Annotated in this window: 48 protein-coding genes and 1 pseudogene (2 of these 49 cut by a window edge); 28 read left to right on the forward strand and 21 right to left on the reverse strand. The window is 72.3% G+C overall.

Annotated elements, in window-relative coordinates; all coding sequences use genetic code 11:
- Positions 1-462: the 3' portion of a TetR/AcrR family transcriptional regulator gene (locus ACFWVV_RS07270; protein ID WP_384348835.1), read on the forward strand. Its footprint begins 180 nt before the window's first position; only the last 462 of its 642 coding nucleotides appear in the window; the start codon falls outside the window, past its left edge; it ends in the stop codon at positions 460-462.
- Positions 463-526: 64 nt separating this feature from the next.
- Here the strand turns inward: ACFWVV_RS07270 and ACFWVV_RS07275 are convergent, their stop codons facing one another.
- On the reverse strand, positions 527-2,017 hold the full coding sequence (locus ACFWVV_RS07275; protein WP_384348832.1) for an LVIVD repeat-containing protein: 1,491 nt from the start codon (positions 2,015-2,017) through the stop codon (positions 527-529).
- Positions 2,018-2,190: 173 nt separating this feature from the next.
- On the opposite strand from ACFWVV_RS07275, the gene ACFWVV_RS07280 reads away from it, so the two are divergent.
- Together ACFWVV_RS07280 and ACFWVV_RS07285 are read left to right on the forward strand one after the other, a co-directional pair.
- A complete protein-coding gene (locus tag ACFWVV_RS07280; RefSeq protein WP_384348829.1) occupies positions 2,191-2,865 on the forward strand; it encodes a DUF305 domain-containing protein in 675 nt (224 codons plus the stop codon).
- A gap of 132 nt (positions 2,866-2,997) precedes the next feature.
- The gene (locus ACFWVV_RS07285) at positions 2,998-4,350 is read left to right on the forward strand and encodes an FAD-dependent oxidoreductase (RefSeq protein WP_384348826.1); all 1,353 of its coding nucleotides are present in this window, start codon (positions 2,998-3,000) and stop codon (positions 4,348-4,350) included.
- A 62-nt stretch (positions 4,351-4,412) separates the two neighbouring features.
- On the opposite strand, the gene ACFWVV_RS07290 is transcribed toward ACFWVV_RS07285, so the two are convergent.
- A complete protein-coding gene (locus tag ACFWVV_RS07290; protein ID WP_384348823.1) occupies positions 4,413-4,757 on the reverse strand; it encodes an ArsR/SmtB family transcription factor in 345 nt (114 codons plus the stop codon).
- A gap of 187 nt (positions 4,758-4,944) precedes the next feature.
- Between ACFWVV_RS07290 and ACFWVV_RS07295 the strand changes: the two genes are divergently transcribed.
- Positions 4,945-6,027, forward strand: a complete 1,083-nt coding sequence (locus tag ACFWVV_RS07295; RefSeq protein WP_384348820.1) for an NADH:flavin oxidoreductase/NADH oxidase — start codon at positions 4,945-4,947, stop codon at positions 6,025-6,027.
- Between the two features lie 26 nt (positions 6,028-6,053).
- Here ACFWVV_RS07295 and ACFWVV_RS07300 read toward each other — a convergent pair whose 3' ends face one another.
- On the reverse strand, positions 6,054-8,123 hold the full coding sequence (locus ACFWVV_RS07300) for a neutral/alkaline non-lysosomal ceramidase N-terminal domain-containing protein (RefSeq protein ID WP_384348818.1): 2,070 nt from the start codon (positions 8,121-8,123) through the stop codon (positions 6,054-6,056).
- Complete coding sequence (locus ACFWVV_RS07305) at positions 8,120-9,016, reverse strand: bile acid:sodium symporter family protein (RefSeq protein ID WP_384348815.1); 897 nt, start codon at positions 9,014-9,016, stop codon at positions 8,120-8,122. The genes ACFWVV_RS07300 and ACFWVV_RS07305 overlap by 4 nt, the downstream gene beginning before the upstream one ends.
- Before the next feature lie 312 nt (positions 9,017-9,328).
- Between ACFWVV_RS07305 and ACFWVV_RS07310 the strand changes: the two genes are divergently transcribed.
- The 4 genes from ACFWVV_RS07310 (at position 9,329) to ACFWVV_RS07325 (ending at position 13,269) form a co-directional block, all read left to right on the forward strand.
- Positions 9,329-10,417 carry a WD40/YVTN/BNR-like repeat-containing protein gene (locus ACFWVV_RS07310; RefSeq protein ID WP_384348812.1) on the forward strand — a complete coding sequence of 363 codons (1,089 nt, stop codon included), beginning with the start codon at positions 9,329-9,331 and terminating at the stop codon, positions 10,415-10,417.
- 35 nt (positions 10,418-10,452) lie between these two features.
- On the forward strand, positions 10,453-11,130 hold the full coding sequence (locus ACFWVV_RS07315; protein WP_384348809.1) for a uracil-DNA glycosylase: 678 nt from the start codon (positions 10,453-10,455) through the stop codon (positions 11,128-11,130).
- A gap of 21 nt (positions 11,131-11,151) precedes the next feature.
- The gene (locus tag ACFWVV_RS07320; RefSeq protein WP_384348807.1) at positions 11,152-12,237 is read left to right on the forward strand and encodes an N-acetylglucosamine kinase; all 1,086 of its coding nucleotides are present in this window, start codon (positions 11,152-11,154) and stop codon (positions 12,235-12,237) included.
- Between the two features lie 105 nt (positions 12,238-12,342).
- Positions 12,343-13,269, forward strand: a complete 927-nt coding sequence (locus ACFWVV_RS07325) for a sirohydrochlorin chelatase (RefSeq protein WP_384348803.1) — start codon at positions 12,343-12,345, stop codon at positions 13,267-13,269.
- A gap of 194 nt (positions 13,270-13,463) precedes the next feature.
- Here the strand turns inward: ACFWVV_RS07325 and ACFWVV_RS07330 are convergent, their stop codons facing one another.
- From ACFWVV_RS07330 to ACFWVV_RS07340, 3 genes are all read right to left on the reverse strand, one after another.
- A complete protein-coding gene (locus tag ACFWVV_RS07330) occupies positions 13,464-14,474 on the reverse strand; it encodes a lactonase family protein (protein ID WP_384349084.1) in 1,011 nt (336 codons plus the stop codon).
- A gap of 227 nt (positions 14,475-14,701) precedes the next feature.
- Positions 14,702-15,817, reverse strand: coding sequence for a nitric oxide synthase oxygenase (locus ACFWVV_RS07335; RefSeq protein ID WP_384349081.1), 1,116 nt, complete (start codon positions 15,815-15,817; stop codon positions 14,702-14,704).
- A gap of 953 nt (positions 15,818-16,770) precedes the next feature.
- Positions 16,771-18,351, reverse strand: coding sequence for an FUSC family protein (locus tag ACFWVV_RS07340; RefSeq protein ID WP_384348800.1), 1,581 nt, complete (start codon positions 18,349-18,351; stop codon positions 16,771-16,773).
- Between the two features lie 286 nt (positions 18,352-18,637).
- Between ACFWVV_RS07340 and ACFWVV_RS07345 the strand changes: the two genes are divergently transcribed.
- The 3 genes from ACFWVV_RS07345 to ACFWVV_RS07355 all read left to right on the forward strand — a co-directional run bounded on the left by ACFWVV_RS07345 (position 18,638) and on the right by ACFWVV_RS07355 (position 21,072).
- Positions 18,638-19,132, forward strand: a complete 495-nt coding sequence (locus ACFWVV_RS07345; protein ID WP_384348797.1) for an Lrp/AsnC family transcriptional regulator — start codon at positions 18,638-18,640, stop codon at positions 19,130-19,132.
- A 28-nt stretch (positions 19,133-19,160) separates the two neighbouring features.
- Entirely contained in the window at positions 19,161-19,856 is a 696-nt protein-coding gene (locus ACFWVV_RS07350; RefSeq protein WP_384348794.1) for an HAD family hydrolase, read from the forward strand.
- 157 nt (positions 19,857-20,013) lie between these two features.
- Complete coding sequence (locus ACFWVV_RS07355) at positions 20,014-21,072, forward strand: YncE family protein (RefSeq protein WP_384348791.1); 1,059 nt, start codon at positions 20,014-20,016, stop codon at positions 21,070-21,072.
- Positions 21,073-21,233: 161 nt separating this feature from the next.
- On the opposite strand, the gene ACFWVV_RS07360 is transcribed toward ACFWVV_RS07355, so the two are convergent.
- On the reverse strand, positions 21,234-21,656 hold the full coding sequence (locus ACFWVV_RS07360) for a secondary thiamine-phosphate synthase enzyme YjbQ (protein ID WP_384348788.1): 423 nt from the start codon (positions 21,654-21,656) through the stop codon (positions 21,234-21,236).
- 94 nt (positions 21,657-21,750) lie between these two features.
- On the opposite strand from ACFWVV_RS07360, the gene ACFWVV_RS07365 reads away from it, so the two are divergent.
- Positions 21,751-22,863, forward strand: coding sequence for an NAD(P)-binding domain-containing protein (locus ACFWVV_RS07365; RefSeq protein WP_384348785.1), 1,113 nt, complete (start codon positions 21,751-21,753; stop codon positions 22,861-22,863).
- 104 nt (positions 22,864-22,967) lie between these two features.
- Here the strand turns inward: ACFWVV_RS07365 and mltG are convergent, their stop codons facing one another.
- Positions 22,968-23,786 (reverse strand): endolytic transglycosylase MltG, encoded by an 819-nt coding sequence (gene mltG, locus ACFWVV_RS07370; RefSeq protein ID WP_384348782.1) that lies wholly within the window; start codon positions 23,784-23,786, stop codon positions 22,968-22,970.
- Between the two features lie 517 nt (positions 23,787-24,303).
- Positions 24,304-26,115: an ABC transporter ATP-binding protein gene (locus tag ACFWVV_RS07375; protein WP_384348780.1), complete on the reverse strand. Its 1,812-nt coding sequence runs from the start codon at positions 26,113-26,115 to the stop codon at positions 24,304-24,306.
- Between the two features lie 244 nt (positions 26,116-26,359).
- Here ACFWVV_RS07375 and ACFWVV_RS07380 point away from each other — a divergent pair, with 244 nt between their 5' ends.
- The 3 genes from ACFWVV_RS07380 to ACFWVV_RS07390 all read left to right on the forward strand — a co-directional run bounded on the left by ACFWVV_RS07380 (position 26,360) and on the right by ACFWVV_RS07390 (position 31,371).
- Positions 26,360-26,788 carry a MarR family winged helix-turn-helix transcriptional regulator gene (locus tag ACFWVV_RS07380; RefSeq protein ID WP_384349078.1) on the forward strand — a complete coding sequence of 143 codons (429 nt, stop codon included), beginning with the start codon at positions 26,360-26,362 and terminating at the stop codon, positions 26,786-26,788.
- A gap of 45 nt (positions 26,789-26,833) precedes the next feature.
- Positions 26,834-29,803, forward strand: coding sequence for an FAD-binding and (Fe-S)-binding domain-containing protein (locus ACFWVV_RS07385; protein ID WP_384348777.1), 2,970 nt, complete (start codon positions 26,834-26,836; stop codon positions 29,801-29,803).
- A gap of 122 nt (positions 29,804-29,925) precedes the next feature.
- The gene (locus ACFWVV_RS07390) at positions 29,926-31,371 is read left to right on the forward strand and encodes a Gfo/Idh/MocA family protein (RefSeq protein ID WP_384348775.1); all 1,446 of its coding nucleotides are present in this window, start codon (positions 29,926-29,928) and stop codon (positions 31,369-31,371) included.
- 71 nt (positions 31,372-31,442) lie between these two features.
- Here the strand turns inward: ACFWVV_RS07390 and ACFWVV_RS07395 are convergent, their stop codons facing one another.
- The gene (locus tag ACFWVV_RS07395; RefSeq protein ID WP_384348772.1) at positions 31,443-33,104 is read right to left on the reverse strand and encodes a peptide-N4-asparagine amidase; all 1,662 of its coding nucleotides are present in this window, start codon (positions 33,102-33,104) and stop codon (positions 31,443-31,445) included.
- A 193-nt stretch (positions 33,105-33,297) separates the two neighbouring features.
- Between ACFWVV_RS07395 and ACFWVV_RS07400 the strand changes: the two genes are divergently transcribed.
- Positions 33,298-35,223: an ABC transporter transmembrane domain-containing protein gene (locus ACFWVV_RS07400; RefSeq protein ID WP_384348769.1), complete on the forward strand. Its 1,926-nt coding sequence runs from the start codon at positions 33,298-33,300 to the stop codon at positions 35,221-35,223.
- Positions 35,220-37,040, forward strand: coding sequence for an ABC transporter ATP-binding protein (locus tag ACFWVV_RS07405; protein WP_384348766.1), 1,821 nt, complete (start codon positions 35,220-35,222; stop codon positions 37,038-37,040). The genes ACFWVV_RS07400 and ACFWVV_RS07405 overlap by 4 nt, the downstream gene beginning before the upstream one ends.
- 81 nt (positions 37,041-37,121) lie before the next feature.
- Here ACFWVV_RS07405 and ACFWVV_RS07410 read toward each other — a convergent pair whose 3' ends face one another.
- Positions 37,122-37,913 (reverse strand): metal-dependent hydrolase, encoded by a 792-nt coding sequence (locus ACFWVV_RS07410; protein ID WP_384348763.1) that lies wholly within the window; start codon positions 37,911-37,913, stop codon positions 37,122-37,124.
- A gap of 161 nt (positions 37,914-38,074) precedes the next feature.
- Here ACFWVV_RS07410 and ACFWVV_RS07415 point away from each other — a divergent pair, with 161 nt between their 5' ends.
- The 3 genes and pseudogenes from ACFWVV_RS07415 to ACFWVV_RS07425 all read left to right on the forward strand — a co-directional run bounded on the left by ACFWVV_RS07415 (position 38,075) and on the right by ACFWVV_RS07425 (position 41,901).
- Entirely contained in the window at positions 38,075-40,588 is a 2,514-nt protein-coding gene (locus ACFWVV_RS07415; protein ID WP_384348760.1) for a DEAD/DEAH box helicase, read from the forward strand.
- A gap of 73 nt (positions 40,589-40,661) precedes the next feature.
- Complete coding sequence (locus ACFWVV_RS07420) at positions 40,662-41,534, forward strand: acyl-CoA thioesterase (RefSeq protein ID WP_384348757.1); 873 nt, start codon at positions 40,662-40,664, stop codon at positions 41,532-41,534.
- Between the two features lie 5 nt (positions 41,535-41,539).
- Positions 41,540-41,901 (forward strand): annotated as a pseudogene (locus ACFWVV_RS07425) (DUF2809 domain-containing protein).
- A 34-nt stretch (positions 41,902-41,935) separates the two neighbouring features.
- Here the strand turns inward: ACFWVV_RS07425 and ACFWVV_RS07430 are convergent.
- A complete protein-coding gene (locus ACFWVV_RS07430) occupies positions 41,936-43,036 on the reverse strand; it encodes a hypothetical protein (RefSeq protein ID WP_384348754.1) in 1,101 nt (366 codons plus the stop codon).
- A 167-nt stretch (positions 43,037-43,203) separates the two neighbouring features.
- Here ACFWVV_RS07430 and ACFWVV_RS07435 point away from each other — a divergent pair, with 167 nt between their 5' ends.
- On the forward strand, positions 43,204-43,692 hold the full coding sequence (locus ACFWVV_RS07435; protein ID WP_384348751.1) for a glutathione peroxidase: 489 nt from the start codon (positions 43,204-43,206) through the stop codon (positions 43,690-43,692).
- A gap of 146 nt (positions 43,693-43,838) precedes the next feature.
- Here the strand turns inward: ACFWVV_RS07435 and ACFWVV_RS07440 are convergent, their stop codons facing one another.
- Both ACFWVV_RS07440 and ACFWVV_RS07445 read right to left on the reverse strand, forming a co-directional pair.
- Positions 43,839-44,237 (reverse strand): hypothetical protein, encoded by a 399-nt coding sequence (locus tag ACFWVV_RS07440; protein ID WP_384348749.1) that lies wholly within the window; start codon positions 44,235-44,237, stop codon positions 43,839-43,841.
- 137 nt (positions 44,238-44,374) lie between these two features.
- The gene (locus tag ACFWVV_RS07445) at positions 44,375-45,604 is read right to left on the reverse strand and encodes an acyl-CoA dehydrogenase family protein (protein ID WP_384348746.1); all 1,230 of its coding nucleotides are present in this window, start codon (positions 45,602-45,604) and stop codon (positions 44,375-44,377) included.
- Positions 45,605-45,749: 145 nt separating this feature from the next.
- On the opposite strand from ACFWVV_RS07445, the gene ACFWVV_RS07450 reads away from it, so the two are divergent.
- A complete protein-coding gene (locus ACFWVV_RS07450; RefSeq protein WP_384348743.1) occupies positions 45,750-46,424 on the forward strand; it encodes a TetR family transcriptional regulator in 675 nt (224 codons plus the stop codon).
- Between the two features lie 188 nt (positions 46,425-46,612).
- On the opposite strand, the gene def is transcribed toward ACFWVV_RS07450, so the two are convergent.
- Positions 46,613-47,158: a peptide deformylase gene (gene def, locus ACFWVV_RS07455; protein WP_384348740.1), complete on the reverse strand. Its 546-nt coding sequence runs from the start codon at positions 47,156-47,158 to the stop codon at positions 46,613-46,615.
- Between the two features lie 172 nt (positions 47,159-47,330).
- Between def and ACFWVV_RS07460 the strand changes: the two genes are divergently transcribed.
- From ACFWVV_RS07460 to ACFWVV_RS07475, 4 genes are all read left to right on the forward strand, one after another.
- Positions 47,331-48,569 (forward strand): MurT ligase domain-containing protein, encoded by a 1,239-nt coding sequence (locus ACFWVV_RS07460; RefSeq protein WP_384348737.1) that lies wholly within the window; start codon positions 47,331-47,333, stop codon positions 48,567-48,569.
- 26 nt (positions 48,570-48,595) lie between these two features.
- On the forward strand, positions 48,596-49,324 hold the full coding sequence (locus ACFWVV_RS07465) for a type 1 glutamine amidotransferase (protein ID WP_384348734.1): 729 nt from the start codon (positions 48,596-48,598) through the stop codon (positions 49,322-49,324).
- A 152-nt stretch (positions 49,325-49,476) separates the two neighbouring features.
- Positions 49,477-50,502, forward strand: coding sequence for a 6-phosphofructokinase (locus ACFWVV_RS07470; RefSeq protein WP_384348731.1), 1,026 nt, complete (start codon positions 49,477-49,479; stop codon positions 50,500-50,502).
- A gap of 96 nt (positions 50,503-50,598) precedes the next feature.
- Positions 50,599-51,564: a cytochrome c oxidase assembly protein gene (locus ACFWVV_RS07475; protein WP_384357588.1), complete on the forward strand. Its 966-nt coding sequence runs from the start codon at positions 50,599-50,601 to the stop codon at positions 51,562-51,564.
- A 34-nt stretch (positions 51,565-51,598) separates the two neighbouring features.
- On the opposite strand, the gene ACFWVV_RS07480 is transcribed toward ACFWVV_RS07475, so the two are convergent.
- Entirely contained in the window at positions 51,599-51,760 is a 162-nt protein-coding gene (locus ACFWVV_RS07480) for a hypothetical protein (RefSeq protein ID WP_384357590.1), read from the reverse strand.
- Positions 51,761-52,021: 261 nt separating this feature from the next.
- Here ACFWVV_RS07480 and ACFWVV_RS07485 point away from each other — a divergent pair, with 261 nt between their 5' ends.
- Complete coding sequence (locus tag ACFWVV_RS07485) at positions 52,022-53,020, forward strand: YdcF family protein (RefSeq protein ID WP_384357592.1); 999 nt, start codon at positions 52,022-52,024, stop codon at positions 53,018-53,020.
- A gap of 100 nt (positions 53,021-53,120) precedes the next feature.
- Here ACFWVV_RS07485 and ACFWVV_RS07490 read toward each other — a convergent pair whose 3' ends face one another.
- On the reverse strand, positions 53,121-54,293 hold the full coding sequence (locus ACFWVV_RS07490) for an epoxide hydrolase family protein (protein WP_384357594.1): 1,173 nt from the start codon (positions 54,291-54,293) through the stop codon (positions 53,121-53,123).
- A gap of 102 nt (positions 54,294-54,395) precedes the next feature.
- Here ACFWVV_RS07490 and ACFWVV_RS07495 point away from each other — a divergent pair, with 102 nt between their 5' ends.
- Entirely contained in the window at positions 54,396-54,971 is a 576-nt protein-coding gene (locus ACFWVV_RS07495) for a CGNR zinc finger domain-containing protein (RefSeq protein WP_384357596.1), read from the forward strand.
- A gap of 5 nt (positions 54,972-54,976) precedes the next feature.
- Here ACFWVV_RS07495 and ACFWVV_RS07500 read toward each other — a convergent pair whose 3' ends face one another.
- The 3 genes from ACFWVV_RS07500 to htpG form a co-directional block, all read right to left on the reverse strand.
- Positions 54,977-55,402 (reverse strand): OsmC family protein, encoded by a 426-nt coding sequence (locus ACFWVV_RS07500; protein ID WP_384357598.1) that lies wholly within the window; start codon positions 55,400-55,402, stop codon positions 54,977-54,979.
- 107 nt (positions 55,403-55,509) lie between these two features.
- On the reverse strand, positions 55,510-55,686 hold the full coding sequence (locus ACFWVV_RS07505) for a hypothetical protein (protein WP_384357600.1): 177 nt from the start codon (positions 55,684-55,686) through the stop codon (positions 55,510-55,512).
- A gap of 220 nt (positions 55,687-55,906) precedes the next feature.
- Positions 55,907-56,578, reverse strand: partial view of a molecular chaperone HtpG gene (gene htpG / locus ACFWVV_RS07510; protein WP_384357602.1) — the end only. It continues 1,158 nt past the right edge of the window; only the last 672 of its 1,830 coding nucleotides appear in the window; its start codon lies beyond the right edge, outside the window; the stop codon is at positions 55,907-55,909.

Raw genomic sequence — 56,578 nt, forward strand, 5'->3', positions numbered from 1 at the left:
CAGCTGCTCCAGTCCGCCGTGCACCGGCTGATGCATCTGACCATCCGCGCGGCGCTGGAGCGCGAACCGCGGCCGCCCGAGGGGCCCGAGGTGCTGGCGAGGGCGGTGGACGCGGTGCTGGGACTCGCGCTCGAGCGCCCGGTGCTGATGCGCACCCACATGGCGGGCATCCTGCAGGCCGAGGGCTTCGTCCAGTGCCCCGAGCAGCGTCAGCTGGCGGACGTGCTGAAGGGGGCGGTGCGGCGGTACGGCGCCGAGGATCCGGAGACCGCGTATCCGCTGCTGCGGGCGCTGCTGATGGGCGCCGTCTTCGCGCTGCTGCTGCCCGGTGCGGCGATGCCGTTGGCTCCGCTGCGGGCGGAGCTGTTCCAGCGGTACGGGCTGGACTGGGACATGGGCGTGCCGCCGGACGGGGGTCCGCCCGGCGGCACGGGTCGTGCGAGCGGTGCGACCACGTTCTGACCGGAGTGCGGACGGGCGCGGACCGGATTCCGGTTCGGCCTCCCGTCAGCGGGTCGGGCGAAGGTCAGAGGTAGTCGGGCTGCGTCTGTACGTTGAGCTCGCGCATCCGGACCCACTTGGCGGGGTCGGTACGCCAGTCGTTGATCTTCAGTACGTCGAGGCCCTTGGCGATGTCGTTCGAGTAGACGTGGCCGTTGTAGTAGTACGCGGACCAGGAACCGCCGGTGGAGATGGTCTCCGTGGAGACCGGGCCGCGCTCGAAGTAGCCGATCTCCTTCGGCTTCGAGGAGTCGGTGAAGTCCCAGAAGGAGACTCCGCCCTGGTACCAGGACTGGACCATGATGTCGCGGCCCCGGACCGGGATGATCGAACCGTTGTGGGCGACGCAGTTCTCGGTGTCGGCCTGGTGGCGCGGGATCTTGAAGTAGCTCTTGAAGACCAGCTTGCGCTTGTCGCCGTGGCCCTTGAGCTCGTAGATGCCGTTGGCGCCGCGCTGGGGGCCGATCTCCGCGTTGCAGGTGGCGGCGCCGCCGCCGCCGAGCTCGTCGGTGAAGACGACCTTGTTGGCGCGTTCGTTGAAGGTCGCCGAGTGCCAGAACGCGAAGTTGGCGGTGTCCTGGACGCGGTCGATGACCTTGGGCTTCTCCGGGTCCTTGATGGAGAGGAGGATGCCGTCACCCATGCAGGCACCGGCGGCGAGGTCCTTGGAGGGCAGCACGGTGATGTCGTGGCAGCCGGTGGTCTGCGCGATGTGGGGGTTCGTCGTACCGCCGCCGGGGTTGCCGCCGTCCGGGAAGAGCACGGGGAAGTCGACGACCGCTGCCTGCTGCGGGGCCTTGCGGGGCACCTTGATGATCGAGATGCCGTCGTGCGGGGGCCGGCAGTCCGGGTATTCCGCGCGCGGCGAGTACGAGGAGACGTACACGTACACGTTCTTGCGCTCGGGGACCAGGGTGTGGGTGTGCGAACCGCAGGCGGTCTCGACGGCGGCGACGTACCGGGGGTTCCGGATGTCGCTGATGTCGAAGATCTTCATGCCCTCCCAGGAGGACTTCTCGGTCGCGGGCTGCGTGGTGCTGGTGCAGGAGTTGTCGCTGCGCGAGGAGTCGGTGGAGAGGAAGAGCAGGTTGCCGGAGACGGAGATGTCGTTCTGCGATCCGGGGCAGAGGACCTGGGTCACGGTCTTCGGCTTCTTCGGGTTGCTGATGTCGAAGATCCGGAAGCCGTCGTAGTTGCCCGCGAAGGCGTACTTGCCCTGGAAGGCCAGGTCCGAGTTGGTGCCCTTGAGGGCGTCCTTGGGGATGTTCGCCAGGTGCTCGACGTTCCTGCTGTGGACGATCTCGTCCACGCCGGGTATCTCGCCGCCCCGGATCGCCTTGCGGGCCTCCTCCTGCTGGGAGGTGGTGACCGGCCGGCTCGGGACGGGGGTGTCGCCCGGCTCGGGGCTCGCGGCGGCGGTTCCCGCGGTGAGCAGGGTCGCGAACAGACCGGCCGCGGCGGCTGCCACGCCCAGACGTCTGCGCCGGCGGACGCGGGGGTTGGTCGACAGAGTCACTGCGTACTCCCTTGATTCGGTTCGCAGTTGAACTGAGGGACCTCGTGAGTATCTTCCTTCTCATGTACATCTCAACAGACGGGAGCACAGATGTAATGAAGTTTTCTGATCATCCGCGTGCAGAACCGTGCTAGGACGTACCTCAATCACCCCTTGTGCCCCAGGAGGTTGCCGTGTCTTCCCGTCAACATGGCGGCCGACGCCGCCCGTTCGCGCTGACGGCCGCGTTCGTCACCGCCGCCCTGCTCGCGCTCCCCGCCTGTTCCGGGGAATCCGGCCAAGCGCCGCGGGCGAAGCCGGCCGGGGGGCAGGTGGTGGCGCCGGGGAAGCCGGGGGAACCGGCCAGGACGCTCTCTCCCGACGAGGCACGCAGGGCCGCGCCGCTCGACAAGCCCAACTCCGCCGACTTCGGCTACATGGACATGATGATCACCCACCACGCGCAGGCGCTCGTGATGACCGGCCTGGCACCCTCCCGGGCCTCCGCGCGGAACGTGAAACTGATGGCCGAGCGGATCGCCGCCGCGCAGCGGCCGGAGATCGACGCCATGAAGGGCTGGCAGTCCCGCAACGGGGCGGACAAGCGGCCGAAGGCACCGCACGATCACGGCGCGATGGCGGGCATGGCCACCGAGAAGCAGCTGGCCGCCCTGAAGGCGGCCCGGGGCAAGGATTTCGACAAGCTGTTCCTGGAGCTGATGATCACGCACCACCAGGGGGCGCTGACCATGGCCGGTGACGCCCTCGCCGACGGCAACGACGTCACGGTCGAGGAGATGGCGACGGAGCTGGTCGCCCAGCAGACGACGGAGATCAACCGGATGGCGCGGATGCTCAGGGGCGGCTAGCGCCTGTCCGGCGATGAGGCGTACGGAGTGACCGTTGCCGCCGGGCCCGGCGGCAACGGCTGCCCACCGCCTACTGCCGCCGACGCCGCAGCGGTGCGATGCTGGAGACAGCCTGCGGGAGGGAGCCGTGCCGTGCTTCGCATCGCCGTGGTCGGGTCGGGCCCCAGCGGCCTCTACACGGCCCAGGCCCTCGTACAGCAGACCGCCGTGCCCGGCGTCCGGGTGCACGTACTGGACCGGCTGCCGTGCCCGTACGGCCTCGTGCGGTACGGGGTGGCGCCCGACCACGAGAAGATCAAGTCCCTGCAGGGCACACTGCGCACCGTCCTGGAGCACGAGCGCGTCACCTTCGTGGGCAACGTGGAGGCCGGCACGCCCCGGCTGCCCGCCCACCGGCTGCTGGAGCTCTACCACGCGGTGGTGTACTGCGTGGGCGCGGCCACCGACCGGCGTCTCGGCATTCCGGGCGAGGACCTGCCGGGCAGTTTCTCCGCCACCGAGTTCGTCTCCTGGTACAGCGCGCATCCGGACGCGGACCCCGGCGGCTTCGCCCTCGGGGTGCGTTCGGCGGTGGTCATCGGAGTGGGCAATGTGGCGGTCGACGTGGCGCGGATCCTGGCGCGCGGCGCCGGTGAGCTGCTGCCCACCGACGTGCCGCAGACCGCGCTGGACCTGCTGACGGGGTCCACGGTGCACGAGGTGCACATGGTGGGGCGGCGCGGCCCCTCGCAGGCCAAGTTCACCACCAAGGAGCTGCGTGAGCTGGGCGCCCTGCCGCAGGCGTCGGTCACGGTGGACCCGGCAGAGCTCGCCCTGGATCCCGGGTACGCCGACCCCGCCGGGCTGCCGGCACCCGTGCGCCGCAATGTGGAGGTGCTGCGCGGCTGGGCCGGGGCACCGCCGCCCGAGCGGGCCCGCGTGCTGCGCATCCGCTTCCACCTCCGCCCCGTCGAGCTGCTCGCCGAAGCGGGGCGGGTGGCGGCAGTGCGGTTCGAGAGGACGGTGCCGGACGGGACGGGCGGGGTGCGCGGCACGGGGTCGTACGAGGACATCGAGGCGCAGCTGGTGCTGCGTTCGGTCGGATACCGGGGGACGCCGGTGCCCGGGCTCCCCTTCGACGCGGCGAACGGGACGGTTCCGCACGCGGCCGGGCGGGTGCTGCGGGACGGCGCCGCCTCCCCGGGGGAGTACGTCGCGGGGTGGATCAAGCGGGGCCCGACGGGCGTGATCGGCACCAACCGGCCGTGCGCCAAGGAGACGGCGCTCTCCCTGCTCGCGGACGCGGATGCCCTGTCCGGCCGCGAGGTGGCCGGTGAACCCCTGGAGGTTCTAGGGGAGTTGGGGATGCGGCCGGTGGAGTGGCCGGGGTGGCTGGCGATCGAGGCGGCGGAGAGCGCGCTGGGAGCCTCACTGGGGCGGGGGTCGGTGAAGATCGCCGACTGGGCGGGACTGCTGGCGGCGGCCCAGGGCCATCGGCGGCCCTGACCGCGGTCCGGTCCCACCGCGCACAGGGCACCCACCCCCGGGCCTACACGGCTCGCGGCCCGTCAGTCGCGGGCCGCCTGCAACTCGGCGGCGCCCAGCACCACTTCGAGCAGCCCGGGAAACAGTGCCGCGAGGTCGTCGCGGCGCAGTCCGCTCATCTTCGCGGTGCCCCGGTACACCTGCTGGACGACACCACTCTCGCGCAGGACGCGCAGGTGGTGGGTGCTCGTCGACTTGGAGACCGGCAGCGCGAAGGCGGAGCAGGCGAGCTCGCACTCCGCCGCGGCCAGCTCGCGGACGATGCGCAGCCGCATGGGGTCGGACAGCGCGTGCAGCACCCCTTCGAGCCGGATGTCGGCACGGGCGGGGTGCGCCAGTTCGCGGCTGCTGGCTGCTGCGGTGGCCACGGCGGGCTCCCTCTTCCTCGGCGTACGGGACGAACGGGCGGCGACGCCGACGGGCCCGGCGGCCCGGGCCGGGCCCCGCGGTCCGCCCTCGACGGCATTGTACGAGACTTCTCGTAGTTTGACAGGTGCCGTACTACGATGGTTACCGTACTACCGGCAACCTGTATTTCCCCGAACGGAGTCCGCTGTGAGCAACCTCTTCCGGCCCTTCACCCTGCGCCAGCTGACCATCCCCAACCGCGTCTGGATGGCTCCGATGTGCCAGTATTCGGCCCTGCCCGACGGACCCGGGGCCGGTGTGCCCCAGGACTGGCACTTCGCGCACTACGCCGCGCGGGCCACGGGCGGCACCGGGCTGATCCTCGTGGAAGCCACCGCGATCAGCCCCGAGGGCCGGATCAGCCCCTACGACCTGGGCATCTGGAACGACTCCCAGGTGGCGGCGTTCCGGCGCATCACCGACTTCCTCAAGGCGCAGGGCACCGTCCCCGGCATCCAGATCGCCCACGCCGGGCGCAAGGCGTCCACCGACCGCACCTGGAAGGGCGGCGGCCCGGTCGGCCCCGAGGCGTACGGCTGGCAGCCGGTGGCCCCCAGCGCGGTGCCGTTCAGCGAGGGGCACCCCGTCCCGGACGAGCTGAGCGGGGCGCAGATCGCCCGGGTGGTGGAACAGTTCGCGGACGCCGCGCGCCGTGCCCTGGACGCGGGCTTCGAGGTCGCCGAGATCCACGGCGCGCACGGCTACCTGATCGGCCAGTTCCTCTCCCCGCACTCCAACCGCCGCACCGACTCCTACGGCGGCTCGTACGAGAACCGCACCCGCTTCGCCCTGGAGGTCGTGGACGCGGTGCGCGCCGTGTGGCCCGAGGACAAGCCGCTGTTCTTCCGCATCTCCGCCACCGACTGGCTGGAGGGCGAGGCGGGCTGGACGGCGGAGGAGACCGTACGGTTCGCCGCGCAGCTGCACGAGCACGGTGTCGACCTGCTCGACGTGTCCACCGGCGGGAACGCGTCCGGGGTGCGCATCCCCATCGGCCCCGGGTACCAGGTGCCGTTCGCGGCGCAGGTGAAGAGCGGGACCGCGCTGCCGGTCGCCGCCGTGGGGCTGATCACCGACGCGGCACAGGCCGAGAAGATCCTCGCCAACGGGGAGGCCGACGCGGTGCTGCTCGGCCGGGAGCTGCTGCGCAACCCCTCCTTCGCCCGGCACGCGGCCCGCGAGCTCGGCGCGGAGATCCACGTCCCGGACCCGTACCACCGCTCCGTGTGAGGCGGCCGGGGCGCGGCGCGTCCCGGTCACCGCACGGCGAAGGGCTCCGTGGCCCCGCTGAACGGGCCGGTGGCTGCGCTGTCGCCGTGATAGCGCAGCCGGTAGAGGCCGGGCCTCGGCCGGTCGGGGATCACCCAGGTGACGGTGGCCGTGGAAGTCGTTGGGCCGGTGCGGGCCCAGCGGAAGGTGGTCGACCAGTCGCCGTCGTCGGCCACCCGGGTCCAGTTGGCGCCCGCGGTCTCGCTCCCGCCCGCGCTGCCGTCGGAGGCCCGGCCCTCGCCCGCGCTGCCGTCGGAGGCCTGGCCCGCGCCCGCGCCGCCGTTCTCGCTTACGTCGAGGCGCTCCACCGTGAGGTAGGTGCCGCCCCTGCGCAGGTCGTTGTTCGGGTGTGCGGCGACGAAGGCGGCGGTGACCCGGTCGCCCATGCGGGCGAAGGACAGCAGATCGCCAAAGGCGCGGCCGGGGTGCGGTTCCTCGCGGGCCGGGGCGACAGCGCCGGGGCGGGCCTCGGGCAGCGGCTCGGGGGTGCCGTGGGGGACGGGGAGCCCGTCGCGCAGGGCGGTGGCGAGGGTGGCCGCGGTCTGGCAGAGCGCCGGGAGCTGCCAGCGGCCGAAGAGGGTGCTGCCGCCCTCGTACTCCTGGGCGTCGTACTCCTCGGGGGTGGTGACGTAGTGGAAGTAGCCGTTGCTGTAGCTCGCCACCAGGACGTCGGCGAGGTCCGCGCCGACGATGTCGGCGACCGTACGGCGCAGGCGCAGGCCCGCGACGATGGTGACCTCGCCCGGGATGCCGAGGAGGTGGAGGCGGCCGATCCGCAGGAGCTGGACGGGGACGCGCTCCTGGACCATGGGCCGCAGCCGGTTCAGCGGGCCCGCGGGGAGCACGAGGGCCTTGGGGGCGTGGGCGTCGCGCAGGCCGGGCGAGAGGGCGTAGATCACCCGCTGGGAGAGGGCGTCCCAGACCGGGTTGCGGCCCTCACGGAAGCCTGCGAAGCCCTTGCCGTCGGCCCAGGCCCCGGCGAGGGCCGCCGCGCCGCCCACGGGCGTTCCCGTCCGGTGGGGGAGGCCGTCTCCGGTGTACTCGGGGCCCACCTCGGTGCGGGAGAGGTCGATGTGGGTGAGGCGGTGCTCGATCGGCCCGGTGAGGGGGGTCGCGCCGGCCAGGAGGGCGGTGGCCGACTCCTGCTGCCGGGTGCCGGTGATGCGGGTGTTCTCGTACTCGTTCTCGGTGGGACCGCTGCCGGGGCGGAGGTTGAGGTTCGGCGACATGTCGCCCGCGTTGGTCTGCGCGAACGCCGTGACCAGGGAAGGGGGTTCGGGCGACAGGTAGTCCGTACCGCCTTCGAGGCGCTCCCATTTGTAGGCGGCGTACCCCTTGTTGTCGCTGCTGATGAGGGTGTTGGTGTTGGTCATGCTGGTGTTGTGCACGGGGAACCAGTGGACGGCGCCCGCCAGTTGTCCGTCGCGGACGATCCGCAACAGGGTGGTGTGCGGGTCGACGGCCTTCGGGAAGAAGGCGCGGTCCGCCTCGGGGTTGCGGTCGAAGGCGCGGCGGGATCGGTTGGCGCTGGTGTCGTGCAGCTCGCCGTGGGCGAGGGAGAGTTCGGCGGGGGCGAGGTCGTCGAGGGCGGCCTGCGCGGCCTCGGTGATGCCGTCGACGATCGCGGCGTACGTCTTGGGGCGGAAGCCGCCGGTGTTGCTGTTGTAGAGCGCGTGGTGGAAGTAGCCGCCGGGGCCGCAGTGGGTGTGGGTGGCGGTGATCATCACATTGGACTCGGTCCATCCGCCGGGCAGCCGGCTGACGACTTCCCGGACGAGCCCGCCGGAGATCAGCGGCAGGTCGCAGATCACCAGCAGCAGCCGGGACGCGCCCTGCGCCGTGCGCTCGCGTGTGTGCTCCCCCGTACCCCCTGCCGTGCCCTCTGCTGTGTGCTCCCCCGAGCCCTGCGCTGCGTCCTCGGCGAAGGCGAAGGCACGGGCGCGCAGCCGGGTGTGGATGCCGGTGGTCTGCTGGCCGGCCTTGCCGTAGCCGAGCATGCCGCACTCGGCGGCCTCCCCGGTGATGTCGGCGATGCCTCGGCCGGCCAGATGACTCATGGGTGCTCGCTCTCCGGTACGGGTGCGACAGGGGGTGCGGACGCGGGCGGCGCGGTGCGCTTCAGGAGGTACCCGGCGACGCCCGCCGCGAAGAACATCAATACCCCGTACATGGCGCCGGGGACGGCCATTTCGCTGCTTCCGAGGATGCCGAGGGCGATGGTGATGGCCAGGGTGGTGTTGTGCAGGCCGATCTCCATGCAGGAGGCGACCGCCTGGCGGCGCTCCACCCGTAGCAGCCGGGGCACCCAGAAGCCGACGGAGAGGCTGCACACGAGCAGTGCCACGGAGACCGGGCCGACCTCGCGGAAGTAGTCGCCCAGGTGGTCGCGCTCCTGGAGGGCCGCCCCGATGATGATCAGCACGAGGACGACCACCGAGGCGATCCTGACCGGCCGGTCGGCGCGCTCGGCGAAGCGCGGGGCGCGCGCTCTGACGTACATCCCGATCACGACGGGGACCAGCACGATCGCGAACACCTGGAGCGTCTTGCCGAACTGGAGGCCCAGGGTGCTCTCGTCGCCCAGGAAGTACTGCGCGGAGAAGTTGAACACCAGCGGCAGGGTGAGGACCGAGAGGACCGAATTCACTGCGGTGAGCGTGATGTTGAGGGCGACGTCGCCGCCGTAGAGGTGACTGAAGAGGTTGGCGGTGGTGCCGCCGGGCGAGGCGGCGACCAGCATCATCCCGGTCGCCAGCACCGGTGACAGGCCGAAGGCGACGACCAGGCCGAAGCAGACCGCGGGGAGCAGCAGCATCTGGCAGACGAGGGCGACGACGGTGGCTCTGGGGTGGGCGAGCACCCGCCGGAAGTCCGCGGGCGCGAGCCCGAGTCCGAGACCCAGCATGATGACGGCGAGCGCGAACGGCAGTGCTACAGCGGCGAATCCCATGCGGCGGGTCCCTGCTCTGGCGGGCCGGAGTACCTGGTGGTGGAGAGGCGTACGGGGTGGAGAGAAGCGGGGCCGGTGCCCGGCGGCGGAGCTGCGGGGCGGGCGCCACGGCGTACCGACTGGATGGTTTCCAAGGGGGCGGAGCCTGTCAAGGAATTCAGCGCAGAACGCGGGAAGACGCTCGCGACCTGCCGTCGGACAATCCCGGCTTACCGCCCTGACCTGGCCGAACACCCGATCTCAGGGCCATTGTCAGTGGTGGGGTGCAGACTGACCGATACCTGGAGACAACGACGTCTGAGAGGTTCGGCCATGACCGACGTACTGCTCGCTGTAGGCACACGCAAGGGACTCTTTCTCGGCCGTAGGCGCGACGGCGGGGAGTGGGAGTTCGACGGCCCGCATTTCAACGCACAGGCCGTGTACGCGGTGGGAATCGACCGGAGCGCGCCGTCGCCCCGGCTGCTGGTCGGCGGGGACAGCGCACACTGGGGCCCTTCGGTGTTCCACTCCGACGACCTGGGTGCGACGTGGACGGAGCCGGACAAGCCGTCCGTCAAGTTCCCGAAGGACACCGGGACTTCGCTGGAGCGGGTGTGGCAGCTCCATCCGGCGGGCCCTGCCGCACCGGGTGTGGTGTACGCGGGGACCGAGCCCGCGGCGCTGTACCGCTCGGCGGACCGCGGCGAGACCTTCGAGCTGGTCCGCCCGTTGTGGGAGCATCCGACCCGCTCCCAGTGGGTGCCCGGCGGGGGCGGCGAGGCGGTGCACACCGTGGTCACCGACCCGCGCGACGCGGACGCGGTGACCGTGGCGGTGTCGACGGCCGGGGTGTTCCGGACACGGGACGGCGGGGCGAGCTGGGCGCCGTCGAACAAGGGCGTCTCGGCGGTCTTCCTGCCGGACCCCAGCCCGGAGTTCGGCCAGTGCGTGCACAAGATCGCGCAGGACTCCGCCGACCCGGACCGGCTGTACCTGCAGAACCACTGGGGCGTCTTCCGCAGCGACGACGCCGGGGCCAACTGGTCGGACATCGGCGAGGGGCTGCCGTCGACCTTCGGCTTCGCGGTGGCCGCCCATCCGCACCGTGCGGACACGGCGTACGTCTTCCCCATCACCGCGGACTCCGACCGGGTGCCCGCCGACCGCAAATGCCGGGTCTACCGGACCTCGGACGCGGGCAAGAGCTGGGAGCCGCTGTCGGCGGGACTGCCGCGGGAGGAGCACTTCGGCACGGTGCTGCGCGACGCCCTGTGCACGGACGACAACGATCCGGCGGGCATCTACTTCGGCAACCGCAACGGCGAGGTGTTCGCCAGCGACGACGACGGTGACAGCTGGCGGCAGCTCGTCTCGCACCTTCCGGACGTGCTGTGCGTACGGGCGGCGGTGATCGGTTGAGAGGACCCGGAACTGGCCCAGTAGAGTGACGCCCTGTGGCAGCAAGACCTTTGAAAGAGAGCGTCGAGCCGGGCTGGGCGGACGCACTGGAGCCCGTGGCGGGACAGATCGCCGCGATGGGTGACTTCCTGCGTGCGGAAATCGCCGCGGGGCGCACCTACGTACCGGCGGGGGCGAACGTACTGCGGGCGTTTCAGCAGCCGTTCGAGGACGTACGGGTCCTGATCGTGGGTCAGGACCCGTATCCGACACCGGGGCACGCGGTGGGGCTGAGCTTCTCGGTCGCGCCCGAGGTGCGGCCGGTCCCCGGCAGCCTGGACAACATCTACCGGGAGATGCACTCCGATCTCGGTCACCCACGCCCGTCCAACGGGGACCTCACCCCGTGGACCCGGCAGGGGGTGCTCCTGCTCAACAGGGCACTCACCACCGCGCCGCGCAAGCCCGGCGCCCATCGGGGCAAGGGCTGGGAGCAGGTCACCGAGCAGGCGATCCGGGCACTGGTGGCACGGGGGAAGCCGCTGGTGGCGGTGTTGTGGGGCAGCGACGCGCGCAGGCTGAAGCCGCTGCTGGGGGACGTGCCCAGCGTGGAGTCGGTGCATCCCTCGCCCATGTCGGCGGACCGGGGGTTCTTTGGCTCGCGGCCGTTCAGCCGGACCAACGAGCTGCTGGTCCAGCAGGGGGCCGCCCCGGTCGACTGGCAGCTCCCCTAGCGGGCAGGGAGGGGCGGCGTCGTGGGTTCCGGTGACAGGTACGTGCTCGGGGTCGACTCGGGCGGCTCCGGCATCCGGTTCGCCCTCGCGCCCGCGTCCGGGTCCGCCTCCGCGGGCACGCCCGCGCCCGCCGGTGCCGCGCCCGGCGGCGTCGGCGGGGTCACGAACGCGACACCTCCCGTGGTGTCGCGGGTACCCGTGCGCACCGGCCCCGGCGGGATCGACGCCGAAGACCTGGCCGGGCAACTGGTTCCGGCCGCGCGGGAATTGCTGGCGCGAGCGGGCGGCGGTTCGCTGGCGGCCGTCTGCGTGGGCGCTGCCGGGATGGCGACGCTGGGTGAGGGGCTGCGTGCTCGGCTGCCCGGGCTGCTGTCCGGGGAGTTCGGGGTGCGGCGGGTGGCGCTGGCCGCCGACGCCGTCACCGCCTACGCCGGGGCGCTGGGCCAGCGGCCCGGCGCGGTGGTCGCCGCCGGCACCGGCCTGATCGCCCTCGGCACCGACCTGACCCGATGGCGGCGCGCGGACGGCTGGGGGCATCTGCTCGGCGACTGCGGCGGTGGCGCGTGGATCGGCCGGGCCGGGCTGGAAGCGGCGATGCGCGCGCACGACGGACGGCGGGGCGGCTCCGCCGCACTGCTCGCACGCCTGGAAACGGTGTTCGGCCCCGCCGCCGGGCTGCCGGGACTGCTGTACCCGCGTGCCGACCGCCCCGCGGTGCTCGCCTCGTTCGCCCCCGAGGTCGCCGCGTGCGCCGCCGACGACCCGGTGGCCCGGGGCATCCTGCGGGACGCGGCCGGGCACATCGCCGGGACGGCCGCCGCCGCGTGCCCCGAGACCAGCGCGGAGAAGGCCCCCGGCGACGGGGGCCCCTCCCCCTCCGCGCCCCCCGAGGTGGCGCTCACCGGTGGCCTGCTGAAACTGGGCGCGCCCCTCCTCGGACCCGTGCACGAACTGTTCGCCCGGGAGCTGCCGTGCGCACGGCTCACGGACGCGCTCGGCAGTCCGCTCGACGGGGCCCTGCTGATCGCCTCCGCACTCGCGACGGACAGCCTTTCATTTCCGTACGATCCGCACATGTTGTGTGTATCGGGGCATCAAACCCGTTGATTGCACGCGCATTCACCTTCATTCGCTGGATAAATCGGGACAGATACCTCTCGAATACACCCTCCCCGAACGTCCGCACCCGCAAAGCCAGTAGCATGCGGCGCCATGAGCTCCCCCACTGGGCCCGCTTCCGGCCTGCCTGTACGAATGCCGCGCCCCCGCCAGTCCGGACGCCACCGCCGTCCGGAGCCCGTGGCGGCCCCCGAGGGCGCGCCCGCCCTCGTTCTCGCCGTTCCCGGCGCGCCGACCACCGCCACCCGCGGTCTGGCGGAAGAACTTCTGAGCATCGCCCGTTCCGAGCTGCCGGGCCTCGACGCCCGCATCGGCTACCTGGACGGTGACGACCAGAGCGAGTACCTGACCCTGGACGCCGTGCTCGCGCACGCCGCGGCCGAGCGCACCTCCCGCTACGAGCTGGCTCTGGCCGCCGGACGCGAGGTGCCTGCGCCCGAGGGCCCGGTGGCCGTCGTGGTGCCGCTGCTGGCGGGTCCCGAGGCCGCCACGATGCGCCGGATACGGCAGACCCTCGTGGACAGCCACGCCGCCGCGGAACTGACCGACGTGCTCGGCCCGCACCCGCTGCTGGCCGAGGCCCTGCACGTGCGGCTCTCCGAAGCCGGTCTCTCGCGCGCCGACCGCGCCCGGCTGTTCACGGTCGCCACGGCGGCCGACGGCATCGTCCTGGCCACCGTCGGCGGCGAGGAGGCCGTCCGGGCGGCGGGCATCACCGGCATGCTGCTGGCCGCGCGCCTCGCCGTTCCGGTGATGGCCGCCGCGCTCGACGAGGAGGGCTCGATCGCCTCCGTCGCCGACCAGCTGCGCGGTTCGGGCTCCGCCAATCTGGCGCTGGCGCCGTACCTGATCGGCCCGGAGGTCGCCGCCGACCTGCTGGAGACGGCCGCGAAGGAGGCGGGCTGCGCGTTCGCCGAACCGCTCGGCGCGTACCCGGCGCTCGGCAAGCTCGTGCTGTCGCAGTACGCCACGACGCTGGGTCTCACGCCGCAGCAGCCGATGGGGGCTCCGGTCCACTGACCGGCTGCCGTTCGTCACCGGACGGCAGGTACGAGAAGGGGCCCGCACCGGTTCGCCGGAGCGCGGGCCCTCTCTCGTTGTCCTGCCGGGGCGGCCGGGCGGGGACCGTGTGTCCCGTGGCGGTGAACGGCGAGGCCTGGGTGCCGTGGCGGCGGACTGCGGGGGCCGGCTGCCCCGTGACCGCGGACTGCGGCTCAGCCGAAGACCACGCAGGACGCCGCCGGGGCCTCCACCGAGCCCGCCCGGTGCGGGATCCCGGTCCGGGCGTCGATGTCGAACCAGGTGACATCCCCGGACCGCTCGTTGGCCGCGTACAGCCGGCGGCCCGCCGGGTCCAGGGCCAGGTCGCGCGGCCAATGCCCGCCGCACGGGACCGTGGTGCGCAGCTCGGCGCTCCCGTCTCCGGCGACGGCGAACACGGAGATGCTGTCGTGTCCGCGGTTGGCGACCCACAGGAAGCGCCCGTCACGGGCGACGACGACCTCCGAGGCGTAGCTGGGGCCCTGGGTGCCTCCCGGGAGCAGGGGGACCTCCTCCAGCGGCGTGAGGGTGCCCGTGGCGGCTTCCCAGCGGCAGACGCCGAGGGTGGGGCGCAGCTCGTTCGCCACGTACACGTGCGTGCCGTCGGGGTGGAAGGCCAGGTGGCGGGGGCCCGCGCCGGGGCGCAGGGCCGCCTCGGAGTGGACGGCGAGGGTGCCGGTGGCGTCGTCGAGCGCGCAGACCCGTACGGAGTCGGTGCCGAGGTCGACGCTCAGCACCCAGCGGCCGGTGGGGTCGGGCAGCACCTGGTGGGCGTGCGGGCCCTCCTGTCGGCCCGCGTCGGGCCCGCTGCCGCTGTGGCGCAGGACGCAGGACGGTGTGCCCGGGGTGCCGTCGGCCTGCAACGGGAGGACGGTGACACTTCCGGAGCCGTAGTTCGCGACGGCCAGGTACCGGCCGGCCCGGGCGAGATGGGTGGGCGACGCACCGTCGACCGCCACCGGCGCCGCACACGGGCGGGGCACCGCGTCCGTCACGTCGAAGGCGGCCACCGCGCCGTCATCCGTCTCGCTCACCGCGTGGAGCAGCCGGCCGCCCGGGGCGAGCGCCAGGTACGAGGGATCGGCCACGGCGTCGCTCGCGCCGAGCACCGTCAGGGCGCCGGTCCGCGGGTCCACCGCGGCGGTGACGACGCCGCGGCCGCCGGCGGACGTGAACGAGCCGATGTAGGCGCGTGCGCCCCCGCCCTCGCGGTGCTCTTCGGCGGGTCCCCCGGGCTGTGCTTCCGATGCCGTGCTGCTGCTCACCGTGCAGCCCCTTTCCACGAGTTCGTGTCTGCCGCGCCGACGGTAGCAGGGCGGTCTAGACCAGATCCGCGGTTACGGGACAGCGACCCGGGGCGGCGCTGTCGCGGCCCCGGGCGGTGCGTCGTCCCGGCCCGTGCGCGGGGTGCTCAGAGCGCGCCCTCTCCCCGCGCCCGTACCAGGGCGTCGTCGTGGTGCGTGAACAGTGGGCTCCGTTCGGTGTTGTCGTACGTCCGGTGGAAGACCGGGGTGGCCGCACCCGACATCGGCGGCACGATCCACGCCCAGTCGGCGGCGACATCGCGCCCCTTGGCCTCCTCGCGTCCGAGGTGGGTGAGGAAACGTTCCGACTCGGTGTGGTGGTCGGCCATGGTGACGCCGGCGCGGTCGAAGGAGTGCAGCAGGGCCCGGTTGAGCTCGACGAGCGCACGGTCCTTCCACAGCGACCTGTCGGTGGAGGTGTCGAGGCCCAGGCGCTCGGCGAGGGGCCGCAGCAGGTTGTAGCGGTCGGTGTCGGCCAGGTTGCGGGCACCTATCTCGGTGCCCATGTACCAGCCGTTGAAGGGGGCGCACGGGTAGCAGACGCCGCCGATCTCCAGGCACATGTGGGAGATCGCCGGGACGGCGTGCCAGCGCAGCCCCCATTCCTGGGCCCAGGTGTCCTCGGGGTGCTCGATCGGCACTTCGAGGACGGCGTCGGCGGGCAGTTCGTAGGGGCGCGGCCGGTCGTCGCTGCCCTGCACGATCAGTGGCAGTACGTCGAAGGGGCTGCCGGGGCCGCCCCGCCAGCCCAGCCGCAGGGCGAGGTCGGTGAGGCCGGCGTTGCGGGGGTCGCCGACGATGCCGCCGTCGGCGGTGGCGTACCCGGCGTAGCGGATGAGCTGCTCGTTCCAGATGCGGGGGCCCGGGCGGGCGGGGGTGTCCGGGGCGAAGATCGTGATCATCGGACGGATCCTGCCGTCGTTGCCTGCCTCGCGGAGGTGGTCGGCGCATTCGCGGGCGACGGAGTCGGCGTCGCTGAGGTGGCGGCGGTCGCGGACGCGCAGGGAGTTCCAGTAGAGGCGCCCGATGCAGCGGTTGCTGTTGCGCCAGGCGACCCGGGCGCCGAAAGCAAGCTCGTCGGGAGTGTGCCGGTAGCTGCCGGTGGCGTCGATCTCGGCATGCACGGCGGCGAGGCGGGGGCCGGGGTCGCCGTGGGCGGGCAGCTCCTGGTGGTGGAGCCGGATGAAGTCGTCGGCCAGCCGGTGCAGGTCCGCGGGGTCCAGGGCGTAGGCGCGGTTGACGGGTTGGCCGGCCGTGAGTTCCGGCTGCGCGGCGGCTGCGTGTCCCGCGGCGGAGTCGGGCCCCGGGTGGGCTCCGTGGCTGACGGGGCAACGGGCGGCCGGGGCGCCGGCACCCGTGGCCCGGTCGTGACGGTCCTGCGCACCGAGTGGGGGGACGGGCGGACCCTGCTGGACGGGGATGCGGCCCGGGGCGGGGGCGCGCTCCGACTCGGCGGCCGGGGCGCATCCGGCCGTGGAGACGAGCGCTCCCGAGGAGGCGGGCCCTCCCGTGAAGGCGGGGACGGCCGCGGAGGCGGGCCCTCGCGAGGCGGGGACGGCCGTGGAGGCGGGGACGGGTCTATCGATCGGGGCATGCCCAGCCCTGGGGGCGGAGGCGTGGCCGGGTGGCGGGATGTGCCCGGCGTCGGCGGCAAGTGCGTGCCCGGACTCGGTGGCCGGGCCGTGCCCGGGGGCCGGGACGTGCCCCGACGCGGCAGCCGGGGCGTATCCGGCCGTGGACGCGTATGCGGCCGTGGGGGCCGGGGCGGGCCCGGGGGTCTCGGCGGGCCCGGGCCCGCATGGCTCGGGCTGCCCGGGCCCGGGGGCCGGGACGGGGCCGGCCACGGGTGAGGGGGCAGGAGCGTGCCCAGTGGTCGGGGCGGGCCCGGAGGAGGCATCCGCGGGGCGGGTGGCGTGCCGGCCCCCGGTGGGCCCGTAGCGGGCCCAGGGGGTGGCTGTGTGCGGGCCCACCACGGGTGGGGGGACGGTGGGGGGCGTACCCGCGGGGGGCGTGCCGCCGGGTAGGGGGGCGGCGGCTCGCTGAAGATCGTCTGGCATCCTGCTCGCATCCCCAGGCATCGAAGAATCACGCGGATCACGAGCGGGAATTACGCGTCCCCGCCCGTTCTCCCGCATGATGCCGCCGCATTTACCCCCGATGTACGCCGATCACCCGGTTACGCGGGGACCAGCGGGGAGCGTGGAGAAGTGCGCAGGGGCGTGGCCAGAGCGGCGAGCGCCCCCTCGAGCTCGGTGAGGTGCGTCAGCGCGGCCTCGGCTCCTGGGTGGTGCCGGTGCACGGGCTCGGGCAGGGGCGTCACCGGCAGCGGAACCGGTACGAGTGCTTCCGCGGCGGCCCGCTCCCCCCGCACTCGCGCCCCGGCCACCGCGGCCGTCCCCGGCGCATGGGCCGGGCCGCCCGGCACCAGCGCTTCCACCGCGGCTTCGACCCGCGCGCAGGCCGCGGTCAGCCGGGCGTCGTGGGAGGCCGCGGGGTCGGCGGCCACTTCTGCGAAGGCGCGCACCAGCCGGGCGCAGTCGTCGAGCAGCGCGGCCACCTGGCGGGCCCTGGCCTTGCGGGCCCGCAGCGGGCTGATCGGGTGGAGCAGCGGGGCGAGCGAGAGCCGGACGCGGCCGAGGAGCAGTTCGAGTTCGGCGGCGTGCGGTGCGGGATCGGCGTGCGCCTCACCCGCGAGACGGCGCGCGGCCTCGGTGGTGCAGTGGCGGACGCAGTGCAGGGCCCGCTGGATCCACGCGTCGGTGGACGAGTGCGTGGTGATGGGGAGGATCACGGCGACGGCGAGCACGGCACCGAGGGCGCCGACGGCCGTCTCCTGGACGCGCAGCAGGAGCAGCCCCGGGTGGAGCACGCCGAGGAGCCCGTACAGCAGTCCCGCCATGACGGTGACGAAGAACATCATCCAGCTGTAGCTCGGGCCCGCCGTGTAGAAGATGCCGAAGACGCACACCGCGACCAGCACCGCCGTGGGGGCGGGCGCGCCGTCGAGGGGCACCGCGATCAGCAGTCCGGCCGCGATGCCGAGGACGGTGCCAAGGACCCGACGGAAGCCGCGTACCAGCGTCTCGCCGCGCGAGGTGGTGTTGACGAAGATCCACCACGCGGCGCCGACGGCCCAGTACCAGCGGTCCTGCGAGAGCAGCTGGCCGAGCGCCAGGGCGAACGCGCAGGCGGCCGTGACCTGGAGGGCCTGGCGGGTGGTGGGCCTGGCCAGACCGAGGCCGGTGAGCGGGGCGGGCGCGGCGGGCGGCGGGGTGCGCCGTTCGATGCGCCACAGTCCGAAGCGGACCGCGCTCGCCACCGCGACGGCGAGCGCCACGGCTCCGTACAGCTCGGGCAGCTGGCCGGGGACGGCGTGCAGGAACTGCGTGACGAAGAACATCATGAAGGCGAACGTGCCGAGCGCGTGCCCGCGCGGCCCCCACCGCCTGGCGTAGGCCCCCGCCAGGACCACGGCGAGGAAGCCCAGGTCGCGCGGGAGCGGGTGGTCGTGGAGGAGGGTGGCCACGGCGAGGACGGGGAAGCCGGCGGCGGGCAGCAGGGCGGTGGTGAGAGCCTGGCCGCGGACGGCCGGGTCCTGGACGGTGAAGAGCGCGAGCAGCGCGGCGAGTCCGCCGACGATGGACGCGGTCAGCGACATGCCGCACAGTTCGGCGACGGCGACCGCGCCGCCGATGCCGAGGACGGCGCGGGTGGAGACCCGCAGACGCAGCAGCCCGGGATCCGGTGCATGGAACATCCTCTTCACAGCGGCAGCCCCGCCCCCTCGTGTCGTCGTGTGCGGCCTGCCGTGCGCGGGCCGTCGCGCCCGGCCGGTTCCGCCCGGGCATGGAAAAGGCGCCGCGGGCCCGGTGCGGCGACATCGCCGCACGGGCCGCTGCGCGGCGCCGTGGCAAACAGCGATCAAGCAGTCAGTACGCAGAGCAAAGCATCAAGTGGGACAGTGGCTCAACCGGCACTGCTGAGACTGTGCCATTGGCCCAGCTGATGGGCGTACGGCAGAACCACGAGGAGGCCAACGGACCATGCCGGTCGACGCACTCGACACCCGCATTCTGAAGCTGCTGATCGAGCAGCCGCGCACGAGTGTGCGCGAGTACGCCCGGATCCTGGGCATCGCACGCGGCACCCTCCAGGCGCGGCTCGACCGGCTGGAACGGGAAGGCGTGATCACCGGGACGGGTCCCGCCCTCTCCCCCGCCGCGCTCGGCCATCCGGTGCTGGCCTTCGTGCACGTCGAGGTGACCCAGGGGCATCTGGACGAGGTGGGGGACGCGCTCGCGCAGGTGCCGGAGATCGTGGAGGCGTTCTCGATCACGGGCGGTGGTGACCTGATGACGCGGGTGGTGGCCCGCGACGCGGGGCACCTGGAGGACGTCATCCAGCGGCTGATCCAACTGCCCGGCGTGGTCAGGACACGGACCGAGGTGGCGCTGCGGGAGCGGGTGCCGCACCGTCTGCTGCCGTTGGTGGAGGCGATCGGGAAGGCGGCCGGGGCCCGCGGGGAGGGCCCTCGGTGACGGGGTCCCGATGACTCAGACTGACCCCATGAGCACTTCGCGCCCCCTTTCGGTCATCTTCGATCTCGACGGCACGCTGGTGGACAGCGAGCCGAACTACTACGAAGCGGGGCGCAGGCTCCTCGCCCGGCACGGCCTGCCGGACTTCAGCTGGGACGAGCACACCCGCTACATCGGTATCGGGACGCGCGAGACGCTGGAGTCGCTGCGGGACAAGTACGGCATCGACACCGGAGTGGACGCGCTGCTGGCCGAGAACAACCGCCTCTACCTGGAACTGGCCGCCGCCTCGACCCAGGTGTTCCCCGAGATGCGCGAGCTGGTGGAGCGGCTGCACGCGGACGGGGTGCCGATGGCGGTGGCGTCCGGTTCCTCGCGGGAGGCGATCACGGCGGTGCTGGCCGGGACGGGGCTGGACGCGCAGCTCGGCGAGGCGGCCGGCGGTGTGCTGGTGTCGGCGGAGGAGGTGGCGCTCGGCAAGCCCGCGCCGGACGTCTTCCTGGCCGCCGCGGCCCGTCTGGCGGCGGAGCCCGGGTATTGCGCGGTGTTCGAGGACGCGGCGCCCGGGGTGACGGCGGCGCTCGCGGCGGGCATGCGATGTGCGGCGATTCCCTCCGTGGCGGGCAGCGAGGGAGACCCCGCTTTCGGCACGGCGGACCTCCTCTTCCGGGGCGGACAGGCCGACTTCACCGCGGAGGCGGCGTACGTCTGGCTGGGAGTCTGACGCCACCGATGGCCGCCCCGCCAACTGGCCACGCACGACCGCGAGTTGTGACGTAGGCCACATCACCCCTGGTTAGCTACTTAGGTAAGCCTAAGCTAAGTTAATCGGCGTCGGCCTCCACTCAGGAGGCACTTCTGCCACAGGAGACGTACCCAGTATGTCCACGTTCACCCGTCACATCCGGCGCACCGCCGCCACCGCCGTCGCCCTCGCCGCGGGCAGCTCCCTCGCCCTCACCGCGACCACCACCGCGCACGCGGCGAAGCCTGCCGCCGGATCGACCGTGACCTCCGCGCAGTTGACCGCAGGCCTCTACCAGTCGTCGTACTCCGAGCGGAACCACGTGCTGTGGGCGACCGCCGCCGTGGGCCGTCCGCCGGTCACCAAGTCCTCGCTGATGAAGGTCGACCCGGCCACGCTCAAGGTGCGGGCCACCTACACCCCGCCGGTCACCGACGCCACCACCGGTGCCGTCGAGGCCGTCTACGGCGTGGCCGTGGACGACGAGCACAACACCGTCTGGACGACCAACACCCGCAACAACTCGGTGTCCGTCTACAGCCAGCGCGACGGCAAGCACCTGGCGAGCCTGCCGAACGTGGCGCACGCCCGCGAGATCGTCGTCGACGAGCGCCGCAACACCGTGTGGGCGAGCGCCTTCGGCGACGGCACGCTGGTCGCCTACGACACCGCGACGTTCAAGGAGAAGAAGCGCGTCACCGTCACCGGCAGCCAGCCGACCGGTCTCGCGCTCAACAAGCGCACCGGCACCGTGTACGCGGCCGACCTGGGCGGGGACCGGATCGTCGAGGTCTCCCCGTACGCCAAGGAGCCCCGGCTGATCCCGGTCGGCGACGGCCCGATCTCCGTCGCCCTGTCCGGCGACGGCCGCACCGCCTACACGGCCGACCAGGCCGCGGGCACCCTGTCCGTGGTGGACCTGCGCAAGGGCGCCGTCACCAAGACCGTTGCGACGGGGGCCGGTGCGCTGTCCGTCGCCCACGACCCCCGGTCGGGACGAGTCCTGGTCGCCAACCGTGGGGCCGGCAACGTGACGGTCGTCGACCCGCGCAGGGGCGCAGTCGTCGAGACGCTCGCCACCGGGGCGAACCCGAACCACATCACCGTGACGCGCGGCACCGCGTACGTGGTGGACAAGTCGGCGGGCGGCGCCAACCGCGAGGACCAGGCACACCGGATCCGCATCGGCCGCTGACCCGGCACACCGGTGACCGGCCGCACCGGTGACCGGCCGCACCACGCACCACAGATCCGTGTGAACCCCGCAATGCCCGGGACCCGAGGTGACGGGTCCCGGGCATTCCGGCGCGCCCACCCCCGCTCGGGCGCGGTGCGGGGGTGGGCGGGGGACGGACCTCAGCCCAGGAAGCTCAGCCTGACCTTGCGGTCGGGGTTGTCCACGTTCGTGTCGACCAGGCAGACGGACTGCCAGGTGCCCAGCTCCAGCCGCCCGTTGATCACCGGCAGGGTGGCGTGCGGGGGGACGAGGGCGGGGAGCACGTGGTCGCGGCCGTGGCCGGGGGTGCCGTGGCGGTGCTGCCAGCGGTCGTCGGCGGGGAGCAGAGTGCGCAGGGCGGCGAGGAGGTCGTCGTCGCTGCCCGCGCCGGTCTCCAGTACGGCGATGCCCGCGGTGGCGTGCGGGACGAAGATGTTGAGCAGGCCGTCGCGGCCCTCGGCCGCTTCGGCGAGGAAGCCCTCGCACTCGGACGTGAGGTCGGCGACGGCCTCCGTCGAGCCCGTCGTGAGGTGCAGGACGCGGGTGGTGAATGTGTCGGCCATCCCTCCATGTTCGCCCACCCGCAGCGGGAAGCCCCGCACGGCGATCCGCGGCCGTGCGGGGAAGATTCCCGGCCCGCGCCCCGTTGGTAGAAACATGAACGATTTCGGGGTGCGGGACGTGGACGTCGTGGTCATCGGCGCGGGGCAGGCCGGATTGTCCGCCGCGTATCATCTGCGCAGGTCAGGGCTGGTCCCGGAACAGGACTTCGTGGTGCTCGACCATGCCCCGCGACCCGGTGGCGCCTGGCAGTTCCGCTGGCCCTCGCTGACGTACGGGAAGGTTCACGGCATGCACGCGCTGCCGGGGATGGAGCTGACGGGAGCAGACCCGGGCCGTCCGTCGTCGGAGGTCGTCGGGGAGTACTTCGCGGCCTACGAGGACGCGTTCGACCTGCGGGTCCACCGGCCGGTGAACGTGCAGGCCGTGCGTGAGGGCGAAGGCGGGCGGCTACGGGTGGAGACCTCGGAAGGGGTGTGGGGCGCACGGGCGCTGATCAGTGCGACCGGCACCTGGGACCGGCCGTTCTGGCCGCGCTACCCGGGGCAGGAGCTGTTCCGCGGCCGCCAGCTGCACACCGCGAACTACCCGGGGCCCGCCGACTTCGCCGGGCAGCGCGTCGTCGTGGTGGGCGGCGGGGCCTCAGGAACCCAGCACCTGATGGAGATCGCCCCGGTGGCGGCGGCCACCACGTGGGTGACACGCCGTCCGCCGGTCTTCCGCGAGGGCGAGTTCAACGAGGAGTGGGGCCGGGCGGCCGTCGCCCGGGTCGAGGAGCGGGTACGGCTGGGGCTGCCGCCGCAGAGCGTGGTGTCGGTGACGGCGCTGCCGGTGAACGAGGCGGTCCGCGCGGCACGGGAGAGCGGCGTTCTGGACCGGCTGCCGATGTTCGACCGGATCACGGAGGACGGGGTGGCCTGGGACGACGGACGGATCGTCGAGGCCGATGCCCTCGTCTGGGCGACCGGATTCCGGCCCGCGGTCGACCACTTGGCACCACTGCGGCTGCGGGAGCCGGGGGGCGGCATACGCCTGGACGGCACCCGGGTGGCCGGCGACGAGAGGATCCACCTCGTCGGGTACGGGCCCTCGGCCAGCACGATCGGGGCGAACAGGGCGGGGCGGGCGGCGGTACGGGAGGTACGGGCACTCCTGGCCCGGGCCGAACGGCGCGAGGTGGCGGCGGGGGCGGTGTCCGGGCAGCACTGACGCCCAGCACCCGTCGCCGTCCGCGTCCCCTTCCCGGCCCGCGCCCGCATCCACGCCGGCGCCCGCATCCCCGCCCCCATCCGCACCCGCACCCGCACCCGCGGTCAGTCGCTCGCCCTGGCCCGGTTCTCGTTGAATTCGGCCACGTTCCGCTTCTGCACCTCGTAGTCGTCCGTGAACCTGGTGTCCCCCGGCTTCACCGTGACGAAGTAGAGCCAGTTGCCCGGCGGCGGGTTGCGCGTGGCACGCATCGCGTCCAGACCCGGGTTGCCGATCGGGGTCGGCGGCAGACCCTGGCGCGCGTAGGTGTTGTACGGACTGTTGATCCGGGTGTCCTGGTGGGTGGTGTCCAGTGTGCTGCGGTCCAGCGCGTAGTTGAGGGTCGAGTCCATCTGGAGCGGCATCCCGCGGGCCTCCCGGTTCTTGATCACCCTCGCCACTTTGCCCATGTCGCTCACCGTGTCCGCCTCGGCCTGGACGATGCTCGCCACGACGACGTCCCGGTACACCGCCGGGCCGGTGCCGAAGCGCTCGTTCGCCGTCCTGACCATGTACGTGAGCAGGCTCGCCGCCGTGGTGCCGTCCTTCACGGGGTACGTCGCCGGGAAGAGGAACCCCTCGGGGTTTCCCTCCGCGGCGGCGGGCAGTGCCAGACCCGCCGTACCGGCGGCTTTCTTCGCGGTGCCCGGCGTGGCGCCCAGGGCCTTGTCGACCGCCGCGTACACCTGCGAGGCGCGTCGGCCCTCAGGGACCGTGAGGGACGCGTCCTGCCCGCGCTCCTCCTTCTGCCACCGCAGCAGAAGCACCACTCCCCCTGCCAGCAGGGCGAGAACGACGAGGACGCACACCAGCAGGACACGCCGACGGCGACGGGTTCTGCGCCGCGTGGGCCGGGGCGATGACTCCGGGGACTCGAACTCCATACCGGAACGCTAGCCGCCCCCGCGCTCCGGGACCGGTAACCCGACACGATGATCACAGTGCGGCGAACACACGAACAGGGGATCGGGTGTTCGCTGGAACGCGTGATCCAGTCGGATTTCGTTGCTCAACTCCCTTGTGGCGCACGATGCTTACGGTGCGCAAGCGACGGGCTGCAGACCGTGTTGGCGCATGTCCCACACGTACCTTGCACAAGGAGAAACCGAGATCATGAACCTCATCACCGACCTTCTCGCCGGCGCCTTCCACTTCCTGGGCTGGCTGGTCTGACCGAGGTCCCCGCAGCGGCGCCGCTTCTCCCCCGTCCCAGGGGAGGGGCGGCGTCGCCGCGTGCGAGGGGGGTACGGCGAGCCGCCTTCCGGCAGGCACACGACCGGCAGGACGCAGGGCCGCACCCGGGCTCCCTCCGCAGCGACCGGTCCAGCCCCTCCGCGACCACCGGTCCGGCCCCTCCGCGACCACCGGTCCAGCCCCCTCCGCGACTGCCGGCCCGGCAGGTCACGGGCCCGCCGGGGTCAGCCGGGTGTCCCTGCGCAGCAGCGCCGCATAGCGGCCGTCGCGCTCCAGCAGTTCCTCGTGCGTCCCCCGCTCGGCTATCCGGCCGGCGTCCAGGACCACGATCTGGTCCGCGTCGCGGACGGTGGAGAGGCGGTGGGCGATGGTGATCGTGGTGCGGCCCGCGGAAAGGGCGTCGATCGCCTGCTGCACCGCGTGCTCGGTGCGGGTGTCCAGTGCGCTGGTGGCCTCGTCGAGGATGAGGACCGGCGGGTCGCGCAGGATCGTGCGGGCCAGTGCCAGGCGCTGCTTCTCACCGCCGGAGAAGCGGTAGCCGCGCTCGCCGACGAGGGTGTCGTAGCCGTCGGGCAGTGAGGCGATGTGGTCGTGGATCTGGGCGGCCTCGGCGGCGGCGCGGAGCTCGTCGTCGGTGGCATCCGGTTTGGCGAACCGCAGGTTGTCGGCGACGGAGGCGTGGAAGAGGTAGGTCTCCTGCGAGACCACGCCCACGGTGCGGGCGAGGGAGTCGAAGTCCAGGTCGCGGACGTCGGTGCCGTCGAGGGTGACCCGGCCGCCGGTGACGTCGTACAGCCGGGGCACGAGGTAGCTCAGGGTGCTCTTGCCGGAGCCGGTCGGGCCGACCACGGCCAGGCTGCCGCCCGCGGGGACGGTGAGGTCGATGCCGCGCAGGGTCGGGCCCGACTTCTCGTCGTACGCGAAGTCGACGTTCTCGAAGCGGACCTCGCCCTTGGCCGCGGTGAGGCGCACGGGCTCGTCGGGTTCGGTGATGTCCACCGGCAGGTCGAGGTACTCGAAGATCCGCTGGAACAGGGCGAGCGAGGTCTGCATCTGGACGCCCGTCGACAGCAGGCTGACGGCCGGGCGCAGCAGGCCCTGCTGGAGCGAGACGAAGGCGACGAGCGTGCCGAGGGAGACCACCGGGGCCCCCGCGTTCATGCTCAGGCCCGCGGCCCAGTAGATGACGGCGGGCATGGCGGCCATCACGATGCCGATGGTCGACATCCGCCAGCGGCCGGCCATGCTGGCGCGGATCTCCAGGTCGACGAGGCGCTCGGACTCCGCGGTGAAGTTCTTGGTGAGGGAGTCGGAGCGGCCCATGGTGCGGCCCAGCAGGATGCCGCTGACCGAGAGGGACTCGGTGACCGTGGCCGACATGGCGGCCATCTGCTTCTGGCGCTTGGTGGTGATCCTCTTGCGCTCGCGGCCGACCTTGCGGCTGATCCACACGAAGACGGGCAGCAGGAGCAGCGAGACCAGGGTGAGCCGCCATTCGAGCGCGAGCATGGCGACCACCGTGGCGACCACGGCGGTGAGGTTGGAGACCAGGGAGGTGGCGGTGGAGGTGACGGTGGCCTGCATGCCGCCGATGTCGTTGGCGATCCGGGACTGGACCTCGCCGGTGCGGGTCCTGGTGAAGAACGCCAGGGGCATCCGCTGGAGCTGGGTGTAGACAGCCGTGCGCAGGTCGTGCATGACGCGCTGGCCGACGCTGGTCGAGATGAAGGTCTGCAGGACGCCGAAGACGCTGGTGACGACGGCCGTGACGATCATGCCGACGGCCAGCAGGGTCAGCAGGCCGGTGCGGCCCTGCGGAATGGCGACGTCCAGGATCTCGCGCAGCAGGAACGGAGAGGCGACGCCGACCAGCGAGGATGCGCCGACCAGCAGGACGACGACGGCGAGCCGGCTCCGGTAGGGGCGGAACAGTCCGAGGATGCGGCGCACCTCGGCGGGCGGCTGCGGGGCGCCGGGCTCGCGGGGTGGTGGTGTCCATGACTTCTCTTCGGGGTGCATGGGCTCCTTCGGTGGGTGTGCGGGAGGCGGGGATTCGAGAGCTTAGTTCATTGTTACCTCTACTCACAATGCACAAGGTCCTGTTATTGTTCCCGCCATGAGCAACACTCCCGGCACGAGCGGCACCGCAGGCACGAGCGGCACCCCAGGCAGCAGCACTCCCGGCCCCAGCACCCTCCGCTCCAGCACTCCCTCCAGCGCTCTGGGCACCGGCGGCACTCCGGATTCCGACACCGACGACGGCATGCTGGCCGAGCAGCTGCTGCGGTTGACCCGCCGGCTGCACCGCAGCCAGAAGCGCCAGATGGAGCCGATCGGCATCACCCCCGGCCAGGCCAGGCTTCTGCGGGTCCTCTCCCGGATCACGCCGGACGGCGGGCCGCCGCCCCGGATGGCCGATCTGGCGCACGGCCTGGAGGTCGTCCCGCGCGCCGTGACCACCCTGGTCGACGCCCTGGAGGGGCAGGGCCGGGTCCGGCGGGTGGCGGACCCGGCGAACCGCCGGGTCGTGCGGATCGAGCTCACCGACGAGGGCCGCACCACCCTGCGCGCCCTGCGCAACGCGCGCCGCGACGCCGCAGAGGACATCCTTGCTCCATTGACCGCCGCGGACCGCGAGGTCTTCGGCGGCCTGCTGTCCACCCTGGTCGACGGGGGCACCCGCTCCTGCTGAGCCACCGCCGGGAAAGCTCCGGCGCGATTGCGAGAGGACCCCGCCATGCCGCTCCTGGAGCCGAGGCCGGGGGCCCTGCGCCCGTCCGCCCCGCGAGAGCCGGACGCCGAGGCCGCGCCCGACCGGGTGCCCGCCGCCCTGGCGGACGGCACGCCGGGGGCGCTGCGCCGAGAGCTGACCGTGCTGCTCGGCGCGGAGAAGGTCCTGTGGAAGGTCTCGGACCTGGTGCGGTACGCGTCGGACGCCAGCCCGTACCGGTTCGTGCCGCAGGTCGTGGTGGTGGCCGAGGACATCGACGACATCTCCCTCGTTCTCTCCTACGCCCACGGCAAGGGCCGCGAAGTGGTCTTCCGGGCCGCGGGCACGTCGCTCAACGGCCAGGCCCAGGGTGAGGACATCCTGGTGGACGTGCGCCGCCACTGGTCCGGGGTGGAGGTCCTCGACGGCGGCGTCCGCGCCCGCATCCGGCCGGGTACCACCGTCGCCCGTGCCAATGCCTCGCTCGCCCGGTACGGCCGGGTGCTCGGCCCCGACCCGGCGAGCGCCGTCGCGTGCACCGTCGGCGGGGTCGTCGCCAACAACGCCTCGGGCATGACCGCGGGCACCACCCGCAACAGCTATCGCACCCTTGCCTCCCTCACCTTCGTCCTGCCGACCGGCACCGTCGTCGACACCGCCGACCCCCGGGCCGACGACGAACTCCGCCACGCCGAACCGGCGCTCTGCGCGGGGCTGCTGGCGCTGCGGGAGGAGATCGTGGCGGACGCCGCCCTCGTCCGGCGGATCCGTGCCAAGTACGAGATCAAGAACACCAACGGCTACCGGCTCGACGCCTTCCTCGACGGCACCACCCCGGTGGAGATCCTGCGCGGGCTGATGGTGGGCTCCCAGGGCACGTTCGGCTTCATCGCGGAGACCGTCTTCGACACGCTCCCGCTCGACCGCAGACGCTCCTGTGCGCTGCTGTTCTTCCCCGGCCTGTCCGCCGCCGCGGCGGCGGCGGTGCTGTTCAACGAGGCGGGCGCGCTCGCCGTCGAGCTGATGGACGGCAACACCCTGCGCGCCTCGGTGAGCGTGGCCGGCGTCCCGCAGGACTGGGCCGCTCTGCCGCGGGGGACGACCGCCCTGCTGGTGGAGTTCCGCGCGTCCGACGAGGCCGGTCAGGAAGCGTTCGAGCGGGCGGCGGCCGAGGTCCTCACCCGGCTGGAAACGGTCGCCCCCGTCCCCTCGGTGACCAACGCGTTCACCCGGGACGCCCGGACCATCGCCGGCTACTGGCAGGCCCGCAGGGCCTTCGTCACCGCCGTCGGCGGAGCGCGTCCCCCCGGCACCACACTGATCACCGAGGACTTCGCCGTCCCCCCGTCGCGGCTGGCCGAGGCGTGCGAGGCGCTGCTCGCGCTCCAGGAGGAGCACGGCTTCGACGCCGCCGTCGCCGGGCACGCCGCGCACGGCAATCTGCACTTCCTGCTCGCCTTCGACCCCGCCGAGCCCGCCGAGGTCCGCCGGTACGCGCACTTCATGGAGGACTTCTGCCGGATGACGGTGGAGCGCTTCGACGGCTCGCTCAAGGCGGAGCACGCCACCGGCCGCAACATCACCCCGTTCCTGGAAAGGGAGTGGGGCTCCCGGGCCACCGATCTGATGTGGCGGACCAAGCAGCTCATCGACCCCGACGCGGTGCTCGCCCCGCGGGTCGTCCTCAACCGCGACCCCGAGGCCCACCTGCACGGACTGAAGACCATCCCGCGCGTGGAGGCGGAGGCCGACCCCTGCATCGAGTGCGGATTCTGCGAACCCACCTGCCCCAGCGGCGACCTGACCACCACGCCCCGCCAGCGGATCGTGCTGCGCCGCGAGATGATGCGCCAGCCCGCGGGCTCGCTGGTCGGCGAGAACCTGCTGAAGTCGTACGGGTACGACGCCGTCGACACCTGCGCCGGCGACTCGACCTGCCGCATCGCGTGCCCCGTCGGTATCGACACGGGCGCACTGATGAGGGACTTCCGCCACCGCAGGCACTCCCCGCGCGAGGAACTGGCCGCCGAGCTGGCCGCGCGGCACTTCAGGGCCGCCGAGGCCGCCGCGCGGCTCGCCGTCGCCGCGGCGGACAAGGCCGGCGACCGGCTGCTGACGGCCGTGACGGGCCTGGCCCGGCGGGCGGTGCGCCCCGACCTGGTGCCCGAGTGGCTGCCGCAGATCCCCGGCGCGGCTCCCCGGAAACTGCCGCGCACCCCCCGCGCCGGTGCCTGTGCCGTCTACTACCCGGCCTGCGTCAACCGCATCTTCGGCGCCCCCGAGGGATACCAGGACTGCTCGCTGCCCGAGGCGGTCGTGGCGCTGTCCGCCCGTGCGGGCAGGCCCGTGTGGATCCCCGGGGACGTGGCGGGCACCTGCTGCGCCACCATCTGGCACTCCAAGGGGTACGAGGCGGGCAACGTCCTGATGGCCAACCGCATCGTCGAGGCGGCCTGGGGCTGGACGGCGGGCGGCGTCCTCCCGCTGGTGGTGGACGCCTCGTCGTGCACCCTGGGCCTCGCGCGCGAGGTGCTGCCGTACCTCAGCGACGAGAACCGGGAGCTGCACCGCGAGCTGCGGGTCGTCGACTCGGTCGTGTGGGCGGCCGAGGAGCTGCTGCCGGAACTGACCGTACTGCGCAGGGCCGGCTCCGCGGTGCTCCATCCGACCTGCTCCATGCGGCACCTGGGCGACGAGGAGCAGCTGCGGGCGGTGGCCGAGGCGTGCGCGGTGGAGGTGGTGGTGCCCGACGACGTGCGGTGCTGCGCGTTCGCGGGCGACCGGGGCATGCTGCACAAGGAGCTGACCGACTCGGCGACCGCCCGCGAGGCGGCCGAGATCGCGGACCGGGAGCGGGCGGCCGGGCGCGGTTTCGACGCGTACCTCTCGGCGAACCGGATGTGCGAGGTCGGGATGGACCGGGCGACGGGCCGCTCCTACGCCTCCGTACTGCTGGAACTGGAGCGGGCGACGCGGCCGTGGACGCCCCGCCCGTGAGGAAAGTCCAAGGGCTCGAACCGGGAGTCCAACAGGCCCTCTTGCGCATCAACTGCCCCATCGTTCAGGGTCCTTGACGTGGTCTTGACCAGTCACGGACGGAACACCTTCCTGGAGGCTCCATGAACGAGGCAGTACCGCCGGTCGACGACAACGATTCCCTCGGCCGGACCCCCGCGGCGGACTCCACCCGCCGCTCCGTGCTCAAGGCCGCCGGGGTGGCGGGTGCCGGGATCGGACTGGGCACGTTCGGCACGGCGTCCGCCGCCCGGGCTGCCGGAGCCGGCGCCGCGGCCGAGCCCGCCGCCCCGCCGCGCCAGGGCCGGACCATGGCGAACGTCCCCTTCGAGCGCCGCTCCACGGTCCGCGTCGGCATCGTCGGCCTGGGCAATCGCGGCGACTCCATGATCGACCTCTATCTCGCGATTCCGAACGTCAAGGTCGTCGCCGTCTGCGACCCGGTCAAGGCCAAGTGCGAGAAGGCCGCCGCCAAGGTCGTCAAGGCCGGGCAGCCGGCCCCGGCGGTCTACTCCAAGAACGAGGACGACTACCGCAACCTCTGCAAGCGCGGCGACATCGACTTCGTGTACGTCGCGACCCCGTGGGACTTCCACTACGACATGTGCAAGACCGCCATGCTGCACGGCAAGCACGTCGGCGTGGAGTGTCCGCTGGCCATGCGCATGGAGGAGCTGTGGGACCTGGTCAACGTCTCCGAGCGCACCAGGCGCCACTGCATGCAGCTGGAGAACTGCTGTTACGGCAAGAACGAGATGCGGGTGCTCCGGATGGCCCACGCGGGCCTCTTCGGTGAGCTGCTGCACGGAGCGGGCGCCTACAACCACGACCTGCGCGGCCTGATGTTCGACCCCGACTACTACGAGGGCCCGTGGCGCCGGCTGTGGCACACCCGGCTGCGCGGGGACCTCTATCCCAACCACGGCTTCGGTCCGGTCGGCAACTACATGGACGTCAACCGGGGCGACCGCGCGGTCAGCGTCGTCAGTATGGGCTCCCCCGCGCGCGGCCTGGCCGAGTACCGCGCGAAGCACATGCCGCCGGGCGACCCCAGCTGGAAGGAGTCGTACATCGGGAGCGACCGTACGATCAGCCTCGTCCAGACCGCCAAGGGCCGGGTGATCCGCCTGGAGCACGACGTGTCGACGCCGCACCCGTACAGCAGGATCAACAGCCTGGGCGGCACCCTCGGCGTCTTCGAGGACTACCCGGCGCGGATCTATCTGGAGCCTGCCAACACCGACGACCGGTGGGACGACTTCGGGAAGTACGCCGCCGAGTGGGACCACTGGCTGTGGAAGGAGCACGCCAACCCGCCCGGCGGCCACGGCGGCATGGACTACCTCATGGTCTTCCGGCTGATGCAGTGCATGCAGCTGGGTCTGGTACCGGACTTCGACGTGTACGACGCGGCGACCTGGACGGCGCCGGTGCCGCTGAGCCACCTCTCGATCCGGGCCCAGGGCGCCCCGCAGCAGATCCCGGACTTCACCCGTGGCGAGTGGAAGAAGGCCCGCCCCGGCGTCGACTCGAAGAAGCCGGCCGCCTGACGCGGGGAGGGACCTGACGCGGTGAGGAGGCCGAGGGGTGCGGACCGGCGGGTCCGCACCCCTCACCCGTGTCAGCAGCGCCTGCGGTCCTCCACCAGTGTTCCCTGCACCGTGGTCACGCTCCGGTCGTGGCACGTACCGTCCGAGCCGTAGAGGCGGTAGCGCTCACCCGTCGTGGCGACCGCGCGGCGCTGGTCGCGCGGCACGTTCGCGGTGTACGTGGCATCGCCCCGGTAGACGTCGTCGAGCCGGGTGGCCGCGGTCCGGCGGCCGTTCACCGACGTCAGGGTGTCGGCCTTGTCGCCCAGGGACAGCACGGTCCGCAGCCGGTCGCCCGCGCCGAGGGTGGTGGTGCCGTCCATGGTGTAGGTACGGCGCGTCTCGACGGCCCGCGCCGCGTCGTGGCCGCCCCCGGTGGTGACCGTCTCGTGGTCCTTCCAGTCGCCCTTGAGCGCGTCCAGCGTTTCGCCGTCGGTCCAGCGGTGGACCGAGGTGTGGGTGAGGGTGCGGTCGACGTGGGTCTCGACACGTCCGCGCGAGGTGTCCAGGTACCCGGCCACGGTCAGCCGGTGGCCGGCGCGGACGTCGACCCGGTGCTCGGTGCCCGGTGTGTAGCGGGGGGAGTTGACCGGTGTGCCCTCGGCGTGCCGGGTCAGTCCGCCGGTGAGGACGCGGGAGCCGTGGTCCTGCCAGAGGAGGATGTTCACCGGGGTGCTCCAGCCGGTCTGCCCCGCCGGCACGCCGACGACGCCCACCTCGACCTTGTGCGGGCGTCCGTCGTTGAGGAGCCCGGCGAAGGGGGTCAGGTCGTACTGGACGGGCTTGACGTCGAGGGCGCGCGGGCCGGGGACGACGTACCAGAGGAACGGGTTGGACCATCCGCCCGTCCAGACCGTCGGGAAGGGTGCGGCGATGCCGGCGAGTTGCCCGTCGACCTTGATCTGCACCTCCCGGTACGGTCCTCCTGGCGTCTTGCAGGAGTACGGCGCCTGCTCGGGCACCGCGAGGTACCAGTACTCCTCGCAGCCGCCGCCGGAGCCGGTGGCGTACACCTCGGCGAGCACGCGCCGCGTGTTGCGGGGCGTGGTGAGGGAGTTGCCGTCCGGACCCTGGAGGGTGAGGACGCGGTCGGGAACGGCCGCGGGCGGGGTGCGGCCCCCGGCCGCGTAGAAGGTCAGCGTCGCTTTCACGTCGATGATGCCGGTGTACGTCTCGTTGACGACGTTGCCGATGAGCATCTCGACGTCCTGCGTGCGGCGGAAGGTGTCGCTGTAGCGGGTGACGTCCTTCTCGACGGCCCAGGTGATGCCGTCGGGCGAGGGCTGCGGGGTGGAGGTGCGCAGGACCTCCACCCCGCCGACGTGCAGGTATCCCAGCCGGTCGTACTGGCGGCCCTTGACCTTGCCCTCCAGCCGCAGCACCACCTTGCTCCACCGGCCGCCGCACCCGGCGGGCGGGGTGTAACGGCCCCTGTACGGCGTGAAGTCGCGGAACTGCGCCTCGCCCAGAGCGACTTCGCAGGAGCGGGTGTGCGGCCTGGTGACGGGCGGTGCCGCGCTCAGCGGGTCGTGCCAGTCATTGCCGAACTCCGCGGGCGGTGGCTCGGCGGCGCCCGCCGGGCCCGTGACGGCGGTGGGTGTCACACCTGCGGTGGCGGTGGGCGCCACCCCCAGCAGGGCTCCGGCGGCCAGCGCGAGACTGCTCACCATGGACATGACTCGTCGTTGTCTCATGCGACAGGAGTGAAGCGCGGGACGCGACGCGGCGCCAGGGCGCACCGCACGCCGCACGGCGGGGATTGGCGCGTTCCGGGTGCTCGCGGACATAAATCGATTGCCGCGGCGGGGGGCGGAGCGCGAACCTTGCACGGTTTGCGCCATCCGCTCACCCCGACTCCACAGCCGACACACCGAGCCGTAGGGCCTCATGCACATCCAAGATCTCCCATTCAAAGACCCCGGCGAACCCGATGTCCGTTCAGGGGGCCGTTTCCTCTTCTGGCTGGGCCGCAACCAGTTGCGCGGCCAGCTCAAGTCCCTGAGCTGGGGGCTGCTGCACCAGCTCGGCGTGGCCGGACTGCCGCTCGGCGTGGGCCTGGCCGTGCAGGCGGTCGTCGACCGCTCGGGCGGGCGGCTCGCGCTGGCCGCCGGGGTGCTGGCCCTGTTCGGCGTGGCCGTCACGGTCGGCGACACCATGCTGCACCGCACGGCCGTCACCAACTGGATCACCGCTGCCGCCCGCGTGCAGCAACTCCTGGCCCGCAGAACCGCCGAGCTGGGCTCGGCGCTGACCCGCCGGGTCGCGGCGGGCGAGGTGGTCGCGGTGTCCACCGGGGACGTGGAGAAGATCGGCTGGTTCGTCGAGGCGCTGTCGCGGTTCGCGGCGGCCGTGGCGGCACTGGTGATCGTCTGTGTGGGCCTGGTGATCTACCAGCCCGCGCTCGGCGTGGTCGTCGCGGTCGGCGTTCCCGCCCTGGCCCTCGCCGTGCTGCCCCTGCTCCCCCGGGCGACCAAGCGCGCGGACGAGCAGCGGGAGAAGGCGGGCAGGGCGACGGAGCTGGCGTCCGACACCGTCGCGGGCCTGCGCGTACTGCGGGGCATCGGCGGCGAAGAGCTCTTCCTCGACCGCTACCGCGAGGCCTCGCAGGACGTCAGGAAGGCCGCCGTCCGCAGTGCCCGCATGTGGGCACTGATCGCCGCGGTCCAGGTACTGCTGCCGGGACTGCTCCTGGTGGGGGTGGTCTGGTACGGGTCCACGCTCGCCCGCGCGGGAACGGTGACCGTCGGCGAACTGGTCACCGTCTACAGCGCGGTCACCCTCCTGATGTACCCGCTGCGCCACTTCGAGGAGATCGCCATGGCGTACTCCTTCTCCAAGCCGTCCGCGAAGCGCGCCGCCCGTGTGCTGGGGCTGCGCCGCACCGCGCCCGGCGACGGTCTTGGCGCTTCGCAGTTCCCGACGGGCGACCTGTACGACCCGGTGACGGGACTGCTGGCACCGGCCGGCCGGTTCACGGCCGTGGTGTGCGGCGACCCGGACGTGGCGGGACGGCTCGCGGACCGCCTCGGCGGGCACGCCGCGGAGGAGGACAGGGAGGACGGGCCCGGCGGTGCGCAGGACGACCGGGAGGGCGGGTCCGACCGCTCGGCGGGAAGCGCCGCGGAGGGCGGCGAGGGCCCTGGCACGACGACCGCCGAGGCGAAGCCCGCCTCCGTCGTGCTCGGCGGAGTCGCCCTCGACGATCTCCCGCTGGAGGCGGCGCGCGCCTCGGTCCTGGTCCAGGACAAGGACCCGGTACTGCTGTCGGGGACGCTGAGCGAACTGCTCGACGTACCGGCGTCCGGAAGCGTGTCCGCCGAGGACGCCCTCGCGGCCGCGCAGTGCGCCGACGTGCTGGCCTCGCTCGCCCAGGCGTCGGTCGACCCGGACGGCGACCCGATGAACACCAGGATCACCGAACGCGGCCGGTCGCTCTCCGGCGGGCAGCGCCAACGGCTCGCCCTGGCACGGTCGTTGGTGACCGACCCGGAGGTCCTCGTCCTCGACGACCCGACGTCCGCCGTCGACTCGCACACAGAAGCCCGGGTGGCAGCGGGTGTCAGGCGGCTCAGGTCCGGTCGTACGACCGTGGTCCTGGCCTCTTCCCCGCTGCTGCTCGACCAGGCGGAACGCGTCGTCCTCGTCCACGAGGGAGAGGTCGTGGCGGTCGGCGAGCACCGCGAGCTGCTGCGCACCGAGCCGCGCTACCGGGCGGTCGTCACCCGCGAGACGGACGAGGAGATCGCCGGGGAAGAGCGCGCGGCGGAAGTACGTGAGCTGAAGGTACGCGAGGAAATCGAGGAGTCGGCATGAGCGCCACCGCCACCCGGGGCGCACCCCGGACCCGCCGGATCGGGGTGCCGCCCCCGGAGTACGACCCGGCTGCCCCCGAGACGGCCACCACCCTGCCCGTGGGCAGCCCGGCCACCGTACGGTCGTACGTGGGCAGCCTGCTGCGCCGTCACCGGACGGCGTTCGTCACCCTCGTCGCCCTCAACACGCTCGCCGTGGTCGCCTCGATGGTGGGCCCCTACCTGCTCGGCGGTGTCATCGAGGATCTGACGGCGGGCACACAGGACGTCCGGCTCCCGCTGACCGCCGGGCTGTTCGCCGCGGCGCTGCTGGTCCAGGCACTGTTCGTGGGGCAGACCAGGCTGCGCGGCGCGATGCTGGGCGAGGAGATGCTCGCCGACCTCCGTGAGGACTTCCTGGTCCGCGCGGTGGGCCTGCCGCCCGGCGTGCTGGAGCGGGCAGGCACCGGCGACCTCCTCTCCCGCATCACCACCGACATCGACCGCCTCGCCAACGCGATGCGCGAGGCGGTGCCCCAGCTCGCGATCGGCGTGGTGTGGGCGGCTCTGCTGATCACCGGCCTTACGGTGACCGCGCCGCCGCTCGCCCTGGCGGTCCTGCTGGCCCTGCCCGTACTGATCACCGGCTGCCGCTGGTACTTCAAGCGGGCCGGGTCGGCGTACCGCTCGGAGTCGGCCGGGTACGCGGCGGTCGCCGCGGTCCTCGCCGAGACCGTCGACGCGGGCCGCACCATCGAGGCGCACCGCCTCGGCGCGCGGCGGGTGGCGCTGTCGGACCGGCGGGTCAAGGAGTGGACGGCGTGGGAGCAGTACACGCTGTGGCTGCGTACCGTCCTCTTCCCCGTCGTCAGCATCACCCACATCACCATCCTGGGTGCGTCGGTCGTCATCGGCGGGGTCTTCGTCCTCCAGGGGTGGCTGACCGTGGGCCAGCTGACGACGGGCGCGCTGCTCGCCCAGATGCTGGTCGATCCGGTGAACCTGATCCTGCGCTGGTACGACGAACTCCAGGTCGCCCAGGTGTCGTTGGCCCGGCTGGTGGGCGTACGGGAGATCGAGCCGGACGCCGGTGACGAGACGGTGGTCCCCGACGGGCGGCACCTCCGCTCGAAGGACGTGCACTTCGGGTACCGGGAGGGCGTCGACGTCCTGCACCAGGTGTCGCTGGACGTGGCCCCGGGCACCCGGGTCGCCCTGGTCGGCCCCTCCGGCGCGGGCAAGTCCACGCTGGGCCGCCTGATGGCGGGGATCTACGCGCCACGCACGGGTGAACTCACCCTCGGCCGGGCGCAGTTGTCACAGATGCCGGCCGAACGTGTCCGTACGCACGTCGCTCTGGTCAACCAGGAGCACCACGTCTTCGTGGGCACGCTCCGGGACAACCTCCGGCTCGCCCGTACGGGAGCGGGCGACGCCGAACTGTGGGCGGCGCTGGAGGCGGTCGACGCGGACGGCTGGGCCCGTGCCCTGGAAGACGGTCTCGGCACGGAGGTCGGCTCGGGGTCCCTGGCACTGACCCCGGCCCAGGCGCAGCAGGTCGCGCTGGCCCGCCTGGTGCTCGCGGACCCGCACACGCTGGTCCTGGACGAAGCGACCTCACTCCTCGACCCGCGGGCGGCCCGCCATCTGGAACGCTCGCTGGCCCGCGTCCTGGACGGCCGCACGGTCATCGCCATCGCGCACCGGCTGCACACGGCGCACGACGCGGAGGTGATCGCGGTCGTGGAGGAGGGCCGCATCACCGAGCTGGGCAGCCACGACGCCCTGGTCGCCGCGAACGGCACCTACGCAGCCCTCTGGCGCTCCTGGCACGGCTGACCCGCCCGGCCCCGCCGTCCCCTCGGGGGGCGGGGCCGCTGCGACTCCCCCGTCCCCTCACTCGCCCCCGCCCCCCGGGGCTCAGATGAACCCGAGCGCCGCCGCTCCGCCCACCCCGCCGGCCAGCATGAACACCGGCATCAGCACCTTCAGCTCCACCCAGCTCCCCGCCCGGAACCGCATCACCTTCGGCGGCCCCAGCGGGTACCACCGCTTGCCCGCGATCGGGATCGGCCAGAGGATCGGGCAGCCGGAGACGGTCAGGGCGTCCCCGATGTCGTGCACGAGCGCGCCGAGCACGATCGGCAGACCGAGCCACAGGTACTCCTGCCCCGGCGCGGTGAACAGCCAGTCCGCACCGTTGCCGGGCTTGTCCAGCACCCCGGCCAGGGTCCAGGCGCTGGTCGCACCGAGCAGCCAGACCAGTACGTCGCTGGAGACCCGGGCGGCCCGCCACATCAGCCCCTCCACCGCGAGCACCAGATGCACGAAGAGGATCGCGAGCACCGCCCAGCGGCCGCCCGAGATCGCCGCCGCCGAACAGCCGCCGCCGACCATGACCGCCCACACCCAGGTGTGGGTGAGGGTGCGGTGGCCGCCGGAGCGGCGGGGGTCGGACGTGGTGCGGGTCGCCTTGTAGACGGCGTACGAGAGTTTGTCGACGATCTCGCAGAGCAGCCGCGAGACCGGTCCGAAGGCGCGCGAGATGGTCGCCGCCTTGTGGTCGAGATCGGGGGCGAGCGCGGCGCCCGCGCAGACCAGCGCGCCGACGACCAGTACGGGCCACGGCATGGCGTGGCCCGCGGCGGCGGCCGCGGCACCCACCCCCAGCCAGGCCGCTGCCCCTGACAGTGAGTGCGCCGGTCCCATCATGGTCGTACCCGCCCCATTTTGCTGTGGTGTCCCCATTGCCTGTGCCGGGCGGCCGAGTTGGCACCCGGCCTTCGATGGGCTGACCCGCCACCCTATCCAGGATGATCTTGGCGTCGCCCTCCGGTTGTCCGATCCGTGACGACGCCAGGCAAGATGGGGGCGTGACCCTTATCGATCAGCTCCCGCCGAACGCCGACCCCGACACCCTCTTCGAGGCCTTCTCGTCCTGGGCCGAGGGGCAGGGCATCACCCTGTACCCGGCGCAGGAGGAGGCGCTGATGGAGGTGGTCACCGGCGCGAATGTGATCTTGTCAACGCCGACCGGTTCCGGAAAGAGCCTGGTCGCGGCGGGTGCGCACTTCACGGCGCTGGCCCAGGACAAGGTCACCTTCTACACGGCGCCGATCAAGGCACTGGTGTCGGAGAAGTTCTTCGAGCTGGCCAAGCTGTTCGGTCACGAGAACGTCGGCATGCTCACCGGCGACGCCTCGGTGAACTCCGACGCCCCGGTCATCGCCTGCACGGCCGAGGTGCTCGCCTCGATCGCGCTGCGGGACGGCAAGCACGCGGACATCGGCCAGGTCGTGATGGACGAGTTCCACTTCTACGCGGAGGCGGACCGCGGCTGGGCCTGGCAGATCCCGATCCTTGAGCTGCCGCAGGCACAGTTCATCCTGATGTCGGCGACGCTCGGCGACGTCTCGATGTTCGAGAAGGACCTGACCCGGCGGACCGGGCGGCCGACCGCGGTCGTGCGCTCGGCGACCCGCCCGGTCCCCCTCTCGTACGAGTACCGGATGACGCCGATCACGGAGACGCTCACCGAGCTCCTGGACACCAGGCAGTCGCCGGTCTACATCGTGCACTTCACGCAGGCGGCGGCCGTCGAGCGGGCGCAGTCGCTGATGAGCATCAACATGTGCAGCAAGGAGGAGAAGGAGAAGATCGCCGACCTGATCGGCAACTTCCGCTTCACCACCAAGTTCGGCCAGAACCTCTCCCGGTACGTCCGTCACGGCATCGGGGTGCACCACGCGGGCATGCTGCCCAAGTACCGGCGACTGGTCGAGAAGCTGGCGCAGGCCGGTCTGCTGAAGGTCATCTGCGGTACGGACACCCTGGGCGTGGGCGTCAACGTTCCCATCCGCACGGTGCTCTTCACCGCGCTGACGAAGTACGACGGCACCCGGGTGCGGACCCTGCGCGCGCGGGAGTTCCACCAGATCGCGGGCCGGGCCGGGCGGGCCGGCTTCGACACCGCGGGCTTCGTTCTCGCGCAGGCGCCCGAGCACGTGGTGGAGAACGAGAAGTCGCTTGCCAAGGCGGGCGACGATCCGAAGAAGCGCCGCAAGGTGGTCAGGAAGAAGGCGCCCGAGGGCTTCGTCGCCTGGTCCGAGACCACCTTCGACAAGCTGATCACCTCCGACCCCGAGCCGCTGACCAGCCGTTTCCGTGTCACCCACACCATGCTGCTGTCGGTCATCGCCCGGCCGGGAAACGCCTTCGATGCGATGCGCAGTCTGCTGGAGGACAACCACGAGCCGCGCAAGGCGCAGCTGCGGCACATCCGCCGCGCCCTCGCGATCTACCGCTCGCTGCTGGACGGCGGTGTGGTCGAGCGCCTGTCCACCCCCGACGCGGACGGCCGTATCGTCCGCCTCACCGTCGACCTCCAGCAGGACTTCGCGCTCAACCAGCCGCTGTCGACGTTCGCCCTGGCCGCCTTCGACCTGCTGGACGCCGAGTCCCCGTCGTACGCGCTGGACATGGTGTCCGTCGTGGAGTCCACGCTTGACGACCCTCGGCAGATCCTGGGCGCCCAGCAGAACAAGGCGCGCGGCGAGGCGATCGGCCAGATGAAGGCCGACGGCATGGAGTACGAGGAGCGGATGGAGCGCCTCCAGGAGATCACCTACCCCAAACCCCTCGAAGAGCTGCTGTGGCACGCGTACAACGTCTACCGCACGAGTCACCCGTGGGTCGGCGACCACCCGGTCTCCCCCAAGTCGGTGATCCGGGACATGTACGAACGGGCCATGACCTTCGCCGAGTTCACCTCGCACTACGAGCTGGCGCGCACCGAGGGCATCGTGCTGCGCTATCTGGCGAGCGCGTACAAGGCTCTGGAGCACACCATCCCCGACGACATCAAGTCGGAGGACCTCCAGGACCTCATCGCCTGGCTGGGCGAGCTGGTCCGCCAGGTCGACTCCTCCCTCCTCGACGAGTGGGAGCAGCTGGCCAACCCCGAGGTGGAGACCGCCGAGCAGGCGCAGGAGAAGGCCGACCAGGTCAAGCCGGTCACGGCGAACGCGCGGGCCTTCCGGGTCCTGGTGCGCAACGCCATGTTCCGCCGGGTCGAGCTGGCGGCCCTGGACCACGTCCGCACGCTCGGCGAGATGGACGCGGAGTCCGGCTGGGACGAGGACGCGTGGGGCGAGGCGATGGACGCCTACTGGGACGAGCACGACGACCTCGGTACCGGCCCGGACGCGCGCGGCCCGAAGCTGCTGATGATCGAGGAGGACGCGGCGCACGGTCTGTGGCGGGTCCGGCAGGCGTTCGCCGACCCGGCGGGCGACCATGACTGGGGCATCAGCGCCGAGGTCGACCTGGCGGCATCCGACGAGCAGGCGCGGGCGGTCGTCCGCGTCACCTCCGTCGGCCAGCTCTAGTCGCCCGGCTCCAGGGCCCGCCCGGCGGACCGCGCCGGGCCGGCCCCCTCTCGAGAGAACAGGAACCACATCCATGACGAACCCGGCCGAGAGACTCGTCGATCTGCTCGACCTGGAGCAGATCGAGGTCAACATCTTCCGTGGCCGCAGCCCGCAGGAGCACCTCCAGCGGGTGTTCGGCGGGCAGGTGGCGGGTCAGGCGCTGGTCGCGGCGGGCCGCACCACGGACGGCGACCGCCCGGTGCACTCGCTGCACGCGTACTTCCTGCGCCCGGGGCGTCCCGGTGTGCCGATCGTCTACCAGGTGGAGCGGGTGCGCGACGGCCGTTCCTTCACCACCCGCCGGGTGACGGCGGTCCAGCAGGGCCGCACGATCTTCAACCTGACGGCCTCCTTCCACAAGCCGGAGGAGGGCGGCATCGAGCACCAGCTGCCGCCCCGCCGCGAGCTGCGGGACCCCGAGTCGCTCCCGACGGTCGCCGAGGAGATCCGCGACCACCTGGGCGAGCTGCCGGAGGCCCTGGAGCGGATCGCCCGCCGCCAGCCGTTCGACATCCGGTACGTGGACGGCCTGCGCTGGACCCGTGAGGAGATCGAGGGCGCGGAGCCGCGCAGCGCGGTGTGGATGCGGGCGGTCGGCCCGCTCGGCGACGACCAGCTGGTCCATACCTGTGCCCTGGCGTACGCCTCGGACACCACCCTCCTGGACGCGGTGCGGCTGCCGGTCGAGCCGCTGTGGGGTTCGCGCAACTTCGACATCGCCTCGCTGGACCACGCGATGTGGTTCCACCGCCCCTTCCGGGCGGACGAGTGGTTCCTGTACGACCAGGAGTCGCCGATCGCGACCGGCGGACGGGGGCTGGCGCGCGGCCGGATCTACGACCGCGAAGGCCGGCTGCTGGTGTCGGTGGTCCAGGAGGGTCTCTTCCGGAAGCTGACCGATTGATCCGGGTGCGTCTGGGGGCGCTGGGGGCGGCGGCGCTCGTGATCGCCGCCGCGCTCGGCATCCGGGCGGGTGGCTCGGGAGACTTCGCCAAGTACGCGGGGGACGCGCTCTACACGGTCCTGCTCTACGCGCTGGTGGTCGCCGTGCTCCCCCGGGTGGCCCCGCTCGTCGCGGCCGCATCGGCCCTGGCGCTCAGCTGGGCGGTGGAGTTCGCGCAACTCACCTCCCTGCCTGCCGAGTTGAGCGCGCGAAGCGCGGTGGCACGGCTGGTCCTCGGCTCGACCTTCAACCCCCGGACCTCTTCTGGTACGCCGCCGGAGCAGCCGCCGCCTGTACGGTCCACCACCTCGCCGCCGCCCGCCGCTGACCCCCGTGCAGGGGCCCTGTGGGGGCCGCCCGACTCAGCCCAGGGCGAGGGCGGTGCCGATACGGCGGGCGACCACCCGGTGGCGCACCCGCCCGGCCAGGTCCTCCAGTGCGGCGCGGGCGTCCGCGCCGCCGGAAAGGCCCAGTGCCACGACCGCCGCGTCGGCCACCTCGGGGGCGGTCGGCGCGCCGCTGGGCAGCGGGGTGAGCGCGGTGTCGGTGAGACGGGCCAGGGCGGCTGCCGTGCCGGGGGCGGGCGGCAGCAGCGAGAGCAGCCACGCCAGGCCGCGCAGGGCCTGGGAGTTGTGGGGGTCGGGGCGGTGGGCGAAGTCGAGGTCCCCGTACTGGTGGCCACGCAGCGGGACCGGCCGGGGCAGGGCGGCGAGCGAGAACCAGCTGTGGACGCGGTGGCGGACCTCCTCGGGGCCCGCGGCGGCGAGCAGCTCGCGGCCGGTGCGGGCCCACCTCGGCGAGGGCGTACGGGCGGTGAGCGGGGCCCGGTGGGCCAGCAGCCGCTCCCAGGGCTCGCCCTCCGCGGTCAGGTCCTCGAGCGCCCGGTCTGCCCACGGTTCCCCCGGGTTGAGCGGGGGGCCGGGCATCGCCGCGATCACCTCCCGCATGGCGGGCTCGTCGTGGTAGTCGAGGACGGAGCGCCGGAACACCGCGAGGACGTCGGGCCCGGGCGGCCGTCCGGCGGCCAGCTCGGCGGCGGCCAGCTCCCAGTCCCGGTTGCCGTTCGTGATCATGAACTGGGTGCCCAGCGCGGAGAGCCTGGCCTGCCGCTCGGCGGCGAGGAGTCCGGAGTCGAGCCCCCGGACCACGCCGCTCGCCACCGCGAGCAGCTCGGCGCGCAGGTAGTCAGCGTCGCGGCCGAACTGCGCGAAGACGTCGGGCCCTTCGTCGCGGACCGTGGGCAGCCAGTCGGCCCACATCCGCCCCAGCGCGAGCCGGTCCGCGTCGGGGAGCGCGCGCAGCAGCTCCATGTTCGCCTCGCCCGGACCGGTCATCGACCCGTTGCGGCAGGCCGCCTTCATCACCGCCACCGCCAGTCCGCGCAGGTCGCCCCGCGCGGCCAGGACCCGGTACTCCGCCGCCTGCTCCTGAAGCACCTGGGGATCGTTCAGCCATCTGCTCATGGTCACGAGCGTAGGAGGCACCACTGACAGCGCCGCGGTACGCCGGGGCTGCCGGGCCCGGCCGGATGGCCGGATACCCGACAGCGGGGTCCGGTTGCCGGACGCGCGCGTTAGCCTGCGGTTCCGGGAGGATCGATGCTCCCGAGCAACCGAGGAGGACACAGCGCATGAGCCTGTACGACATCCCGCTGCACACCCTGGACGGCGAGCCGACGAGTCTGGCGGCCCACAAGGGGAAGGCGGTCCTGGTCGTGAACGTCGCGTCCAAGTGCGGTCTGACGCCGCAGTACAACGGGCTGGAGGAGCTCCAGAAGACCTACGCGGACCGGGGGTTCACCGTGCTCGGTGTGCCGTGCAACCAGTTCGCCGGACAGGAGCCCGGGAGTGCGGAGGAGATCGCCACGTTCTGCGCGGCGAGCTACGGGGTGACGTTCCCGCTCCTGGAGAAGACCGAGGTCAACGGGGAGCACCGGCACCCGCTGTACACCGAGCTGACGCAGTTCGCGGACGCGGAGGGCGAGGCCGGGGACGTGCAGTGGAACTTCGAGAAGTTCCTCGTCGGCACGGACGGCGCGCCGGTGGCCCGCTTCCGGCCGCGCACCGAGCCGGATGACTCGGTGCTCGTATCGGCCATCGAGGCCCATCTGCCTGCCTGATCCCGACGGCCCGAGGGCACGGCCAAGGCGCCTCCTTCACGGAGACAGGCGCCTTGGTCGTGGTGTACGCGCTCGCCTCCCGTCCGGGCCGCCTCGCCCCGCCTTCGACCGCGCGGGCGGCGGGCCCGCCTCTCCCCCCAGCCCCCTCAGAGCTCCGCGTGCGCTTCGAGCAGCGGCACGTCTGCGGGCTTCGCGCGGATGACCCCCTGGGGGTGCTGGTTGGCCAGGGCGGCAAGGGGAACCGGGCGGTTGTAGAGAGCTCGGGTCGCCTTCGGATGCAGGACTGTGGTGACCTTCCAGGGGTACCGGGCGTCCCCCGGTTCCTCCTTCGGGACGGCCGCCACCACCGTCAGGGCGGCGATCTCCTTCACCGGTGTGGCGAAGTAGATCCAGATGCGGTCCCCCGGCTCCAGGTAGCGGCGGGCAGCCAGGCACAGCACCATCTCCGGCCGTGTCGCGGCGAGTTCACGCACGTACTCCTTGGTTTCCGGTTCTCCGCCCGCGCTCGCCAGGGTCGGGTTCACGCAATAGATCCAGTCCTGCATGACGTGCACTCACTTCTGCCTCGGGGCCGGTGAGGGCCGTACGGATCCACGCCCCGCATCCGCGAGTGCCCGTTCGCCGCAGGACTACCCCTCCCCCGCCCGAATGAAGCACACCCCGCCCCCCGCCGGCCCGTGCCCTAGCGGATCGGCATGCCCGACAGGGTCCGGGCGATGACCAGGCGCTGGATCTCGCTCGTGCCCTCGAAGATGGTGTAGATGGCCGCGTCCCGGTGCATCCGCTCCACCGGATACTCCCGCGTGTAGCCGTTGCCGCCCAGGATCTGTATCGCCTGCGCCGTCACCTTCTTCGCCACCTCGCTCGCGTACAGCTTCGACATCGAGCCCTCAGCCGCGGTGAACGGCTTCCCGGAGACGGCCATCCAGGACGCCCGCCACACCAGCAGCCGTGCCGCGTCGATCTGGGTACGCATGTCGGCGAGCTGGAAGGCGACGCCCTGGTTGTCGATGATCGGGCGGCCGAACTGCTCGCGGGTCCTGGCGTAGTCGAGTGCGACTTCGTACGCGGCGCGAGCGGTGCCCACCGCCATCGCGCCGACAGCGGGGCGGGATGCCTCGAAGGTGGCCATCGCCGCGTTCTTCACACGCTCGCCGCCGCCCTTCGCCGCCCGCTCGCGGGCCCGTGCCAGGCGCTCGTCCAGTTTCTCCTTGCCGCCGAGCAGACAGGAGCCCGGGACGCGGACGTCCTCCAGGACGACCTCCGCCGTGTGGGAGGCCCGGATGCCGTGCTTCTTGAACTTCTGGCCCTGGGACAGGCCGGGGGTGGCCGGCGGAACGATGAAGGAGGCGTGCCCCTTCGACCCCAGGGCGGGGTCCACGCACGCCACGACCACGTGGACGTTGGCGATGCCGCCGTTGGTCGCCCAGGTCTTGGTGCCGTTGAGGACCCACTCGTCCTTGGCCTCGTCGTACACGGCGCGGGTGCGCATCGAGGCGACGTCGGATCCGGCGTCGGGCTCGGAGGAGCAGAAGGCGGCGACCTTCACGTCGTTGGCGTCGCCGTACATCTGGGGTATCCAGGTGCCGATCTGCTCCTCGGTGCCGTTGGCGAGGACACCGACGGCCGCGAGTCCCGTGCCGACGATGGAGAGTCCGATTCCCGCATCGCCCCAGAACAGTTCTTCCATAGCCATGGGGATGCCGAGCCCCGTAGGGTCGAAGTACTGCTGCGCGTAGAAGTCGAGCGAGTAGATTCCGACCTTGGCCGCCTCCTGGATCACCGGCCACGGGGTCTCCTCACGCTCGTCCCACTCGGCGGCGGCCGGACGCATCACCTCCGCGGCGAAACCGTGGATCCAGTCGCGGACCTGCTTCTGGTCGTCGTTGAGATCGAGCGTGAACTCGGTCATGTGCCCTCCAGCGCGTGCACGTTACTTGCGGTAACCCGAGTGTGTTACCCGCGAGTAGCCCCTGTCAACAGGTTGCCGGGGACGGGCAGTGTTACGTTGCGCGGGGGGCACGGTACGGATTCGCTTGGGGCGGGGAGAGCACACGATGGACACCACACACGAGGTCGCGCGGCAGACCGGGCAGTCCGCCGCGCAGCGTTCGTCGGCGGAGCGCCGGCGGCGCGAACTGCTCGAAGCGGCGGACCGGGTGGTGCTCAGGGACGGGCCGCAGGCGTCGATGAACGCGATAGCTGCCGAGGCGGGCATCACCAAGCCCATCCTCTACCGGCACTTCGGCGACAAGGGCGGCCTCTACCGCGCGCTCGCCAAGCGCCACACCGACGCCCTGCTCGCCGCCCTGCGTGCGGCGCTGGACGCCCCGGCCGACCGCCGCGAGCGGGTGGAGCGCACGCTCGACACCTATCTCGCCGCGATCGAGGCCCGTCCGCAGGTCTACCGCTTCCTGATGCACCCGGCCGAGGACGCCACCGCTCCGCAGCCCGAGCAGGGTTTCGACGTCGGGCGGCACTCGGCGCCGCTGCTGCGCCGGATGGGCGAGGAACTGGCAGAGGTGATCGCCGAGCGGGTGGACCTCGGCCCCGACAGCGAGCAGCTGGCCCGCGTCTGGGGCCACGGCATCGTCGGCATGATGCACGCCGCCGGCGACTGGTGGCTCGGCGAACGCCCGTGCTCGCGCGCCGCGTTGGTGACCAGCCTCGCCGATCTGCTGTGGGGCAGACTCGCCGCCGCCGGCGACCGCCCCGGCGGCCCGGGCTTCTGAGAAGCTCTCCCCCTTGGACGGCGGGTCCGCCAACGCTCCCTTGGGCGGCGGGGCCGCCCCCCGGGGGCGAGTGGGGCCTCCCCTGCTCGAGCGAAGCCGAGAGCTTGGGGAAGGGCGGGCAAGGGGGCGGCCCCCGGCGGAGCCGCACACCGCACCCCCGCCCGCCCCGGCTCCGTACTCACCGCCCCCTACCCGCCCCGTCCCCACGGCGCCTTCCGTACCTCCCGCAGCACCTTCACCTTCCGCCACCCCGTGAGCCGGTCCGGATACACCTTCCCGTCGAGGTGGTCGCACTCGTGCTGCAGACACCGCGCGAAGAACCCCGTACCGGTCACGGTGACCGGCTCGCCCTTCACCGTGAACCCCTCGACGACCGCATGGTCGAAGCGCGGTGTGCCCGCCTCGAGACCCGGCAGGGACAGGCAGCCCTCCGGCCCCCGTACGACAGGCCCTTCGGCCTCCACCAGGCGCGGGTTGACCACATGGCCCAGGTGGCGGACCTCCTCGTCGTCGGGGCAGTCGTAGACGAAGACCCGCAGCCGCTCGCCGATCTGGTTCGCGGCGAGGCCCACGCCGTCGGCCGCGTACATGGTGGCGAACATGTCCTCGACGAGGCGCGCGAGGTCAGGACCGAAGTCGGTGACCGTCTCGCAGGGGGTGTGCAGAACCTTCGCGCCGAGCAGGGTCATGGCGCGTACGGTGCCGGAACTGCCGGGAATGGGGCGGTGTCGCATGGACGCAAGGGTACGTTCACCGCCGCGTCCCGTACCGTCGACCCTGGTCGGCACCCTCCCCCACGGGTGCCGTGGTTCGGGCGGACGGCGGGACCTCGATAGGCTGAGCCCGGACTGTTGACCGGTGGACCTGGGGCAAGTGCGGCGCCGGATGCAAGGAGGACAAGTGACGATGGCAGGCAACACGGAGCCGTTGTCGCCGCGGGCCAAGCTGGCCGTGACGGCAGGCAAGGCCGCGGCGGCGGTGTCCCGCGCCGCGGGGCGCGGCAGCGGCTCGGTGATCGGCGGAAAGGTCGCGCTCAGGCTCGACCCGGACCTGCTGGGACGACTCGCGAACCACCTGGACGTGGTGCTTGTCTCGGCGACCAACGGCAAGACGACGACGACCCGGCTGATCGCGGAGGCCCTGCGGGCCAGCGGCCCGGTCGTCTCCAACGCGCTCGGCGCGAACATGCCGGCGGGCATCACCTCCGCCCTCGCCGGCGGCTCGGACGCGAAGTACGGCGTGATCGAGGTCGACGAGAAGTACCTCGCCGGTGTGGCGCGCGACGTGACGCCCAAGGCGATCGCGCTGCTGAACCTCTCCCGCGACCAGCTCGACCGGGCCGCCGAGACCCGGATGCTGGCCGAGAAGTGGCGCGAGGGGCTGGCCGGTTCGAAGGCCGTGGTCATCGCGAACGCGGACGACCCGCTGATCGTGTGGGCGGCCTCCTCGTCGCCGAACGTGGTGTGGGTGGCGGCCGGTCAGGAGTGGAAGGACGACGCCTGGTCGTGCCCCTCCTGCGGCGGTGTGATGCAGCGCCCCGGCGACGACTGGTTCTGCGGCGAGTGCGGTTTCCGCCGCCCGACGCCGAGCTGGGTGCTCTCCGGCGACCACGTCCTGGACCCGCACGGCTCCGCCTGGCCGATCCACCTCCAGCTGCCCGGCCGCGCCAACAAGGCGAACGCGGCCACCTCCGCCGCCGTCGCGGCGACCTTCGGCGTACCGCCGCAAGTGGCGCTGGAGCGGATGTACCAGGTGCAGGCGGTGGCCGGACGCTACGACGTCGTCCAGTTCCAGGGCCGTGAGCTGCGGCTGCTGCTGGCGAAGAACCCGGCAGGCTGGCTGGAGACGTTCTCGCTGATCAACCCGCCGCCGACGCCGGTGATCCTGTCCGTCAACGCCCGCGGCGCCGACGGCACCGACACGTCCTGGCTGTGGGACGTCGACTACACCCGGCTCGCCGGCCACCCGATCTTCGTGCTCGGCGACCGCAAGCTGGACCTCGCGGTGCGGCTCGAAGTCGCGAACCTGGACTTCCGGGTGTGCGAGACCCTCGACGAGGCCGTGCGGCTCGCTCCGCCCGGGCTGATCGAGACGATCGCCAACTACACCGCCTTCCAGGACCTCCGCCGCCGCGTCGGCAACTGACAGGAGCCGCAGGGACCATGACTCGAATGAACGACAACAGCCTGCGGCTGGTCTGGATCTACCCGGACCTCCTGAGCACGTACGGCGACCAGGGCAACGCCCTGGTCGTCGAGCGCCGGGCCCGCCAGCGCGGCCTGGACGTGCAGCGTGTGGACGTCCGCAGCGACCAGCCCGTCCCCACGTCGGGCGACATCTATCTGATCGGCGGCGGTGAGGACCGGCCGCAGCGGCTGGCCGCCGAGCGGCTGCGCAAGGACGGCGGCCTGAGCCGGGCCGTGTCCAACGGTGCGATCGTCTTCTCCGTCTGCGCCGGGTACCAGATCCTGGGGCACGAGTTCGTCAACGACCTCGGGCAGCGCGAGCAGGGCCTCGGTCTGCTCGACGTGATCTCCACCCGCGGCGAGGGCGAGCGCTGCGTCGGCGACGTGCTGGGCGACATCGACGCCCCGCTGAACCTGCCTCAGCTCACCGGCTTCGAGAACCACCAGGGCATCACGCACCTCGGCCCCACCGCCCGCCCCTTCGCCCGGGTCCGCCTCGGCAAGGGCAACGGCACCGGTGACGGCACCGAGGGCGCGTACAACGACACCGTCTTCGGTACGTACATGCACGGTCCCGTCCTCGCCCGCAACCCGCAGATCGCGGACCTGCTGCTGAAGCTGGCCCTCGATGTCAACGCGCTGCCGCCGACCGACGACCGCTGGTACGAGGCGCTGCGCGCCGAGCGCATCGCCAGCGCGGCACAGCCCGCCTGAGCGCGGTGCCGCCCACCTGAGACGGCATCAGGAGGAACGTCCAACCCTCGGACATCCGGTTCGGTCCCGTCATCCAACGCTTGTAGGGTGACGGGACCCGCCCGGACGACGTGGTCCGGTCACTCGGCCCACGTTGCAAAGGTTTTCGCGCCATGCGCATTGGTGTCCTCACCTCCGGCGGCGACTGCCCCGGCCTGAACGCCGTCATCCGTTCCGTCGTCCACCGTGCCGTCGTCGATCACGGCGACGAGGTCATCGGCTTCCACGACGGGTGGCGCGGTCTGCTCGAATGCGACTACCGCACGCTCGACCTGGAGGCCGTCAACGGCATCCTGGCGCGCGGCGGCACCATCCTCGGCTCGTCCCGGGTGCAGCCGGCGCATCTGCGCGGCGGGGTGGAGACGGCCCGCGGGCACGTCGCCGACCTCGGTCTCGACGCGATCATCCCGATCGGCGGCGAGGGCACCCTGAAGGCAGCGCACCTCCTCTCCGAGGCGGGGCTGCCCATCGTCGGCGTCCCGAAGACCATCGACAACGACATCGCGTCGACCGACGTCACCTTCGGCTTCGACACCGCGGTGGGTGTCGCCACCGAGGCGCTGGACCGGCTGAAGACCACCGCCGAGTCCCACCAGCGGGTGCTGATCGTCGAGGTCATGGGGCGGCACACCGGCTGGATCGCCCTGCACTCCGGGATGGCGGCGGGCGCGCACGCCATCGTCGTCCCCGAGCGCCCCTTCGACATCGGCGAGCTGACCGAACTGGTCGGCAAGCGGTTCTCGGCGGGCAAGAAGTTCGCGATCGTCGTCGTCGCGGAGGGCGCCAAGCCGCGCGAGGGGTCGATGGAGTTCAACGTCGGCAAGAAGGACCAGTACGGGCACGAGCGCTTCGCCGGTGTCGCCAACCAGCTCGCCATCGAGCTGGAGGAGCGCCTCGGCAAGGAGGCCCGCCCGGTGATCCTCGGCCATGTGCAGCGCGGCGGCACCCCGACCGCGTACGACCGCGTACTGGCCACCCGGTTCGGCTGGCACGCGGTGGAGGCGGCGCACCGCGGCGAATTCGGCATGCTGACGGCGCTGCGCGGCACGGACATCGTGATGGTGCCGCTGGCGCACGCCGTCGCGGAGCTGAAGACGGTTCCCGCGGAGCGGTACGCGGAAGCGGAATGCGTGCTCTGAACCCGTCCCGCTCCTGAGAACCGCCCCCGGCCGCCGACGCGGCCGGGGGCGGTTCTACTCTGGACCGGACAACCGGCACGAATCAGGAGTCAGCGGATGGATCACAGCGGGCACGGCATGAACATGGATCTGCCGCCGTTCACGCTGGGACGGGGCCTGGAGTTCTCCCCCGATCCCTTCTTCCTGATCGGAGGCCTGGCCGCGCTCGCCCTCTACGGGTGGGGCGTGGTGCGGCTGAACCGGCGCGGTGACGGCTGGCCGGTGGGCCGGACGGTCTTCTTCGTCGTCGGCGTGCTGAGCGTGCTCCTCGTGATGTGCACCAAGCTCAACGACTACGGCATGGTCATGTTTAGCGTGCACATGGTGCAGCACATGATCGTCAGCATGCTGTCGCCGATCCTGCTGCTGCTCGGCGCACCGATCACCCTGGCCCTGCGCGCGCTGCCGGTGTCCGGGCGCGGCCGCAAGGGGCGCAAGGGCCCGCGCGAGCTGCTGCTCGCGCTGCTGCACAGCCGGTACATGAAGATCATCACGCACCCGGCCTTCACCATTCCGCTGTTCATCGCCAGCCTGTACGGGTTCTACTTCACGCCGCTCTTCGACATGCTCATGGGCAACACGGTCGGGCACGTCGTGATGATGGTGCACTTCCTCGCCGTCGGCCTGGTCTTCTTCTGGCCGATCATGGGTGTCGACCCGGGGCCGCACCGCCCCGGCTATGTGATGCGGATGCTGGAGCTGTTCGCGGGCATGCCGTTCCACGCGTTCTTCGGCATCGCGCTGATGATGGCGTCCCAGCCCATGGTGGAGGCGTACAAGAACCCGCCCGTCTCGCTGGGTATCGACGCACTCGCCGATCAGAACGCGGCGGGTGGCATCGCCTGGGCCTTCAGTGAGATCCCGTCCGTGCTGGTGCTGATCGCGCTGGTCTTCCAGTGGTACCGCTCCGAACAGCGGGTGGCACGGCGCACGGACCGGGCGGCCGACCGGGACGGCGACCAGGAGCTGGAGGAGTACAACGCCTACCTCGCCTCGCTCCAGGCGCGCGGCAGCCGGTCCTGACCGGGCGGCGGGTCGGCGGCCTGCGGCCGACGGGTCAGCGGCCGCGGGTGGTCGCTGCCGTCCCCACCGTCGCGAGCAGGAGTACCACCCAGCCGAACCACAGCCAGCCGTTGCTGCCCATCGCCGCCGAGTACGCCGAAACGACCACCAGCGTGACCACGGTCAGCGACCCCATCGACTTGGATGAACCGGGCATACGCACCGCCTCCTTCGCGTGGGGGACATCGTCACCCGGCGGAGCGCACCTGCGCTACAGCAGTGCGGCGGTATCTCGTGCGACCTCGGGGGGCAACGGGTCGGGCGGGCAAGAGGCCGGCGCATCCGCCCGCGTGCGTTCCCGGCAACCGGCCCCGCCGCCCTCTCACCCGTACGGGGCGGCCGGTTGCGCCACCTGGCCCCGACGCGGGCGCTCCCGTCGGCGGCCGGAGAGGCCCCTGGGGTGACGTAGCGTACCCGCATGATCGTATTTGCACCGGCCGGGGTGTTCCTCCTGGCCCTCGTCGTCAGCATGCTGCGCGACCGCAGACGTCTTCGCAACGGCATCTACCTGGTCTTCGCCCTCTTCTTCGGCCTGCTCGCAGTGATGGTGAAGGCGGGGCAGGCACATCCCCGGCTGGCCGGGGCCATCGCCGTCTCGCTCCTGCTGCTGGCGGTCCTGTCGGCGTTCACGCTGGCGGTGTTCCTGGTCAGGAACGGGCTGACCATGCTGCGCAAGGAGGGACGCAGCCCGGCCAATCTCCTGTCCCTGCTGGCCGGTCTGGGCATCTTCGGCCTCGCGGCCATGCTGCTGACGACCGTCTCGACCGGCTGGCGGACGCTGGGCACGGTGACCGTGGTGGCGACCCTGGTCGTCGGTTACATCTCCTTCCTCTTCACCTGTTTCCTGCTGTACGCGCGGGTGTACGGCTGGCTCAGGCCGCGCGGGCGCTTCGACTTCGTGGTGGTGCTGGGCGCCGGGCTGATCCGCAACAAGGTGCCGCCGCTGCTGGCGAGCAGGCTCGACAAGGGCCGTGCGGTGTACGAGGCCCAGGTCGCGGCGGGCGGCACCCCGATCCTGCTCACCTCCGGCGGGCAGGGTCCTGATGAGGACCGTCCCGAGGGGCAGGCCATGGCCGAGTACCTGATCGAGGCGGGTGTCCCCGCGGACCGGATCCTGGCCGAGACGCAGTCGCGGACCACCGAGGAGAACCTGACGTTCAGCGGCGCCCTGATGCGGGAGCACGACCCGGACTACCGCTGCGTGGTGGTCACCAACAACTTCCATGCCTTCCGGGCCGCCCTCATGGCCCGCAAGACGCAGCTCAACGGGCAGGTCATCGGCTCCCCCACGGCCCGCTACTTCTGGCCGAGCGCGATCATCCGGGAGTTCGCCGCGATCTTCATGGAGCACAAGGCCGTCAACTTCTCCATGTGCGCGTTCCTGGCCCTCGTCGGATCCCTGTCCGGGCTCGCCTGAGGTTCCCGGCCCGGGCCCGTGCACGGCTCTCGGATCCGGGCACGCACCCGTGCCGGGTGGCCGGCCCGGGCCGGTGAGGTGACGCGGGGCCCCGCCCCCGTCACCGAGGGGCTGCGAGCACGGCCGCGAGGCCCTCCCGCAGATCTTCGACGAAGTACTCGGGGACCTCCAGTGACGGGAAGTGTCCCCCGGCTCCGGGTGTCCGCCACCGGACGATCCGCCGGTATCGCTCCCGCGCCCAGGGGCGCGGGCACTTCTCGACGTCGCGGGGGTACATCGTGAGTGCTGCCGGGACGTCGACCCGCAGGCCGGGATCGAGCGAGTTGTGGCTCTCGTAGTAGATGCGGGCCGCCGACGCGCCGGTCCGCGTCAGCCAGTACAGGGTGACGTCGTCAAGGATCCTGTCCATGGGAATCGTCTCGAACGGGCTGTCCCGGGTGTCGGTCCACTCGGCGAACTTGTCCAGGATCCAGGCAAGGAGCCCGACCGGTGAATCGACGAGCGAGTAGCCGATGGTCTGCGGCCGGGTCGCCTGCTGCTTCGCGTACGCCGCGCGGTGGCGCCAGAAGTGACGGGTCTCCTCGGCCCACGCGCGCTCGGCCGCCGTCAGGGCGTCCGTCGTCATCCCTGGCGGCGCCTCCGCGAACGTGGTGTGTATGCCGAGTACGTTCTGCGGGAACCTGCCGCCGAGGACCGTGGTGATGTTGCCTCCCCAATCGCCGCCGTGGGCGACGAACTTGCCGTAGCCGAGCCTGCGCATGAGTTCCACCCATGCGGCCGCGATCTTTTCTGTTCCCCACCCGGTGGTGGCCGGCTTGTCGCTGTAGCCGAAGCCGGGCAGCGACGGCACCACGACGTGGAACGCCGGCGCGTCCGCATCGCGCGGATCCGCCAGCTCCTCCACCACATCGACGAACCGGACGACACTGTCCGGCCAGCCGTGGTTAAGGAGCAGAGGGGTCGCGTCCGGGCGCGCGGACCGGCGGTGCAGGAAGTGGATTCCCAGCGCGTCAATGGTCGTGCGGAACTGGCCGATCCCGTTGAGGCGCGCTTCGAAGGACCGCCAGTCGTACCCGGTGCGCCAGTAGTTCACGACGTCGACGAGGTCGGCGAGCGGCACACCTTGTCCCCATCGGTGCGGGCCCGGCGCGGCGCCCCGGACGGTCTCGGCCTCCGGCAGTCGCGCCGCGGCCAGCCGCGCGCGCAGATCGTCGAGGTCGGCGTCGCTGGCGCGGGCTTCACACGCGTGGACGTCGCTGGTCGGACGGGACATGGGACCTCCTGGCCGTCGGGGATCCGGCCGCACACCAAGGCGAACCGGCTGTGCCGGTTCTACCGTCCCTTCCGCCGACACGCAACCGGCTAAGGTGGTTCCATGCGTACTGATTTCCCCGGCTTCCGCCTCGGCAGCGTGCTGGCGACCAGCTTCACGGGGACCCTGTCGGAGCGCCACGGCAACCCCGTGGAGCGCATTCCCACGCCGCAGCGGCTCGTCGACTGGCTGGCGGTGAACGGCCTCGTGGTGGCGTCCTGCACCGCCGCCCAGCTCGGCCTCGCCCGGGAACTGAGGGAGTCGGTGCACGCCGCCGCGACAGCGGCCGCGCTCCAGGACGCTCTCCCCGCATCCGCTGTCCACGTCATCAACGACTGCAGCACCCGGGGGCGCGCCGCGGCGGTCCTGACACCCGAGGGCACGCGGCGATGGCAGCTCGGCTCCGCGTCCGGCGTGGCCGATGCCCTCGGGGTGATCGCCGCCGACGCGGTCAGCATCCTCGCAGGTGAACGAGACGGGGCGTTGGCCCTGTGCGCCTCACCCACCTGCCGGGCGGCCTTCTTCGACACCAGCCGGAGCCGCACCCGCAGATGGTGCGACATGAACACGTGCGGCAATCGCCAGAAGAAGGCGCGCTTCCACGCCGGCCGGCGCGGCGACCCCGGCTCGGCGGAGTGACCGGCTCAGTCCGAGATGGCCACGCTGACCGGTGTGCCCGCCTCGACGGTGCGGCTGACGGTGCAGAGCCGGTCGTGCGACGTCTTCACGGCCCGGGGCAGGATGGTGCGGGCGCGTTCCGCCGACGGGCCGTCGGGGAAGGCCACGGAGAAGGTGACCGCGAGGTCCGTCAGCCGGTTGCCGCTCTCGTCCTCGACCTTGCTGCCGGTCACGGTGACGGTGAACGTGTCCGGTTCTTCGTGGCGGCTCGTGGCGACCTCCACGTCGGCCGCGCTGCAGCCGCCGATCGCCGCGAGAAACAGCTCGACCGGCGTGAACCCGGTGCCCTCACCGGTGTCGAAGCTCAGCACGTTCCCGCGCGCGTTGGTGGCGGTGAACCGGCCGGGACCGGCCCGTTCGATGGTGACGGAACGCAGCGAATTGGCAGTCATGGCGCCGACAGTACTGTCACGCCCCGGGGGCCGTCCCCCGGGCGCGCGCGAGGGTGGGACATCCCTTGACGGGGTGTCCCACCCTCGGCTTTACCGCGGGCCGCGGGTCAGCCCACGTGCCAGCAGCTGGCGGTGACGTCGTGGAAGGCCACATCCCCGGCCTCGGCGTGCGTCTGGTGCGCGAAGCAGCCGTGGATGTCGCTGGGGTGGGCTGCCGCCGGAGCAGCGGCGAGGAAGCCGACCGCCAGCAGACCGGCCAGTGCGATTGAGATGCGCCGAAGCATGCTTCTTCTCCTTCGTAGAGCAAGTGGGACTCGCCCCGACTCTGCATCAGCTGCCGCGGCACTGCACTTCGGGACGACCGACCGGGTGCGTTCGCAGCGCCCGGCTCGACGTCGCGAGGCCGCGCGTGCCGGGGTCCGGAGGGAGCAGTGGTCCGGCTGCTCCCTCCGGGGTGGTCAACCCGTTCGGCCCATGAGGCGGATGCCTGGCGGGCCCCGCGGCTTAGAGGGTCTTGCTCAGCCGGTCGGCGAGCAGCGAGGCGAAGCGCGCCGGGTCGGGCAGGTCACCGCCCTCCGCGAGCAGGGCGGTGCCGTACAGCAGCTCGGCCGTCCCGGTCAGCGCCGGGTCGTCGGCGCGCTGGTCGTGGGCCGCCCGCAGCCCGCTGACCAGCGGGTGCTGCGGGTTGAGTTCCAGGATGCGCTTGACCGGCGGCAGTTCCTGGCCCATCGCCTTGTACATCTTCTCCAGGGCGGGGGTGAGTCCGTCGGTGTCGCTGACCAGGCACGCCGGTGAGCTGGTGAGCCGGGTCGTCAGGCGTACGTCCTTGACGTCGTCGAGCGTGTCGTTGAGCCACGCCAGCATGGTCGTGTAGGCCTCGGCCTGCTCGGCGGACGGTTCTTCCTCGGAGGGCAGGTCGACCGCACCGCGGGCGATGGACTGGAACTCCGTCCCCTGGTGGTCCCCTACCGCCTCCACCCAGACCTCGTCCACTCTGTCGGTGAGCAGCAGCACCTCGTACCCCTTGGCCGTGAAGGCCTCCATGTGGGGGGAGTTCGCGATCTGTCCGCGGCTTTCGCCGGTCATGTAGTAGATCTTGTCCTGGCCCTCCGGCATCCGGGCGAGGTAGTCGGCGAGCGTGGTGGGCTCCTCCCCGGCGGTGGAGGCGAACGACGC

The sequence above is a fragment of the Streptomyces sp. NPDC058663 genome (assembly GCF_042716745.1).
GTDB lineage: Bacteria > Actinomycetota > Actinomycetes > Streptomycetales > Streptomycetaceae > Streptomyces.

Bases quoted from the DNA above. Each gene is read 5' to 3' on its own strand.
- ACFWVV_RS07310 (WP_384348812.1), top strand. From the start codon at position 9,329: ATGACCGACGTACTGCTCGCTGTAGGCACACGCAAGGGACTCTTTCTC.
- ACFWVV_RS07350 (WP_384348794.1), top strand. From the start codon at position 19,161: ATGAGCACTTCGCGCCCCCTTTCGGTCATCTTCGATCTCGACGGCACG.
- ACFWVV_RS07485 (WP_384357592.1), top strand. From the start codon at position 52,022: ATGATCGTATTTGCACCGGCCGGGGTGTTCCTCCTGGCCCTCGTCGTC.
- ACFWVV_RS07325 (WP_384348803.1), top strand. From the start codon at position 12,343: ATGAGCTCCCCCACTGGGCCCGCTTCCGGCCTGCCTGTACGAATGCCG.
- ACFWVV_RS07440 (WP_384348749.1), bottom strand. From the start codon at position 44,237: ATGCAGGACTGGATCTATTGCGTGAACCCGACCCTGGCGAGCGCGGGC.
- ACFWVV_RS07380 (WP_384349078.1), top strand. From the start codon at position 26,360: ATGCTGGCCGAGCAGCTGCTGCGGTTGACCCGCCGGCTGCACCGCAGC.
- ACFWVV_RS07470 (WP_384348731.1), top strand. From the start codon at position 49,477: ATGCGCATTGGTGTCCTCACCTCCGGCGGCGACTGCCCCGGCCTGAAC.
- ACFWVV_RS07500 (WP_384357598.1), bottom strand. From the start codon at position 55,402: ATGACTGCCAATTCGCTGCGTTCCGTCACCATCGAACGGGCCGGTCCC.
- ACFWVV_RS07480 (WP_384357590.1), bottom strand. From the start codon at position 51,760: ATGCCCGGTTCATCCAAGTCGATGGGGTCGCTGACCGTGGTCACGCTG.
- ACFWVV_RS07390 (WP_384348775.1), top strand. From the start codon at position 29,926: ATGAACGAGGCAGTACCGCCGGTCGACGACAACGATTCCCTCGGCCGG.
- ACFWVV_RS07445 (WP_384348746.1), bottom strand. From the start codon at position 45,604: ATGACCGAGTTCACGCTCGATCTCAACGACGACCAGAAGCAGGTCCGC.
- ACFWVV_RS07355 (WP_384348791.1), top strand. From the start codon at position 20,014: ATGTCCACGTTCACCCGTCACATCCGGCGCACCGCCGCCACCGCCGTC.
- ACFWVV_RS07365 (WP_384348785.1), top strand. From the start codon at position 21,751: ATGAACGATTTCGGGGTGCGGGACGTGGACGTCGTGGTCATCGGCGCG.
- ACFWVV_RS07450 (WP_384348743.1), top strand. From the start codon at position 45,750: ATGGACACCACACACGAGGTCGCGCGGCAGACCGGGCAGTCCGCCGCG.
- ACFWVV_RS07420 (WP_384348757.1), top strand. From the start codon at position 40,662: ATGACGAACCCGGCCGAGAGACTCGTCGATCTGCTCGACCTGGAGCAG.
- ACFWVV_RS07300 (WP_384348818.1), bottom strand. From the start codon at position 8,123: ATGAGTCATCTGGCCGGCCGAGGCATCGCCGACATCACCGGGGAGGCC.
- ACFWVV_RS07405 (WP_384348766.1), top strand. From the start codon at position 35,220: ATGAGCGCCACCGCCACCCGGGGCGCACCCCGGACCCGCCGGATCGGG.
- ACFWVV_RS07410 (WP_384348763.1), bottom strand. From the start codon at position 37,913: ATGATGGGACCGGCGCACTCACTGTCAGGGGCAGCGGCCTGGCTGGGG.
- ACFWVV_RS07385 (WP_384348777.1), top strand. From the start codon at position 26,834: ATGCCGCTCCTGGAGCCGAGGCCGGGGGCCCTGCGCCCGTCCGCCCCG.
- ACFWVV_RS07375 (WP_384348780.1), bottom strand. From the start codon at position 26,115: ATGCACCCCGAAGAGAAGTCATGGACACCACCACCCCGCGAGCCCGGC.
- def (WP_384348740.1), bottom strand. From the start codon at position 47,158: ATGCGACACCGCCCCATTCCCGGCAGTTCCGGCACCGTACGCGCCATG.
- ACFWVV_RS07505 (WP_384357600.1), bottom strand. From the start codon at position 55,686: ATGCTTCGGCGCATCTCAATCGCACTGGCCGGTCTGCTGGCGGTCGGC.
- ACFWVV_RS07460 (WP_384348737.1), top strand. From the start codon at position 47,331: ATGGCAGGCAACACGGAGCCGTTGTCGCCGCGGGCCAAGCTGGCCGTG.
- ACFWVV_RS07360 (WP_384348788.1), bottom strand. From the start codon at position 21,656: ATGGCCGACACATTCACCACCCGCGTCCTGCACCTCACGACGGGCTCG.
- ACFWVV_RS07305 (WP_384348815.1), bottom strand. From the start codon at position 9,016: ATGGGATTCGCCGCTGTAGCACTGCCGTTCGCGCTCGCCGTCATCATG.
- ACFWVV_RS07345 (WP_384348797.1), top strand. From the start codon at position 18,638: ATGCCGGTCGACGCACTCGACACCCGCATTCTGAAGCTGCTGATCGAG.
- ACFWVV_RS07395 (WP_384348772.1), bottom strand. From the start codon at position 33,104: ATGAGACAACGACGAGTCATGTCCATGGTGAGCAGTCTCGCGCTGGCC.
- ACFWVV_RS07490 (WP_384357594.1), bottom strand. From the start codon at position 54,293: ATGTCCCGTCCGACCAGCGACGTCCACGCGTGTGAAGCCCGCGCCAGC.
- mltG (WP_384348782.1), bottom strand. From the start codon at position 23,786: ATGGAGTTCGAGTCCCCGGAGTCATCGCCCCGGCCCACGCGGCGCAGA.
- ACFWVV_RS07430 (WP_384348754.1), bottom strand. From the start codon at position 43,036: ATGAGCAGATGGCTGAACGATCCCCAGGTGCTTCAGGAGCAGGCGGCG.
- ACFWVV_RS07495 (WP_384357596.1), top strand. From the start codon at position 54,396: ATGCGTACTGATTTCCCCGGCTTCCGCCTCGGCAGCGTGCTGGCGACC.
- ACFWVV_RS07435 (WP_384348751.1), top strand. From the start codon at position 43,204: ATGAGCCTGTACGACATCCCGCTGCACACCCTGGACGGCGAGCCGACG.
- ACFWVV_RS07465 (WP_384348734.1), top strand. From the start codon at position 48,596: ATGAACGACAACAGCCTGCGGCTGGTCTGGATCTACCCGGACCTCCTG.
- ACFWVV_RS07340 (WP_384348800.1), bottom strand. From the start codon at position 18,351: ATGTTCCATGCACCGGATCCCGGGCTGCTGCGTCTGCGGGTCTCCACC.
- ACFWVV_RS07475 (WP_384357588.1), top strand. From the start codon at position 50,599: ATGGATCACAGCGGGCACGGCATGAACATGGATCTGCCGCCGTTCACG.
- ACFWVV_RS07400 (WP_384348769.1), top strand. From the start codon at position 33,298: ATGCACATCCAAGATCTCCCATTCAAAGACCCCGGCGAACCCGATGTC.